Raw genomic sequence first — 57,671 nt, 5'->3', positions numbered from 1 at the left:
TAGAAAACCTAAAAGGGACGTATAAAGTCACTTATGGAAAAGAAGAGGTCAGCCGACTCTTTAATGTTGTCGGAGTGGCGCGTAATGTCGGCATCGCACTTATTATTGGGCTTTTATTTACAGCGATGTTCTTGATTTCCAATACGATCAAAATTACGATTTTTGCTAGACGTAAAGAAATTGAGATTATGAAACTAGTAGGTGCAACGAACTGGTTTATCCGCTGGCCGTTCTTCATCGAAGGATTACTACTTGGTGTATTTGGCTCGATTATACCAATCGCTGTATTGCTTGGCACGTATCAATATGCTGTCGGCTGGGTGGCGCCAAGGGTACAAGGTTCATTTATTTCAATGCTTCCATACAATCCGTTTGTCTATCAAGTATCACTGGTTCTTCTATTGATCGGTGCCATTATCGGTGTGTGGGGAAGTTTAACGTCCATCCGTAAATTCTTGAAAGTATAAATCTATTTATATTGATGGCAGCACTCGAGGATTCTATAGAAGATGTGACCGGTTGATCCAATTCATCCGGTCGACTCTTCATGCAGGCAGTTGTCATGGGAGGGGAATATCGTTTTGAAAAGAAAGCTGATGATGGCTGGAATGGCAGCGTTTATTGGAACAACGTGGCTATACATTCCAGGGAACGAAAATCGTGCATTCGCATACGAAGACCTAGATCAAAAACGTCAACAAATTGAAGAGAAAACATCGAAGACTGAATCAACCTTGAAGAAAAAGAAATCAGAACTGGCAAAGCTTGAAAAGAAAGAATCAAAGCTAAAGCAAGAAATTGAAAAAATTGACCAAAAAGTAAGTGCCGCAACTGAAAAAGTCGCTGAAAAAGAAAAAGAGGTCAAACAGACGAAACAACAGATCAAAAAACTAAAAAAAGAGATTGAAGTCATCAACGAGCGAATTGAAAAGAGAAAAGCGATTTTCAAAGATCGAATTCGTTCTATGCAAAAAAGTGGCGGTACAATCAACTATTTAGATGTGCTGCTAGGTGCTCGTAGCTTTAGTGATTTTGTCAGTCGTGTGGGAGCTGTTACAACCATCGTCGAAGCAGATAAAGACATGATTACAGAACACGAAAATGATTTGGAGCTAGTGGAGCAAAAAGAAGCAGAGCTAAATAAACAGCTAAGTGGACTTGAAACATCTTTGAAAGAGCTTGAAACGTTGAAAAAGGACCTATCTAAACAGCAAAAAGAAAAAGGAAAAGTCCTTGGTCATGTAACGGAAGAAAAAGAACATGCACATGATGAACTAGGAAAGCTTGAAAATGAACAAGAAATTCTAGCGAATCAGAAAGCGGCGGTAAAGTCTGAAGAAGCACGCCGTCAAAAAGAAGAAGCGAAGAAAGCAGAACAAGCAGCTGCTGAAAAAAGTGTACCTGCACCAAGTGGAGGATCTGATCAAGTGTCAGATACACCAGCAAGTAGCTCAGGTTTCATTAAACCAGCTGCAGGCCGTTTCTCATCAGGCTTTGGCGGGCGTTCTGGCGGACAGCACTACGGATTAGATATCGCTGCAAAAGGCACTGTATCTGTCGTTGCAGCCGCATCTGGCACAGTCACGAACTCAAGCTACTCGTCGAGTTATGGGAATGTGGTGTTCATTACACATAACATCAATGGCCAAACGTATCAAACGGTATACGCTCATCTTTCAACAAGAAGTGTGTCAACAGGTCAAAGAGTCGAGCAAGGTCAATTCCTTGGATATATGGGCAACACAGGTCAGTCTTATGGCCAGCATCTTCATTTTGAAATTCATAAAGGATTATGGAATGGCGCGAAATCAAATGCAGTCAATCCAGCACAATATATCCGCTGACAAAAAGCCGATAACATCATGTTATCGGCTTTTTTCATGTAGATGAAATTAAAATAACAGCAGTAATCCGGCAATAATAGGTGTTAAAAGCACAGCGGATTTTAATAAAAGTTTTGGCGCAAGGCGTGTAAATTTTGCCCCAATAAAAGCCCCTAATACGGTACCGATTAAGATCTGAACGAGCAGGATAAAGTCAACATAGCCTTCTGAAATATAACCAATCCCACCGCCAATAGAGATTGGAATAATCACTAGCATCGTTGTGCCAACAGCTTGTCTAATAGACAGCTTCAGCAAAATCAAAAGCCCCACTTGAATAAATGGTGCTGATCCGATACCGAACATCCCTGAAAGCATCCCTGATACAAGGCCTAATATAATGCCCCTGATCAGCAATTGGCGTGAAGAAAGCGGCTGCTGCTCAGCATCTTCTTTTAGGACAAACAATTTGATCATCATAAAAACAGCAGATAAAAAGAGCATACCAGCTGTTAAATAGTGCAGGCTATCCTCTGGAATAAAAGGAGCCACTTTTGCTCCGGCAAATGAAGCAATACAAGCTAGTGCACCGACAATCAAACCTGATTTGAGCTGAATATTTCCTTCTCGGTAGTGGCTGTATGCACCAGATAAAGTCGTAAATGCCATAGCAGCTAAAGATGTCCCAAGTGCAGTATGGATTGGTACATCAAAGATTAACGTCAGCAATGCGATGACAAAACCAGCCCCGCCAGCTCCTACAAACCCTAGTAAAATTCCTAATAAAAGCATAGTCAATATAATATACATAGCGATGACTCCTTCTCGATCGTAACAAAATAAAAATTACACCTAATGAAATGATTAGTCAAGCCTCCCTAGGAGAATGTCTTTACATGAAATCCCTTCTTCTGGCATATAATAACTCAGGTCATCAGGAAGAGTTGAAGAAGGAGGCCAAATATGAAAAAACAAATCGCATCCATCATGGCAAGTGTCATTCTCATCATCAGTGCAGGGGTTGTGACGCATAAAGAGGCGACTCAGGCGGAGTCACCGAAAGCGGCTGCTGCAGTGGCTGGACAAGCTCAATCAAGTGATCGAGCGAAGGAAAACGGAATGGAGAAAATTGAGAAAGCCTATGACCTCATTTCGAATGAATATGTAGAGGAAGTGGATCGTCAAAAGCTGCTTGAAGGTGCCATTCAAGGAATGCTTTCAACCTTAAATGATCCGTATTCAGTATACATGGACAAGCAAACCGCAAAGCAATTTTCGGATTCACTTGATTCCTCATTTGAAGGAATTGGGGCAGAAGTTGGAATGGATGAAGGAAAGATTATCATTGTCTCTGCCTTTAAAAAATCCCCTGCAGCAAAGGCGGGTCTGAAACCGAAAGATGAAATCATCAGCATTGACGGTGAGACGATGAAAGAAAAAAGCCTAAACGATGCTGTACTGAAAATAAGAGGAAAAAAAGGAACGTCTGTCGCCTTGAAAATCAGACGAAATGGAATTGAAAAAGAGCTAACATTCCATATCAAACGAGAAGAAATCCCGCTTGAAACCGTAACGGCTTCAATGAAAGAGGTCAATGGTCATAAAACAGGCTATATCGCGATCTCTAGCTTCTCTGAAGATACGGCGAAGGATTTCACGGCAAGCTTGAATAAGCTCGAGAAAAAGGGCATGGAAGGCCTTGTGCTGGACGTGAGAGGAAATCCTGGCGGCTATCTACAAAGTGTGGAAGATATTTTGAAACATTTTATCACAAAGGATCAGCCATATATTCAAATTGCAGAACGGAATGGCGATCGAAAACGATATTTTTCAAAACGAAAAGAACAAAAACCATACCCGGTCAATGTCTTAATTGATAAAGGAAGTGCATCCGCTTCTGAAATTCTGGCTGGTGCTTTGAAAGAAGCAGGCAAGTATGAAGTGGTAGGTGACGTTTCCTTTGGTAAAGGAACTGTGCAGCAGGCGGTACCAATGGGAGATGGAAGTAACATTAAATTAACGCTGTATAAGTGGCTGACACCGAAAGGGAATTGGATTCACAAAAAAGGCGTTGTGCCGACCATTGCGATTCATCAACCAGATTACTTCACCGTTGGCCCGCTCCAGCTGAAAGAACCGCTTCAGCTTGATATGAACAATGAAGAAGTCAGACAAGCACAGACATTGTTAAAAGGGTTATCATTTGACCCTGGCAGAGTAGATGGATATTTTGACGAAGAAACGAAAAAAGCTGTACTCGCATTTCAAAGCACATACAATCTCGATAAATCTGGTGTGATTGATTTAAAGACAGCGAAAATGATGAACAAGATGGTAGATGAAGTGAAATCTTATGAAAAGAATGATCTTCAGCTGCAAACTGCACTAAAAGCACTATATCTCAAAAAATAAAGAGGCGAATAAATGCCTCTTTTTTTTGGTTCATAAGTGTTACGAACATGTAATAATTTATTCTTAAAAATATATTATATCGAGAAATATATTCATTTATTTTACAAAAAACATAACATTCCTTCGAATTTACCCGATAACATATTTATATAAGAGACTTTCTGTTGATTTAAACATGTCATGAAAATGAAACTTTTGAAAGTTGTATGTTACATAAATAATTCTTACAATAAAAAGTAGCACTCATTTTAAATATTTTATTTTTTGCGGATATTCAGCTTAAGCATTGAGCTGTACCGAGGTTTGCGCTTTTCTTAAAAGAACTAGTAAATGGGGGTACACAATTGAAAAGGGCAAGTATTGTGAGAGAGAAAAAATATTACGAGTTGGTAGAGGAGCTTAAGAGTCGTACGAAAGATGTGACGTTTTCGGCTACAAAGGCATTAAGTCTACTCATGCTGTTAAGCAGGTACTTGGTCAATTACACAACGGTAGAATCAGTCGACGAGATCGATGAAGACTGTGCTGAGATATACTTCAATTATTTAATGGATAATCATAAGAGACTTGGTATAAACTTAACCGACATCAAGAGGTCCATGCAGCTTCTCGGCGGCATACTAGATGTAGATGTGAATCACTATTTAAAAGATTTTTCACTGTCGAATGTCACACTTTGGATGAATCAGGAGAAATAAACCTGATGTCAAGCATCGATTTATTTGATAGAATAAGAGAAAATGCTTGACTTGGGCGGTGAACGATAATGAGCTCGGAGTGGATGGGAGCCGGATTAAAAGCGGTCGGTCTGTTTTTAATCCATCCTCTTTTTTATTTTATGGTATTAATCAGCCTATTATATGGCTACATCCGCGTAAAGCGGGAGAGAAAAGCGTTTCAAACAAGAATAGAAGATGTTTACGATGAACTGAAATTTACATATTCAAAGGGATGGGTTCCAGGAATTTGTCTATCGATCATATCTGTAGGCTTAGGGATTTCCCTTCCGCCTGGATTCATCGTGCTGATTGCAGCGATGACCATCGTTTTCTCTCTATTCTTTAAGGCGAGTGCGCTTTCGTCTGCATACACACTCGGTTTCAGTTTTATTGCGGCATTTGGATTGATGTCTGTTCAAGTGAGCCATTCCTGGCTGCCGCAGCTTTCAATGATGAATGCATCAGCCGTTGTGATCCTGTTAGGGCTACTGTTAATGACTGAAGGCATGTTAGCCTATCGAACGGCGCATTTACGTACATCGCCTGCAATGGTGATGAGTGCGAGAGGACTTTTGATCGGCCAGCAGCGAGCAAACCGTCTGTGGCTTCTACCACTTGTTTTGCTGATGCCGGCAGGTGAATGGACTTCTTCTCTGCCATGGTGGCCTGTGCTTCAAGTGCACGATCAAAGCTTTTCATTTATTGTGATCCCGTACATCATCGGCTTTGGCCAGCGTATTCAAGGATCGCTGCCAATTGTCAGTATTCAAATTACGTCACGCCGAATTATGATGCTCGGTCTAGCTGTTGCTGCAGTAGGTGCGGCAAGTATTTGGTTTGAGCCGATTGCGTGGGGAGCTGTTGTTCTAGCGATTGCAGGAAGAGCCTTTTTATCATGGAAGCAGAGGGCGAATGACAACGCTGCACCATTCTTTTTCTCTAAGCGGAATCAAGGGCTTATGGTGCTTGGTATCATTCCGAATACCCCTGCGGCTGATTTAAAGCTTGAGATCGGAGAAATTATTACAAAGGTCAATGGAATCGAGATCAAAACCGTTTCAGAATTTTATGAAGCACTACAAACCAATCGTGCTCTGACAAAGCTTGAGATCATTGGTCTCAATGGTCAGACAAGGTTTGAGAAACGCGCCTCTTACGAAGGGGAGCATCACCAGCTTGGTATCCTGTTTGTGAAGGACGATCCTCAGCAAGAGCCAACGGCGATTTCATCTTAAAAAAGCTGCTAGAGATGGCAGCTTTTTTCTTTTGGGCGCGTTTCTCTCCCATAGGATTCGCCCCATTCACGCATGGCAAAGATAATGGGCTTTAACGTATTTCCAAGAGAAGTCAGTGAATACTCGACACGAGGAGGAACTTCCTCATAGACTTCACGGTGAACAATCCCGTCTTGTTCAAGTTCTCGTAATTGCAACGTCAGGACACGCTGCGAAATTCTTGGCAGAAGCCGGCGTATTTCGTTGTAACGCTTTGGACCGCAAGTCAAATGATAAAGGATGACGCCTTTCCATTTTCCTCCGATGACATTTGTAGTGATAGACACGGGACAGCCATGATTCACAATACTGACTGGATTGGATGGTGCACTCATCTCAACATTCCTTTCTTAAACGAAAATGGTCATAAACGAACATGTTTGTACCTAACGAACAAAAATGTGCGTACTTGAATCAATGGAAGCTTTTCTTTTACCATAGAGATAGGACATCACACATTCGGGTTGTTTGTTTTCCTATCATAACAATTTCTATGAGGGAATGGAAAGAAATTGGATTGTGGGAACACACCTGTTCATTAGAAAGGATGAATAAAATGCGAGACAAAGAGCAGTTAAAAAAAGAAATCATTGAGGCGTATGAATTCCGTCATGCGACAAAAGAGTTTGACCCAGCGAAAAAGATTCCAGAGGATGATTTTGCATTTATTTTAGAAACAGGAAGACTTTCTCCAAGCTCTGTAGGGTTTGAGCCTTGGAAGTTCCTCGTTGTTCAAAATGAAGCATTTAGAGAAAAATTAAAAGAGTATACATGGGGGGCGCAAAAGCAGCTTCCAACTGCCAGCCATTTTGTGATCATCTTGGCAAGAACAGATGCCCGCTATGATTCAGCATATGCAGAATACATCAACAAGCAAATCAAAGGAATGACAGACGAAACGTTTGAAATGGTCAAGGGGCGCTACAGAGAATTCCAAGAGAACGATCTTCATCTACTAGAAAATGACCGTACATTATTTGATTGGGCTTCAAAACAAACGTATATTGCCTTAGGTAACATGATGACAGCTGCGGCACAGATCGGCATTGATTCATGCCCAGTTGAAGGATTTAGCTACGATCACATCCATCGTATCTTAGAAGAAGAAGGGTTACTGGAGGATGGTCAATACGACATCTCTGTCATGGCAGCCTTTGGTTATCGTGTCACTGAGCCAAAACGCGGCAAAACACGTCGCCCGATGGATGAAGTAGCTGTTTGGATTCGTTAATAGCTGTTTGTCTGAAAAAGGCTGTTGACAATTGCGTGGTTAGTCAGTATATTTAAAAAATAAAATCTTTGACGAATATACAAATTTGACTATAAACGCTTTGACTTGAGAATAGTAAATGAACATCCGTTTTTTAAGAGAGCTGCGGGTCGGTGCAACGCAGTAAAACGAATCATTGAACTCGCTCAAAGAGCGGTAAGACTGAATGAATAGTAAGTCTTTACGTGTGACCTCCGTTATCGGGTTTTAAGTTGGATTCAGCCATGGCTGAATCAATAAGAGTGGTAACGCGGTTGCAAGGTCAGTCGTCTCTTCCAGGAGATGGCTGGCCTTTTTATATGCTTTTATCTCATATTTGTCTGAAGATTCAAATTTAAAGGAGCTATAGAAAATGGAAAAGGAACATGTGCAGTTAAAACGAACAATGACATCAAGGCATATTATGATGCTTGCGCTTGGCGGTGCCATCGGTGCTGGTCTGTTTAAAGGAAGCAGTTCTGCCATTGATATTGCGGGTCCTGCTGTCATTTTGGCATACATGATTGGTGGTCTTATTTTATTATTTATTATGCAAGGACTTGCCGAAATGACCGTTGCACGACCTGGAGCAAGAACATTCCGTGACTTGATTGAACCTGTGTTAGGAAAATATCCGGCCTATTTCTTAGACTGGATCTATTGGAAGATGTGGGTGCTGAACATTGCAGCAGAAGCGATTGTGTCGGCCATCTTTATTCAGTACTGGTTCCCACAAGTGCCAATCTGGATGCTTGTGTTAATCATTTCACTTGTAGTCACAATCATTAATGTTTGCTCAGTCAAAATGTTTGCTGAGACAGAGTATTGGTTAGCTTCTATTAAAATTGCTGTCATCATCTTATTTATTATCATTGGATTTACCATGCTATTTGTCTCATTCGGACAGCATGCAGCACCTGGATTGTCTAACTTAACGGATCACGGTGGATTTTTCCCAAATGGTACTGGTGGATTAATTGCAGCAATGCTGGTTGTCGTGTATTCATATGGTGGGACGGAGATGATTGGGGTCACGTTAGCAGAAACAAAAAACCCTGAAAAAGTCATCCCAAAGGCCATTCAAAGTACGTTTGTACGCATCATCGGTTTTTATGTACTACCGTTCTTTATCATTGTCAGCTTAATCCCTTGGAATCAAGTAAACAATGAGCAAGTAAGTCCATTTGTGACAGTGTTTGCAACAATCGGAGTACCGTATGCTAGTGACATCATGAATGGTATTATCTTACTAGCGATTTTGTCTTCTATGAACTCTGGCTTGTATGCTTCATCACGGGTGCTTTATACACAGGCAATGGATGGCCGTGTATGGAAAGGATTCTCCAAGCTGTCAAAACAGCAGGTGCCTGTGCGAGCCATCCTTGTATGTACATCTACCTTGTATGCAGCTGTATTGATTTCTCTTTTTGTAGGAAGTCAAACGTTTAATTACTTAATGGGCTCTTTAAGTTACACAGTTCTATTCATCTGGTTTATCATTGCCGTCGGTCATTTGAAATCTCGAAGCGTCGCACAGCCAGGCGGATATCGCGTGAAGCTGTATCCTTTCACAACGTGGTTTTCAGTTATTGCGATCATGGCCATTTTTGTCGGCGTTGTATTCAATACACCAATTGTTCAAACGCTGGTCACCATGGGCATTTATTTAATCATTACACTATCTTTCTTTATTAACAGAAAACGGTTTGAAACAGCCGTCTAATTTATTAAAAAGCGTGCAGGACCTTCTGAAGGGTCTCGCACGCTTTTTTTAATGCTGTTTATATTGCTTGAAGTGGACAGGGGATTGAACGGGATGTGGCTTTGCCTGAAGGCCATAGCTATCCCTGACGATATAAAGCGGCCGGTCCTTGGCTTCATCGTAGATTCGGCCGATATACTCCCCGATCATGCCTAACATAAAGAGGATGATCCCGCTAAAGAATAGCTGAATGACAATTAATGAACTCCAGCCGGTGATGGTGCTGTTTGTAAAAAGCTTTAAATATAAAACTAGAAACATCGAAATGAAGCCAATAGCTGAAAGGGCAATACCTGCCACGCTGGCTAGCTTTAAAGGTTTGTAAGAAAAAGATGTGATCCCATCCATCGAGAGCTTGAGCATCTTTTTGAGAGGATACTTTGTTTCTCCTGCCAACCGCTCATCCCGAACATATTCTACCGCAATCTGTTTGAAGCCAACCCAGCTCACTAATCCGCGGACAAATGGGTTTTTCTCGCGTATTTTTCTCATTTCATGACACACTTTACGATCCATCAATCTAAAGTCGCCGGTGTCAATAGGAATATCTACTTCGGTGATTTGACGTAGCACTCGGTAGAAAAGGGAAGCCGTGTACTTTTTGAAAGCTGTTTCGCCTTTTCGTTGCGTGCGGACCGCGTATACGACCTCATAGCCTTCCTTCCATTTTTCAATCATGTCTAAAATCAATTCAGGTGGATCTTGTAAATCCGCATCAATCACTACGACAGCTTCTCCCTTTGCATAATCCATTCCCGCTGTAATGGCAATTTGATGCCCAAAGTTACGAGAAAAATCAATAAGTCTCACATGCGGATCGGTCTGGCAGTACCCTTTAATCAGTTCAGCTGTTCGATCCATACTGCCGTCATTGACGAAGAGAAGCTCATATGCTTCTCCCGTCGAATCCATGACGGTCTTGAGGCGCTGATACGATTCATGGATCACAAGTTCTTCATTATACACTGGGACTACAACAGAGTATTGTATGTTCTTTTCCATCAGTCATCGTTCCTCCCTTTTAATAGATGAATTAATCAACGGATAGTTCATAAAGAGTACCGCTCTCCATTCCGCCCATTCGTCCATTTGACTGATCATTTTGTTTTGATTGTTGGCTGTCTGTTTGCTGGTTCGTTTTGGATATAGAGCTGTTCTGCCATTTAGAAGCAGATACTTCTTTGCCATTTTTTTGAATCCAAGTGAGAATGTCAGAGCTGCCGCCTCTCATACCAGAAAGATAGAAGTATTTGATTTTGCCGTCTTTAACGAGCTGTTTGAATTCATTAAGCGTGAGAATGTTATCAGATCCACTAAATCCACCTAATGCCATAACAGCTTTTCCTGTTTTAATAATGTAAGGCGAAGCAGTGGTTGCATCTGTTGTCCCGAATAGGAATTCTTCTCCCGTATTGTTTTTTTCCAGATAGCTGATCAGCTTTTCATTGACTTGTGAACTCATGCTGCCACTTGAAGTTGCAAGCTGAGGACCAGCCTCTGGCAGCATACTGTTTCCTCCGTAAAGAAGAGGTGTGCTTGCCCAGTATAGGGGTGCGATCAGCATCCCAAGGATGGCAATGAGAGACATGAATTGTTTTAGTTTTTCTTTCCCTTTTATCAAGAGCAGAGAAAGGATCGTTCCAACACCAATGATACCGACTGCGATGCTTAGTCCAAGTCCGATCGTGCTTGTAAAAGTGGATAGGATAAAGATTTCAAATGCGGTTGTGACGAATATCGCAATTGGAAGCAACCATTTTTTAAAGCCAGTTCCTGTTTGGAACAATTGAGTCATAGAAACCCATCCTGCTCCTGCTAATACAGCAATTGGCGGTGCCAGCATGATTAAATAATAGTGATGGAAGAATCCTGCGACACTGAAAAATGCAGCAACGGGTATAAGCCAAGCTAGCCAAAATAGTGTTTCTTTTTGTTTTGTATTGAGGCGTCTTCTTTCAAAGGCTGTCGAGAAGAAGATACCAATCGCACCGAAGAGCGCAAATGGAAGCAGCCAGCTGATTTGATCGGACAGTTCAGATTGGAACAGACGTAATGGCCCTTTTGTTCCTGTTCCAAACATGCCAGAACCATTTCCCATTTTTCCGCCCCCGCCATTTGGCGGTCCATCACCATTACCGCCTGAAGGCATATCAGGTGGTGTTGTGCCGTTTGCATTGCTTGGTGGTCCTTGCATTGAAGGCTGTTCCTGACTGGATGATTGGTTTGAATTGTCTGAGTTGTTTTGAGTTCCATTTGATGGCGGCTGAGGCATGGTGGATGAATCATTGTCATTTTGCTGATCACCCTGCTGTGAAGGTGGCTGTCCCTCACCTTGATTTGTGCCGCCTCCGCCAGACTGTTGACCAGTCAACCGCTGCAGACCATTGTAACCAAAGGCTAATTCTAGTGCTGAGTTCGATTGACTTGATCCCATATAAGGACGATTGTCTTTGGAAGTGAGATCAACCGCTATAGACCATGAAGCAGATACACCTAAAAGAACAATCATTGAAATCATCAGCGATAACAACTTTTTCTTCCATGTCGTTCGATAGGCAATGATGTAAAACAGAACGAGAGCCGGTACAATCATATACGCTTGTAGCATTTTTGTATTAAAACCGACACCGATCATTGCAAAAGAAGCAATCGCCCAAAGCACTTTCTGCTGTTTCACAGCCTTGAACATCATGGCTGTTGCGAGTAAAAGAATAAAGACGAGTAAGCTGTCAATGTTATTTGTACGAGATACAGCAACTGCGATTGGTGTACACGCCATAATGAGTGCTGACAGTCTTGCAGCAGCCAGGCCAAATGTAGGTTTGACTAGGCGGTAGATTAAATAAACAGATCCAATGCCAGCTAAAGCTTGGGGTAAGATCACACTCCAGCCATGCAGGCCGAAAATTTTGGCACTGATCGTTTGCAGCCAGAAGGCGAGCGGTGGTTTATCCACCGTGACATAACCTGAGGGATCGAACGAAGCAAAGAAGAAATTATGCCAGCTTTGCATCATACTTGTGACCGCCGCTGTATAATAAGCGTTCACCGTATCGTCGTTCCAAATGTTATAAATGTTTAAAATGGCAGATAAAATCAATATGAAAAATAAATAAAGATCAAATTTCTGAAAGCGTCTAATCAAAAGCTTGTCACTCCTTTTTCTTAACTTGAAAAAAGTGTAACAAGCAAATATGAATAAATTGTTAATAAAAAAAGGCCAATTCTTTATTTTTCTGTTGAATAAAAACAGCTCTAGAAAAGAGCTGTTTTGTTTAAGATGTCATCTTATTTTATGAGGAGACAGGAGGAGTTTCAGTGCTCTCTGTACTTGGTAATTGTATAATAGCGGTCGTACCTAGGCCTTGTTCAGATTGAAGAACGAACGTGCCACGATGTTTTTTTATAATTTGATAAACAATGGCTAGTCCAAGACCAGAGCCGCCATCTTTTCTTGTGCGGGCTTTATTCACTCGATAAAAACGCTCAGAAACATGAGGGAGATCTCCTTTTGGAATTCCGCTGCCTTCATCTGTGATTCTCAATTCAGCAGTTTGTTGGTGAACGAATAATTCAATCGAAATCGATTTTCCTGATGGCGTGTAATGGATGGCATTGTCCAATAAATTACGAACGACTTGCTCAAGTCGATCGCTATCACCATAAATAATACAATCTTCTTCGAGTTCTCGGTTGAACGAGATTCCCTTTTGACTAGTAATGAATGTCATTTGATCAAGAACATCATGAATAAGCTGCGCAAAGACGATTGGTTCCATCGTTAGTGGATAAGATTCCCCCTCTAACTGCGCGAGATCAAGAAGATCATGTACGAGCCTGCTTAATCGTGTGGATTCGTCTTGAATAATCTGCATGCCTTTCTTTTGATCAATAATGCCTTCTTCAATTCCTTCGGCATAGCCTTTCATATAACTTAAAGGCGTTCTCAGTTCGTGAGAGACATTAGCAAGGAACTCTCTGCGATGCTGTTCAACTTTTTCTAACGTAGAGGACAGTTTATTAAAGGAACGGCTCAGCTGATTTAGCTCATCCCCTTTTTTGGTCACAGCCATGCGTTTTGAAAAATCACCAGATTCCATTTCCATTGCAATTTCTTTCATTTGATTGATCGTCCTTACGACTTTATTAGAACTTTTATATCCAATAAAGAAAATCAAAAGCAGGATAATTAAAATAGAGATGCCAAGCGTTAATCGAATTTGAACAAACGGTTCATACACATCAGATAAAGGCATAGAGAGGAAAATGGTTCCTGATAAATCATTTTTGTTTGAGAACACAGGGATGGCAATCCCGAGAATATCTTGATGAAACTGGGGGTGTTCTCTAATTAACACAACTGTTTTCCCCTGAAGAAGCTTTTGGCGTTCTTTAAACGTAATGAGGTTATCGTTTGTATTCGTATCGAAAGGAATACCGCTTGAAAGCTCCATAGGATCATCAGTAAAAATAACACTTGCCTGACTTGAGTCATTTGCCCACTTCATTCTGTCAGTAAAATACGTGTCTTTCCCGTGTTTGTGATAGATTTCTGCCAGCTTCTTTCCTTGTAAACTTAAAGAGTCAATCTGTTTATCTATATATAAGTGCTGGTATAAGTAATAAGTCAGAGCAAGAGCTGAGGCAGCAACGATTCCTATAACGGAAAGGATTAAGAAAAGCACTTTCCTTTTAATAGATAATGGCTTCATTTGTCCTCCTCAAACTTATAGCCGACACCCCAAACGGTTTTAATATACCGTTCCGCTTCCTTTAATTTCAGTCTTAGTGTTTTAATATGTGTATCGACTGTTCTTAAAGATCCACTAGATGAGTGTGATTCCCACAATTTTTGATAGAGCTGTTCACGGGAAAAGACTTGGCCTTGATTGAGCAGAAGAAACATAAGTAAATCAAATTCTCTTCTTGTTAAATTGATGGGCTCTTGCTTGAGATAGACTTGTCTGCCATCTTGATCGATCTCCAAGTCACCAATCATGATTCGCCTGCGCTTTAAAGAAAGACCTCTAATTCGTCTTAATGTCGTTTCAATTCTAGCTGCAAGCTCACGTAGACTAAAAGGCTTCATGATGTAGTCGTCTGCTCCAATTTCCAGCCCCTTAATGCGATCCTCTTCATAACTTCTAGCTGTTAAAAATAAAATGGGGATTTGAGAGGTTTGCCTGATGCGCTGGCAGACTTCGAATCCATCCATATCTGGCATCATAACATCCAATACAACAAGGTCAATGGCCTCTTTTTCAAGCTGATGTAAGGCGCCCGTGCCATTATTTGCAGTTATCACGTGAAAGCCTTGTCTCTGCAAAAAGGATCCGATTAACTCAAGCATATCTAATTCATCATCTACTATTAAAATATTCATCTGTTCTTTCATTTCTTTTCCTCCAACATGATAGCATAAGGTCCTGCTGGGATGTTCAGTCGGTTCTTCAACATGAATGTATGTTTGTCGATGACGGATACTGAATTGTCATCTAAGTTACTGACATATATAGATGAGGAATCAGCAGTGATATAATTCGGATTTTGACCGGTCTCAACAGAGGAAAGCAGTTTGTTTTTCTCGGTATTTACTTTATATAGTGTATGGTCTCCATGACATAATACATATAAAGTAGAAGAGTTTTTTTCTGAAAAAAATGCGACTGGCATAACACCTAGTTTGATTTCTCGCTGTTTTTTACCTGTTTTAGGGTCGTAAGCAAAAATGCTCTTATTTAATGTGCCCGGTTTACCGTGTCCTCCAACCCAAATGGAGTGCCCATCAAAATGAATGCCAGATGGCCGTTCTAGGACGGAAATCGTTCGTATCTTTTTTTTCTTTTCAATATCAATGACTGAAACAGAATGACTTTTTGCATTTAAAACAAACAACGTTCCTGAAGAAGACAACGCCATAGAAGAGGGTAATGTCCCGGTCTTCACAGTTGCTTTTATTTTCTTGTGCACTGTATCGATAAAATAAACGACATTTTTCTCTGAATCGGTCACAAGTAAAGTGTTGGTCTCCGCATCATACGCAAGTGAAGTCAGACCTTTATTCACATCCATATAGTCCGCTGCTGTTCCTTTTTTTAGATTGATTTCTATAAGAGATTGTCCCTCCTTACTTGATGCAATGATCACATCTTTGTTGATGTGAACAAGATCAGTGAGAGGATGTTTTAAATCAACGGAAGAGACAATTTTATTTTTTTGTAAATCAACGATTGAAAAGGAGGCTTTTTTTAGTTGAGAAATGACAGCAATTGATTGAGAGCTGCCAGGTGGCGTAAATTGCTGGTCTTTTCCGCAGCCTGCTAGGAAAAATAGTAGAGCTGACAAGCATATTAAAAAATATTTCACTCGTTTCATCCTTCTGCTCCTTTGGTGCTCTATTTTCAAAAAGCATAACACAAAAATTGTGAAAAAAAATCGAAGTTATGAATGCTGGAAGATATGAAAAGAAGTTTTTAGGTGGGGAAGTAGAGTTGAATGAAAGTTGAAATTTCTTTTTCGTTTATTCATATGACATTTTTTCATGAGTAAAAGATCATTTTCACAGTTTGATCATTGTATCCATAATCGGTTACAGTAACAAATAATCATAGCTCCCCCGCCCTAAATAGAGCGAAGGGAGTCATTAAGCAGAGTGTTCAGATGAATGAGAAGTGGGTTTCGTTTTTAGACTATGAGAGAGGAGGAAACCAAGAATACCTGCGCCCATTAATACGATAAATAAAGATTGAAAACCACTTAATATACCAATTAAAGTAGATGAAATGATACTTCCGAAATATCGAAAGGTAGAAAAAATCCCAGATGCAGAGCCGGATAAACTCTGATCAACAGATGTTAAAGAAGCCATCTGCATGCTAGTCATGCCAATACCTGATGAGATCCCCCCAGCGACTAATGTGATGATAAGGAGTGGTAAATTTGGGTAGCTGCTTAGTGTGATCAGCATAACACCGGATAAAGTAAGGCATAGAAATGAAAATCGAATCATTTTTTTGGCACCTTTTATTGGATGGAGCTTTGCTCCGAGTAATCCACTAATAGACATACAGAGTGAAAAGATCGAAAGGAAAATCCCGCTTTGTGTATGAGAAAGCGCGAGTTTTTGCTCCATAAACAGCGGCATGATGAGAAGAATCGCGTACATCACAAAATTACTAAGCATGATAGAAAGGTTAGCGTTCGTAAAAGTACTGTTTTTAAATAGTGTCAAATCAATGATGGGATTTGTAACTTTCCGTACGTGTTTGAAAAATAAAGGAATGGAAATGACCGCTAGAACGCCATAGATCATGTATTCGTTTAATACTTGGCTTTTAGTAAACAAAATGAGTGTGGCGATCCCGATTGTTAAGTATAACGAACCGATGATATCTACATTGGCTTGTAAACGTGTATGTTTCATCTTCGGAATCATAAAAACGCCTGTCACAAGTGTGAGAATCAAAAATGGTATATTCACTAGGAAAATGGAATGCCAGTCAAAGCTCTGAATGAGAATAGAGCCGATAAAAGGTCCAAGTGCGGCACCAATTCCCGCTCCAAAACCGAAAAAACCCATAGTTTTAGAAAGTTTTTCATGTGATACTGTTGCACGAATTAAAGCAATGCTGTTCGGCGTTAATATAGCTCCGCCTGCCGCTTGAATTGATCGGAAGCTAATAAGAAAAGCAAGATTAGGTGCGAAAGCACATCCAATGGAGCCAATCAAAAAGAGTATCACACCAGCTAAATACATGCTGCGGTGGCCGTATATATCTCCCAGCTTACCCGCAATAGGTTGAGTGACTGCCATGACAATTAGATAAATCGTGACCACCCAAGTAATGTTTGATATGGATTGATCGTAATAAGTTGATATAGATGATAGAGCGACTGCGATCATGGTTGAATTGACTGGAACTAAAATAGCTCCAAGCAGCAAAGAATAAATGATCAAGTTCTCTTTTTTAAGATTCAATGTGTTTACCACCTTTGTAAAAAAGAAGAATTTCACCCAATTAAGTGGGGGAAATTCCTCTCATGAAAATGTGTGTGCATGTCTCAATAAAGTCTTCTTTTTTTGTTAAAACAAGCTGAATGTCTTGCTCTAGCTGTTGAATGAAAAAGCCAAAATACGTGCTAATAAATATATCTGCATAGATGTCTTCTTTTCCTTCTAATACACGATGCTGAGCACCCATTTTTTTGAAATAATGAATCAGCATGTCTCTCAATTCTTGAGGATAAATTTTTTCATGGTCTGTTAAATCTTTAAACATAGCGGGTTCTCTCATGCTGATATAGATAAATTCTTTTTTTGAAGTCAAATCTTCAAGGAAATAGCTACCGAGAAATTTTAAATCGGTGTATAAATCGTCTTTAAATTCTGCTTCAAGGGTTTTGGTCGGTGTTGATTTCATTTTCATAATGGCAGCAATCACGCCGCGTTTGTTTTTAAAGTTACGAAAAATTGTCGCTTCACTTACATTCGCTTTTGTCGCAATTTCTTTTGTCGTTGTTTTTTGATAGCCCTTTTCAGACAATAATTCCATTGTTGCGCGAATGATCCGTTGATTTGTTGATTTTAACAAGCATACTCACCTCAGGTTATGAATGTGTTTGCAACAAAGTAAGTATACCGATAAAATCTGTGACCGCCAATATGATTCAAACAGTGACGACTATGCCCGTGAATGCTGATTTAATAACTGGATACGCCCATTGGCTCCATCTACTGTCACGAGGTCACCGGATTTTAGTTTTTCAGTTGCGATCCGTGTACCTAGGACAGCCGGTATCATATATTCTCTAGCGATAATAGCGGAATGGGACAAAATGCCGCCAGAATCGGTGATGACTGCTTTTGCGTCTCTAAATAAGCTGGTCCATAAAGGTGTCGTTGTTTTACAAACTAAAATGTCATCTTTTTCAAATTGTGAAAATTCATCAGCAGATGTAATGACTCTGACTCTTCCAGAAGTAATGCCGCTAGATGCACCAATTCCATAGATTGAATCGTCTGTGTTGTTTTCATTTTCCCTTAGCGAACCGAGCATTCTTTCTACTTGCTGTAATTCAGCTTCAGAAGGCGTTCCTGTATAAGCTGGTGGTTGGATGGATTCATTTTCCTTCATTTCAATTTTTCTTTGCTGAATGATCGAATCGTATGTGGTCGAAGTTGTGAGCGCATTGAGTACTTCATCATCGTAAAGATACCAAAGGTCTTCTTGATGAGGGATCGCTCCTTTTTGAACAAGAAGTTCACCAATCTTTAAGAGATAGAGTCTCGCTTTTGCATCTAACATGGCATCAATGTAAAAGTGATGATCATCTCGAATATTGGCTGCATGGAGTGCAAAATGATAAAGTTCTTCAAATTTTGTTTTAAACGCTTCATCTGTCACTTGACTGATAAACTGTTCATACGTTTCTTGTCTTTTGATCACGGCTTGTGCAAATTCTTCATCAAAATCAGATTGGTACCGAATGTTGTTTCTAATGATGTCCAAGACAAATTCAGGATTTTCCACCCATGTTTCCTCTGTGAAATCATGGCTTTTAACAGACCGCCAACCATAGACTTGGAGAAAATCTTCTACTTTGGAAATGAAGTTTTTCCCTTTTTCTGTATGATTGAGTGCATATAATAGTTCAGCATTCGCTGAATGATCTGTAAATGCCTGAAGAAGTTCCGAATCTTGAAGGACGTCTTTTGCCAAGTGAAATAGCTTTTGATCTGTTTCAAGAGACTTGTTCATCACACCTATCATCATTTCATGCAACAGGACGACTTGTGTTTGATCGCCATCATATGAGACAAGCATGTCTTCAATGATTGCTGATAGAATGACTTGAGGTATGACAATGTCAAAATGGTCGTCATACGCTCTTAGATAAATCTCTTTTAATTCTTGAAAGCCATTAATGGCTTCATCAATTGTCAGCGATTGAGTGATTTGCCGATCAAGTTTTTCGTATAATGGGAACAAGTTTTGCTCTAAAATGCGATACATTCTTTCGCTTAAACGAGGAAACAGTTCGAATAGGCTCTCGTCAAAAACTGGTTCATGTGTCGCTTCTGGTATAGACGGTGAAGAATACAGATGTCCTCTATAAAGCTTGATATCTTTAATATTAAGGTCTGGTACTTGATACTTCTCTCCGTTTTTCTTCATCCCGTTTTTTAAAGCAGGTATGATCAAACTTGAAAAAAGAGGACTTGTTGGTCCAGGCATATGATCGTCCATTGAGATCCAGAAGTCTTGCAGCTCTTCAGGTTTCAATTGAAAGGCTGCACCTGAGGAGCCATTTGCTGTATTGGAAAAAGAAGCAGTAATCGGTCTTGCTTGAAGTAAATAAAAAGTACCATCTGACATGCCGAATTCGATATCTACTCCATGTCCATAAAGTTCTTCTACTTGTTTTGTCATTTTCGTGATTTGGATCAATTGGTCATCTCGAAGACAAAATTGGCCAGCCATCTCTTCACCTACGGGTTGTTCAATGACGCCCTCTTGACAGGGGACAATTTGCAGTTCTTTTGTTCCTAGTGATTTTTCAATAGAGTACGTTTCTTTGTTTACAATAAATGTATCTGGCGTCACAAGGCCGGAGACGATGGCTTCTCCTAGTCCATAGCTTGCAGTCATCATGACTTCGTTTGTTTTTCCTGATACAGGATTCTCACTAAAGATGACACCAGAGATGTCAGAATGGATCAATCCTTGTACAACAACAGCCATGAGCGGCATCTCTTCCTCGTTCTCAATCATTTCTTCCTTATATTCTGTGACTCTTGCTGCGAAGTAAGACGACCAACATTCTTTGACGGCTTGCAAGAATTCTTCATTTGTTTTGATATTTAAATAGGTCTCGTATTGACCTGCAAAGGAGGCGCCTTCGAGATCTTCCGCAACAGAAGAGGATCGCACTGCAACGGATGGATATGTTTTCAACAATGATTGAAAGGATGAAAGTAATTCTGTCTCCATTTGTGAAGGAAACGAAGCTTCTGTGATTTTTCGGGCAAGGTTTTGATCAGTTGGATGGAAATTGTGATATGAAAGAAAGCTTGCAAAGCTGTTCGTTTTAATAATAAATCCATCTGGAACTGGCAGTCCGTGATTGTTTAATTTAATTAAATTCACGCCTTTTGCCCCTGCGAGTGATGCGGATTCTTCAGCCGCATGAAATAATACTGAATACATGGGAATGCCCCCTTATCCAAATAGCCAATGGTTTCATTTGTCTCTTTTTGTTTTTTTGAATGATAGTGCGCACTATCATTTTCATCATAGAATTTATTGGATGTAACTGTCAAAGACGTAAAGACCTATCTTTAGAAAGGGGACGTTTTCACTAATTTTCCTCCTCATCTATATCAAAAGTCTTCACCCGAGAAGAAAAAAAGCTGAAATCGAAAACTGTGAATTGTTCATTATGCCAATCTTTACTATAATCAAGGGAGTAGACCATGTAGAGGGAGGGTTTTTGTGATTACAAAAGCCATATTTGCACTTGTTTTTCCTTTCTTGCTCGTTATTTTATTTTCAAAGGTTACTTATAATCATTACGTTGGCATTGCATTAACAGCAGCGCTTTTATTTGCTTCGTATATGAAAGGCTATACAGAAACCTACTTTATCGTAGGATTAGATATTATTTCTTTAGTGGCCGGGGCATTGTTTATGGCCAAGAAAGAAGTCGAAAAAAGAGAGAAGGCTGAAAAACATCATTGATGTGATCCCTCTTGATGAAAAGAAAATGTTTTTGATTGCAGGAGCTGTGCTTACGATTCTAGTGAGTGCAGCTTTCTTTTTTGTGGTTTTTCTGCTGATCGAATATCTCACTCCAAAATGTTCCATACTGAAAGGAAGGTTTCTTTAGAGGGTTATGAGCCACGGCAGAGAGGGTATGGTTGTATTGGAAATAAAAATCAAGTCAGACACGAACTTTAGTTCGTATTTTTGTGTTCTTTTATGATAATATATTCATTAGATAGATTTCGTAACGAAACGGAGGCTTTGATGTGAGTGACCGCTTTGAATTAGTTTCTAACTATCAGCCCCAAGGGGATCAGCCAAAAGCCATTGAAAAGCTTGTGGAGGGCATCCATCAGGGGAAACAGCATCAAACGCTGTTAGGTGCTACAGGTACGGGAAAGACCTTTACTGTATCCAACCTGATCAAAGAAGTGAACAAACCAACACTTGTCATTGCGCATAACAAGACACTTGCCGGACAATTATACAGCGAGTTTAAGGAATTCTTTCCGAATAATGCTGTTGAATATTTTGTGAGTTATTATGATTATTATCAGCCTGAGGCGTATGTGCCTCAAACTGATACATTTATTGAAAAGGATGCCAGCATTAATGATGAGATCGATAAGCTAAGGCACTCCGCCACATCCTCATTATTTGAGCGGAGAGATGTCATCATCATTGCCAGTGTGTCCTGTATTTATGGCTTAGGTTCTCCTGAAGAATACAGAGAGCTTGTGCTGTCTTTACGAACTGAAATGGAAATTGAACGCAATCAGCTGCTGCGTAAGCTTGTGGATATTCAGTATTCTCGTAATGATATAGATTTTCAGCGCGGAACCTTCAGAGTTCGAGGAGACGTCGTTGAAATTTTTCCTGCTTCACGAGATGAGCATTGTATCAGAGTGGAGTTTTTCGGTGATGAAATTGAACGTATTCGTGAAGTAGATGCTCTCACTGGAGAAATTCTCGGTGATCGTGACCACGTTGCTATTTTCCCAGCATCTCACTTCGTCACAAGAGAAGAAAAGATGGAAAAAGCGATTATTAATATTGAAAAAGAGCTTGAGGAACAGTTGGAAAAGCTTCGTGAAAACGGGAAATTGCTTGAAGCACAGCGTCTTGAGCAGCGGACAAGGTATGACCTTGAGATGATGAGAGAGATGGGCTTTTGTTCAGGGATTGAGAACTACTCAAGACATCTCACCTTACGTCCGCCTGGTTCAACACCTTACACATTGCTTGATTATTTTCCGGATGATTTTATGATTGTTGTCGATGAGTCACACGTGACCATCCCGCAAATTCGCGCCATGTACAATGGGGACCAGGCAAGAAAACAAGTGCTTGTTGATCACGGATTCCGTCTGCCGTCAGCACTTGATAATAGACCACTCACATTTGATGAGTTTGAAAAGCACATTAACCATATTGTGCATGTATCCGCAACACCTGGCCCATACGAGCTTGAGAAAACGCCAGAGGTCGTGGAACAAATTATTCGTCCAACCGGTTTGCTTGATCCAATCATTGAAGTCCGTCCGATTGAAGGACAAATCGATGACTTAATTGGGGAAATTCATGCAAGAGTTGAGAAAAATGAGCGTGTGCTTGTGACGACTTTAACGAAGAAAATGTCTGAGGATCTGACAGATTATCTGAAAGAAATCGGAATCAAGGTCAATTATCTGCACTCAGAAATTAAGACACTAGAACGGATTGAGATTATTCGTGATTTACGTCTCGGAAAATATGATGTGCTTGTAGGGATCAACCTTCTTCGAGAAGGCTTGGATATTCCAGAGGTGTCGCTCGTGGCGATTTTAGATGCGGATAAAGAAGGCTTTTTACGTTCAGAAAGATCCCTCATCCAGACGATTGGTCGTGCTGCAAGAAATGCAGAAGGCCGAGTTATCATGTATGCAGACAATATGACGAAATCAATGGACATTGCCATACAAGAAACAAAGCGGAGACGTGAGCAGCAAGAAGCGTATAATGAGAAATTTGGTATCACTCCGCAAACGATCCATAAGAAGATTCGAGATGTGATCAAGGCAACAAAAGTACATGAGGATTCAGAAGAATACGAAACAAAAGCAGCACCAAAGTTGTCAAAAATGAGCAAAAAAGAACGAGAAAAAGTGATCGAAAACGTCGAGATGGAAATGAAAGATGCAGCAAAAGCGCTTGATTTTGAAAAAGCAGCAGAATTAAGAGATCTATTGCTAGAGCTAAAAGCGGAAGGATGAATGCCAGATGGCTATGGAACGAATAGAGGTGAAAGGGGCAAGAGCCCACAACCTTAAAAATATTGATGTCAATATCCCGCGCGATCAGCTAGTGGTCATTACAGGTTTATCTGGTTCGGGAAAATCGTCGCTTGCCTTCGATACCATTTATGCAGAAGGTCAGCGTAGGTATGTTGAATCACTGTCGGCCTATGCACGTCAATTTCTCGGTCAAATGGACAAACCAGATGTAGATGCGATTGAAGGGCTTTCTCCAGCGATTAGTATTGACCAGAAAACGACAAGCAGGAACCCTCGATCAACCGTTGGGACAGTTACAGAAATTTATGATTACTTGCGTCTATTATATGCTCGAGTCGGAAAACCGATTTGTCCTATTCATGGGATCGAAATTACATCACAGACGATTGAGCAAATGACAGACCGTATTTTAGAGTATCCAGAACGAACGAAACTACAAGTGCTTGCTCCGATCGTATCTGGACGTAAGGGAACACACGTGAAAGTACTTGATCAAATTCGGAAGCAGGGCTACGTTCGAGTCAGAGTTGATGGCGAGATGGAGGACCTGTCAGAAGAGATTGAGCTTGAAAAGAATAAAAAGCATTCCATTGAAGTGGTGATTGATCGAATTGTCGTGAAAGAAGGTGTGGCTGCACGGTTGTCTGATTCTCTTGAAACGGCACTCCGACTTGGTGAAGGTCGTGTGATGATTGATGTGATTGGACAAGAGGAGCTGTTATTTAGTGAGCATCATGCTTGTCCGCACTGCGGATTCTCTATTGGGGAACTTGAGCCGAGAATGTTCTCGTTTAATAGCCCTTTCGGTGCCTGTCCAAGCTGTGATGGGCTTGGTTCTAAACTAGAAGTAGATCCAGAGCTTGTGATTCCGAATAAGGATTTGACTTTACGTCAGCATGCCATTGCCCCATGGGAGCCTCAAAGCTCACAATATTACCCGCAGCTTCTTGAGGCGGTATGTACACATTATGGAATTGACATGGATATTCCGGTAAAAGATATCCCGCCGCATTTATTTGATAAAATTTTATATGGTAGCGGCTCTGAGCTGATTTATTTTAAATATGAAAATGATTTTGGCCAGGTCCGTGAAAATGAAATCGAGTTTGAAGGTGTGCTTCGTAACATTGAACGACGCTACAAGGAAACGAGCTCCGATTATATTCGGGAGCAAATGGAAAAATATATGGCCAATCAGCCATGCCCGACCTGTAAAGGATATCGCCTGAAAAAAGAAACGCTTGCGGTTCTCATCAATGGCAAACATATCGGAGAAATGACCGATTTGTCTGTATCTGATGCCCTTGATTTCTATGAGAAAATTGAGTTGTCTGAGAAAGATTTGCAGATTGCCCAGCTCATTTTACGTGAAATCAAAGAGCGCTTGTCCTTCTTGAATAATGTGGGGTTAGATTATCTGACATTAAGCCGGTCTGCTGGCACATTATCAGGCGGGGAGGCGCAGCGGATTCGTTTGGCGACACAAATCGGATCAAGACTGACAGGCGTTCTTTATATTTTAGATGAACCATCGATTGGTCTGCATCAACGGGATAATGACCGGTTGATTGGAACATTGAAAAACATGCGAGATATCGGAAACACACTGATTGTCGTAGAACATGATGAAGATACGATGCTTGCCGCTGATTATCTCATTGATATTGGACCAGGTGCAGGGGTTCATGGAGGAGAAGTGATTTCAGCTGGAACGCCAGAAGAAGTCATGAATGACCCAAAATCGTTGACTGGACAATATTTATCTGGTGAGAAATTCATTCCGCTTCCGATTGAGAGACGAAAGCCTGACGGCCGCTTCATTGAAATTAAGGGGGCAAAAGAAAACAACCTTAAAAACGTGAATGCGAAGTTTCCTTTAGGTGTTTTTACCGCTGTGACAGGTGTGTCAGGATCAGGGAAAAGTACACTTGTGAATGAAATTTTATTGAAATCCCTCGCCCAAAAACTGCACAGAGCAAAAGCGAAGCCAGGACAGCACAAAGAAATCAAAGGAATGGATCACTTAGACAAAGTCATTGATATTGATCAATCTCCAATTGGCCGTACACCAAGATCCAATCCTGCTACGTATACAGGTGTATTTGATGACGTGCGGGATGTCTTTGCGCAAACCAATGAAGCGAAGGTACGAGGCTATAAAAAAGGGCGATTCAGCTTTAACGTGAAAGGTGGACGCTGCGAAGCGTGTCGTGGAGATGGCATTATTAAAATTGAAATGCACTTTTTACCTGATGTATACGTGCCTTGTGAAGTGTGTCACGGGAAACGTTATAACCGTGAGACGTTAGAGGTCACGTATAAAGGGAAAAATATTTCCGATGTTCTTGAAATGACGGTAGAGGACGCACTTCAATTTTTCGAGAATATCCCGAAAATTAAGCGGAAGCTGCAAACGATCTTTGATGTTGGATTAGGATACATTACACTTGGGCAACCTGCCACGACATTGTCTGGTGGAGAGGCGCAGCGTGTGAAATTGGCATCTGAGCTTCATCGCCGTTCAAACGGAAGATCCTTGTATATTTTAGATGAACCGACAACCGGTCTTCATGTGGATGATATTGCTAGGTTGTTAAAAGTGCTCCAGCGCTTGGTCGAAAACGGGGATACGGTATTGGTCATTGAGCACAACCTTGATATTATTAAGGCTGCCGATTACCTTGTTGATCTAGGACCAGAAGGCGGTGCTGGTGGAGGAACGATTATTGCTTCAGGAACACCTGAACACATTGCTAAAGAAGAAGCTTCTTACACCGGTCGATACTTAAAACCGATTTTAGAGCGTGATCGTGAGCGAATGAAACAGTTAGTCAAAGAAACAGAAAGTGTGACATCCTCATAAAGAAAAACCCCTCCGAAAGAGGCGTTTCAGCGTGTAGACAAACCCTCGCATTCGTTGTCAAATCTGTGCTCCGGTGCTCGACTTTCCTAGACTGCAAAGGTTTTCTATCACGCTGAAAAGAAGACAAAGGGCTAAAATAAAGTACATTTAAGCCCTTTGTCCTCAATCTGAAACCCCTCGGAAAAGAGGGGTTTTCCTTTTATTGCACATCTTCCTTTGGCATTAAGTTACTGAGGTGCGTTAAATCCTTTAAAATATGAGTGCTGCTACTATCGAGCAGTACTTTTAAATAACGGATATCACCATACTTCGGATGAGACGGATGAATGGCCTCTAGCTCCTTGATCATATCGCTGTTCATGCTTTTCTGTTTCTGTATAAGGTCTAAAAGCGTTTGTGCCGTGTGGTTAGCATTATGATGATCTGTCAAAATAATTACCCCCTATAATGATAATCACCATCTTTTCAACATATTTTAAAGGGTAATCCATGAAGAATCTACACTTAGGTGCAAAAAGAAATAATTTGTGTCTAAGGTCATATGTAAATCGAATGAGTTTGAAACTTTTTATACGCCATAAACGTATGAGTTAGAAAGGAATTTTCATCATGAAGGAGCGAATATATATGAACAGAGATCAGTCGATCATTGCATCTATTTGTTATTTTAGTGTATTTTTCATGCCGTTTATTGTACCGATCGTGGCATATTTTGTAGTGGATCAAAAGGAAACGAAACGGCATTCGCTGCGTGCATTGTGGTCACATGTTTTGCCAGTCGCAGCGTGTGTGCTGCTGGTTTTTGGATCTATCCCCTTTTTATTGACGACACAGGCAAGCGACTCACTCATCCCAGTGTTCACCGTACTCATCTTGTCCTTTTTAGTCGCCATTGGCTTTTTGATCTCTGTCATTTGGAATATTATTCAAGGTATTAAAGTGCTTCAATCCATTAAATCGTAGGAGGGCTTTGTATGAATGAAAAAGAACGCATTTTAAAATTAGTAGAAGACGGGACATTATCTGCAAAAGAAGCGATTACGCTGCTTGAAAAACTAGAAGAAAATCAGTCCATTTCACTAGAAAAATCAACGGCTGATCATACCTTTCATGAAGAAAAAGCTGGCACAGAGAATAAAGGAACTGGTACTGAAAACCTCGGTGCAAAGCTGTTTGGATGGTTAGATTCGGCGGTGAAAAAGGTCAAAGATGTAGATCTTGATTTGAACTTTGGACAGTCCGTTGACGTTGAACACATTTTTCAATTCAAAGACGCTGCACTGTCCCATTTAGATATACAATTGGCAAACGGCAGTCTCAATTTGATGCCTTGGGATGATGGGGATGTTCGGGCAGAGTGTCATGCGAAAATTTACCGTGCAGAGGATGGAGAGCAGGCAAGACAGCAATTTCTTCAACATCTGGATTGCGGGCTTGAAGGGGACAAATTTTTTATCCGAACTGAAAAGAAGACCATGAAGGTCAATGTCACCCTGTATGTACCACGTATCCAATATGATAAGATCAAAGTCAAACTGTTTAATGGACCGATTCGCGGGGAAAAGCTAAAGACAAAAGAACTGGCTGCAAAAACAACAAATGGCGTCGTCTCTTTTGCCTCTTTACAAGCAGAAAAAGTCGGAATTGAAACAGCAAATGGACAAATCAAACTGGCTGATCACGAGTGTGGTATGATTGAAGTAGAAACCATTAATGGGCTCATTGACCTGCGTGGGAAAAGTGAATCAATTGATGCACAGAGCTTCAATGGGAACATTGCTGTTCAGCTGTCAGATGAGAAATGCCGTTCGATCTATGCAAAAACGACAACAGGCAGTGTGGACGTTCAGATTCCGCGTGCTTGTGCAGTGACTGCGGAGCTGAAAAGCAATCTCGGATCGATCTCTCATGAACTGCTTGATGCAAATATGATTAAAGAGAAGAATGAAACATTGCAAAAAGAGAAAATGATCAAAGCCAATCAACAGGCGGAGCACAATATATCCATTTTTGCAGAAACAAAAACAGGCTCAATCCAAGTAAAGCACCAATCAGACAAGGAGTGATTCTACATGAAGAAGCTTTATCGTTCAGCGACAGATAAAAAAATAGCGGGTGTTGTTGGTGGACTTGCTGAATACTTAAGTGTCGATGCATCCCTGCTTCGTATTTTAACGGTGATCATCGGATTTATGACAGCATTTATGCCGATATTCTTGATCTACTTCATCTGGTATTTTGTTGTTCCGGAAGAAGGCACTAACTAAATGCTTAGATGGATCGTTAGTATTTTCGTCAATGCATTACTTTTAATCGTCATTGCTGGATATTTTGATTCAGGCATTCTGCCAGGCCTTGGTAGTGTGTATATTGAAGGTTTTGGCGCTGCGATTGTAGCAAGTATTATTTTGTCCTTGCTCAATATTTTAGTGAAGCCGTTTTTGATCATTTTAACGCTGCCAGTGACAGTACTTTCACTAGGATTGTTCCTCTTTGTCATTAATGCCATCACACTGATGATGACCTCAAGCTTTATGGGAGATAGTTTTAACATTGATGGGTTTGGAACGGCCATTTGGATGGCTGTCATTTTATCCATTTTCCATCTGCTCATACAAAAAGGAATCGTGGAACCGTTAGCGAAAAAAAGCTAACGGTTTTTTGTGTGAATTTATATCGTTTCCCCGTTCCATCTGTCATAAAAACCGTCTTCAGGAGACACAATATCCGAAGGGAGGCGGTGCACGATGGTGAATGTGAGCAGACAAATCATTCTTTTGCTTTTTTTGAGCATTCTTTTTTGTTTTAGTCAGCCTGCTTCAGCAGGATCTTTGACACAAACACAAGTGAACATACGAAATAAGCCCTTTTCACCTTTTATCTTTGATCAATTTCAAGTAGATGTCCGTCCGGTTCAAGGAAAAAACCGTGATCTTCAATTTCGGGCATCTATTAGTCAGTCAGAGCAAATTTTGTCTGCAAACTTGTACTATAAACAGAGTGATGAGCTAGGATATCGATTGATCCCAATGGAACGATTGCCGGGGATGAAACCAGAATTTACAGCGAAAATCCCGACAGATCAATTGTGGAATCCAACAGTTCATTACTATACAGAATTCTTGACGCAGAAGTCTGTCATCAAAACAACCGAACAAGCAGTTCACTTAAACGGATTTGAAGAGGATCTCTCACAGATTCCTGAGCTATTGATGACAGAAATCGTCGTGAATTCAAAAAACCGCAAAGGCAAGGATGCTTTTGAATTCATCGAGGTGTATAACACAACAGATGCACCCATTTCACTTCGACATTATCAGCTTCGCTATCGCAATCCAGCGCAAGGCGTGGAGATGGATGATGTATATTCATTCCACACAAGTCCTATCACCATTTCTCCTGGAAAACCGTATGTATTTTGGCTTAGAAAAAAAGGGCAGGAGCATTTAACAGTAGCGGATTTTAATGCGATGTACAAAAGCCATTTAAAAGAGGGCGAGCATCTATCGGTCATTGAGAGTAAAGGATTGTCCAATTCTAAATCCCGCCTTGTTTCTATCACAACAAATATAGGAGAAGAGGTATCGTCGGCATCCTATCGTTTAAAGCCTTTATTGTTTAGCGAGCACAGATCGTTACTGTTCAAGTATCCAATGGATGGTACGACACAAATGAAGCTGATCTCGAAAGTGGAGGAAGAGCCGACACCCGGAAAAGTGTTAAAAGCACAAATTCCAACTGAAAAAAAAGAAATATCACAAGATGTTCATAAACCTGTGATTGAAGATATGACAGACAATCAACCGATAAAACCAACTGAAGGCATTGAAATGAGAGCAGATGTGCAGGATGATCAGTCCGTCAAAACGGTCAAATTGCGATATCGAACCAATCGTCATGAAGATTTTAAAGAGGTGCTGCTTCAAAAGGATCATAATGATCGGCTGTTTCACCATATTATTTATTCACCTGAGCTCATCGGTAAAGAACGATTGGAATATCAGATTGAAGCGTCAGACGGCGAAAATCAAGCAATGACAATGAAAAAAACAATTGATGTGGAACAAGTAAGCAAAGCTCACGGCCTTCGATTGAATGTAGAAGAAGGAGATACGGTTTCTGGCGTATTTCACTTAAAAGCAACAGCAGATCAGAAAAAAAGCATACAATTAATGATAGATGGGAAACCGATTCGACCAGTATTCCCTGCACTTGAAGCAGATCCATATCTTGCATTTGATGTCAAAGGGACAAATTTATATTTTAAGAATGGTGTATCTATAGGTAAGCACTTACTTTCCATTTTTGATGATTCGACAAAAGTGTATCGCACCTATACAATACCAATACCAGAAAAACACTTAGAAAAGGCAGGTCCACAAACGATATCATTCCATGCTGGGACGAAGTCATCGCCGTTTGACCGATTTCCTGGAGAAAATCACGATGATTTTGAATTGAAAAATGTCCAGATGATTTTATCGAATGGAACTCAAATTCTGCCTCTAAATGCGAGCCGGCATGAGGAATGGAAGATGGGCGACGGTGGCAGCGCTAAGAAGGTAAGAGCATTTCAGTTTCAAATCCCGAAGCAAGCATATGCTTCAAGCTATATTCAGTGGGATACAAGAAGGCTGAAAGAAGGAGTACATGTTGTTCAGGCTAAAACCGCAGACGAATCTCAATCTGTACGTGTGAAAGTCGATAACACGGGTCCGAAAATCAAGAGTAATATACAGGCAAATGACCAATATAAAGGCGTCTTTACGTTAAAGGCAAAGGTGACGGATCGTTGGAGTGACATAGCGGAGATGAAGGCATATTTAGATGGAAAACAGATCTCTTTGCCTTATCAAACGTCCTCTAGTGAATTAGAACCTGGGGAGCACACATTGAAGATAAAAGCAAAAGATGCCGCTGGAAACAAATCAACTTTGAAAAAGGTTTTTAAGACGGTACATGAACACCCTGAGACGCCAGAGAGAGTGTCAGATAGGACAAAAATGGAATCATCTAAGCAAACAGTGCTAACCAATGATCCTACTAATGATCAGTTAGATTACTCCTTTTACCGTGCCTATCAATATACATCGCTGCATCCGTCCATGAAGATTTTCAAATTTGCAGCGGAAACAGAGCCACCAAAACATTTAAATGAAACAGGGGAAATGATTTTTTCTGATCGAGAAAGAAATCGCATTGCATTTGCTGATGGTAAATCAGTGGAAACGAAAGATCTACAGCATTTTCCTTATCATCGCTTTCAAATCAAGGTTCATCACGATGTACGTGAAAAGGATGTTGTCGAAGCTTTATGGAAAGGAAGCTCATTATCAGGGAGAAAGGTAACGATGTACGCTTGGAATCATCAGCAAGAAAAGTGGGATAAAATTACTCATCACTTTGCCAAGGATGAAAAGGAATTTTACCTGAAAGGGCTGCTGTCAGTCAGACAGTATATGAAAAATCAAACATTTGATTTGCTTGTACAAGATGAAATCAGTAAGGCGTTAAAGCCTTATAAGATGGTGTGGATGTCTGATACTCAATATTATGCCAGAAGTTATCCTCATATTTTCAAAAAAATGGTCGAGTGGATCAGAGATCAAAGGGACCCATTAAATATTCAATATGTGTTCCATACAGGTGATATTGTGGATGATTCAAAGGATAAGCAATGGAATCGTGCCGATACATTTATGCGTGTGTTAGATCAGCATCAGATTCCTTACGGTGTATTAGCTGGTAATCATGATGTCAGACACAAAGACGGCCATTATAGGGAATATGGGAGATACTTTGGAGCGAAACGCTTTGAAGACAAGCCATATTACGGTGAATCCTATCAAAATAATCGAGGTCATTATGATCTTATCTCTGCTGGTGGCAATGATTATATGATGGTGTATATGGGCTGGGGGATCAAGCAAAATGAGATTGACTGGTTAAATCGAGTCATTTCTGAACATCCAGATCGAATTGTCATTTTAAATTTCCATGAGTATTTGTTAGTGAGCGGCAATCGAAGCCCAATTGGAGATTTGATCTTCCATCAAGTGGTAAAGCGTCACCCGAATATTGTCGCAGTATTTAGCGGTCACTACCACGGAGCCAGTCGAAAAGTAGATGAGATTGACGATGATCATGATGGAAAAGTGGACAGAAAAGTATATCAAATCCTTGCAGATTACCAGTCAGGTCCTGAAGGCGGTCAAGGTTTTATGCGGCTGATCACTGCGGATCAAGAAAAAAATAAACTTCATTTCACCACATATTCACCCTACTTGAATCAAGAACATTTCTATGATCCAAAAACGTATGGAGATCAAGATGAATTTTCAATTGATGTGGATTTAACACCTAAAATGAAATCCGTTAAAACCAATTATTTTGAATTGAATGTCTACACAAACGTTCTTCTTGGAGAAGTCAAAGGTGTGAAAAGTGGCAAAAAAGCAAGCTTTGAATGGAAAGGGTTAAAGCCAAATCAAGAATATTATTGGTACACTGTAGCAAAAGACCGTTTCGAAGGGAAAGCGATTTCGCCTATATGGAAAATTCATACAAAAAATGATGATCAATCAACATTTCTTAGGAAATAAAAAAACTGTGCTTTCAGGAGCACAGTTTTATCTTTCCATTGTGTGAGTGAGTTTGTATCGATCCCCTCTATAAATGGACATGACATACTCGAATGGAATGTCATTTTGAAAATAAGTTGTTCTTACAATGGAGAGGACAGGGTCCCCTAATGAAATAGACAGCAGGTCAGCTTCGTCCTTTGAAGCAACATTGGCTTCAAGCTCCTGCTTGGCATGGGCAATGGTTAGACCTGTGTTCGTTTCTATATATTCATATAAAGATCCAGTTAAATGGTCCTTTGTGAGCTCGCCAGCAAATTTTTCAGGTATATAACTCGTTTCAATAGCCATTGGTTCATCGTTTGCAAGGCGGATTCGTTTTAATTCATAGACATCTTCACTGTTCGACAGCTGTAATGATTGCAGCAAGTGCTCTGGGCATGCGACTTTTTTGAAATCAATCAACTGACTTGAAGCGTTGAACCCACGTTGACGCATATCTTCTGTAAAGCTTGTTAAGCCCTGAAGCGGTTGTTCAAACTTCTTTCGGCTAACAAATGTTCCTTTTCCTTTTTGCCGGTATAAATATCCTTCGTTCACAAGGTTCGATAAGGCTTGTCTGACAGTCATTCGGCTAATACCAAAGCGTTCGGCATATTCTCTTTCAGAAGGAATGAGTGTATCAGGTGCTAACGTTCCATCCTCAATCTGCTTTTTCAAGTTCTCCATAATCTGATGGTACATGGGGATAGGTGACTGCTTATCAATAAACATGTGAAAATCCTCTCGTGTTTAGCGTAGTGAACCAGCTTCTCGATCAATAAAAATCGTCACATCTTCATGAAGTTTTAGAGCAGATGCAGGGAAGTCTGGGTGAATCTCTGTTCGTTCTAAATATTGTATCACGTCCGCTTTTGATTTTCCTGATGCGAGAAGGAGAATTTTTTTGCTTGAAAGAATGCTTGCAATTCCTATTGTAATGGCATGTGTAGGCACCTCATCAATAGAAGAAAAGTATCTTGCATTGGCTTGACGAGTGTGTTCATCTAATTGAACGACATGCGTCTTTGAGTCGAAGGGAGTACCAGGTTCATTAAACCCGATATGTCCATTTTGTCCGATACCAAGTAGCTGAAGATCAATGCCCCCTAAATCTTCAATGAGCTGATCATACCTTAAGCACTCTTCTTCCAAGTGAGAAGCAGCACCATTGGGAAGGAAATATTGATCTGACGGGAGATCAATATGGTCGAATAAATGACGCTTCATGTAAGTCATATAACTATTTTCATGATTTGGATCAATTCCCACGTACTCATCCAGATTCACTGTTCTTGCTTGTTTGAAAGACAATTGTTCTGTTTGATGCAACTGAATTAACTCTTTATAAGTGTCAATTGGTGTACCGCCAGTTGCCAGACCGAGAACCGCATCTGTTTTTGATTCAATGGTACGTGCAATGAAAGCAGCAGCTGCTTTTCCTAATTGATCTTTATCTGCAAATTCGATGATGTTCATCAGTGTGTGGCCTCCTTTTTTTCATAAGCGATTTGTCCATGGCAGATCGTCATCATGAGTTCGCCAGTTTCATCCCAAATGACCAAGTCTGCCAGTTTTCCAACTTCGATCGAACCGAGCTGATGATCGATCCCGAGCTGAGTGGCTGCATTTGTTGAGGTCATTTGAGCAATTTCTGTCCATCCGCATTGTGTGATCTGTCTCATACGTTTGACCCCATCTTTCATTTGTAAAATCGATCCTGCAAGTGTTCCATCTGCCAGCAATGCTTTTTCACCGCCGACTGTCACAGTCTGCCCACCAAATTCGTAGGTTCCCTCTCCAAGTCCTTTTGCACGCATTGAGTCTGTAATCATGATCAAACGTTCACTTCCCTTTGCCAAATACGCAAGCTTTACGGAAAGAGGATGTGAATGAATGCCATCTGTAATCAGCTCAGTCAAAAGCTTTTCATTTGTAAGCGCAGCCCCTGCAACATTGGGCTCACGATGCTGAAATGAACTCATCGCATTATAAAGATGCGTGACATGACGCGCACCGTGCTTTGCTGCTAGTTCAATCATGTCATGAGGAGCATTTGTATGTCCAATAGAAGGAATGATATTTTTTTCTTTTAGCAGGGAAAGAAATGCAAAATCAGTATCTTCCTCAGGTGCAAAAGTGACAATTCGAATCAGCTGATCAGATGCACTCAGCCATTTCTCAAAAAGAGGAAGGTTAGCCTGTGTAATCCATTGAGCTGGCTGCGCACCAGCTTTATCTTTAGAAATAAAAGGACCTTCTAGATGAATGCCTAAACATTGTGCCTGACTTCCAGCCTGCTTTTCATTATAGGGTCTCCACTGTGCGACATTTTTAAGTGCTTGCTCAATCTCTTGATGATTTTGTGTAATGGTTGTTGCTAAAAAGCTTGTCGTTCCTTCTGCGGGTAAGTGATCAGCAAGTGTATTCATGGCTTCTGGTGTCGCATCCATCATATCTGCACCATATCCACCATGAATGTGAATATCAATCATTCCGGGGAGTAAATAAAAGTTTTCCCGGGAAATATATACTTTTTCATAATTTCCTGTCGGTGGTGATGTTGAAATATAGTCGATCTTGCCATCGCGTAAACCGACAAAACCGTTTTCAATGATTTCTGTCTTTGTCACAATATGAATATTGGAGAGCAATAAAGAACTGCTCATGATTGTGCCCCCTTATTCTCGTCGTTAGATTCAGTTTACCTTTTTTAAGTATAGTTGTCTATACCAGTGAATGTGTTGAAACAGGATCAGGATAAAATACTGTTTTGGGTTCATCATTGAAAGTGATAAAATAGAGCTGTATTTCTGAAACGCCTGTGATAAAAGGAGGAAGAAGCGTGCCGAAAGTTCGTACGAAGGACATAATGGAACAATTTCATCTTGAACTGGTAAGTGGGGAAGAAGGGATTAATCGTCCCATTACAATCAGTGATCTTTCCAGACCAGGTATTGAAATGGCTGGATATTTTACATATTACCCAAAAGAAAGAGTTCAACTTTTAGGGAAGACAGAGCTTTCTTTTTTTGAACAGCTCCCAGAACGCGAACGAAAGCAGAGAATGATGTCTCTTTGTACAGATATTACCCCTGCCATCATTTTGTCACGAGATCGTGAAGTACCAAAGGAATTGATCGAAGCTTCAAATGAAAATGGAGTGCCGGTTTTACGCTCAAGCTTAAAAACGACAAGACTTTCGAGTCGATTAACGAACTTCTTAGAAAGCAAGCTTGCACCAACGACTGCGATTCATGGCGTACTCGTAGATGTATATGGTGTAGGTGTACTGTTAATTGGAAAAAGTGGCGTAGGAAAAAGTGAAACGGCTTTAGAATTGGTGAAGAGAGGACACAGGCTGGTTGCAGACGATTGCGTGGAAATCAGGCAAGAGGATCAGGATACGTTAGTTGGAAGCGCACCAGAGCTGATTGAGCACCTTCTAGAAATCCGTGGATTAGGCATTATTAATGTGATGACCTTATTTGGAGCGGGCGCTGTCAGAAGCTATAAGAGAATTACGATTGTTATGAACCTTGAGCTTTGGGAACAAGGCAAACAGTATGACCGTTTAGGACTTGAGGAAGAAAAAATGCGGATCATCGATACAGATGTACCAAAGCTGACCATCCCTGTACGTCCGGGACGAAATTTAGCGGTCATCATCGAGGTAGCTGCTATGAACTTCAGATTGAAACGAATGGGACATAATGCAGCGGAACAATTTACAAGTAAACTTGCCGATGTCATTGAAGACAATGGCCAGGATGAATAGGAGCTGTCTATATGAATGAAGCAATTCAACCAATTGATCCGATTGCTTTTCAGCTCGGACCTATTTCGGTTCATTGGTATGGTGTGATTATTGGGGTCGGAGCCCTGCTTGGACTCTGGCTCGCATTAAGGGAGTGTGAAAAAAGAGGCATCAATAAAGATATGTTTATTGATCTCATCTTATTTGCCATTCCTATCGCCATTATTTGTGCACGAATTTATTATGTATCCTTTGAATGGGATTATTATCAGCAGCACCCAAATGAAATCATCAAGATTTGGAATGGTGGAATTGCCATACATGGCGGACTAATAGGGGCGGTGCTGACAGCGATTGTCTTTACTAAAGTGAGAAAGGTGTCCTTTTGGAAAATCGCCGATGTCGCAGCGCCTAGTATTTTACTAGGGCAAGCCATCGGGCGCTGGGGGAACTTTATTAATCAGGAAGCGCATGGTGAGGCTGTTTCAAGAGCCTTTTTAGAAAATTTGCACCTGCCTGAGTTTATTATTAATCAGATGTACATTGACGGGACCTACTATCACCCTACGTTCTTATATGAATCATTATGGAATATCGCAGGCGTTTTGATATTAATCTTATTACGTAGAACATCATTGCGTCGAGGCGAAATGTTCTTGTCTTATTTAATCTGGTATTCAATCGGCCGTTTCTTCATTGAAGGAATGAGAACAGACAGCTTAATGCTGACTGAGCATCTTCGAATTGCACAGATGATTTCGATTGCCATATTTGCAGTGGCTGTTTTGCTGATTGTGTTTAGAAGAATCAAGGGATATGCATCTATACGGTATAAAGAGAACAACTCATCAAATTAAGCAAGGGGGATAAGAGATGGGTGAGACATGGAAAAACGGCTTGAAAGCAGGGTTATCGACAACTTGGACACTTGGAAAAGTCATTTTTCCGGTTACCATTCTCGTTAGTATCTTGCAGCATACACCTGTGATGGATTGGATGATACAATTCATCCGTCCTTTTATGGGCCTGTTTGGTCTTTCAGGGGAAGCGGCCATTCCGCTTGTTTTAGGAAATATGCTGAACTTGTATGCGGGTATTGCAGCCATCTTGACATTAGAGCTGCCTGTGAAGGAAGTGTTCATTTTAGCGGTCATGCTCTCCTTTTGTCACAACTTGATCATCGAATCAACAGTGGCGGCGAAGGTTGGGCTGCGGGTGTCTGTCATTTTGCTGGTGAGAATCAGTCTTGCCGTCGTGTCAGCAATTGTCATTCACCTCGTTTGGCAGGGAGGCGAGGAGCCGGCGCAATATGGTTTGCTGACAGCTGCTCAGTCGGCTGATGTGCCTTCTAGCTGGTATATGATCGTACTTCTTGCTTTACAGAAAGCTGTTCTTGGTGTGCTGCAGCTGGCTTGTATTGTCATTCCTCTCATGATCATCATTCAATTTATGAGAGACTTAGGGTGGCTCCATACGCTGTCTAAGTGGCTGTCTCCTTTTACGAGAATGCTTGGAATGAAAGAAAATACGTCTATGACGATGGTGGCTGGTTTAACCATTGGTCTTGCCTACGGGGCAGGCGTCATGATGAAGGCAGTGGAAGAGGACGGTGTCAGCAAAAAGGATTTAACGCTTGCTTTCATTTTCCTTGTGGCGTGTCATGCGGTGGTCGAAGATACACTCATTTTCATTCCTTTAGGTATTCCAGTCTGGCCGCTTCTTCTTATTCGCCTTATTTCTGCTATTTTATTGACAGCTGCCATCAGCTATATCTGGCGGAGGCGCGAACATACAGCTGTTAGAAAGGAAGCCATATGAACCAATCAACTATTAACACAGTGCTATTTGATTTAGATGGCACATTAATCAATACAAATGAATTAATTATTGCTTCATTTCAGCATACGCTTGATCATTATTACCCTGGTCAATACAGCCGTGAGGATATCCTTCATTTCATTGGTCCATCATTATTTGATACATTCTCTGCAATGGATCCGAATCTGACAGATGACATGATTCAGATGTATCGAACGTTTAATCATGAACAGCATGACCTGCTTGTGACGGAGTACGAGACGGTGTTAGACACGTTGAAAATTCTTCAGGATCGAGGGTTTAAGCTTGGTATTGTGACTACAAAAATACGTGATACGGTTTTAATGGGATTAAAGCTGACTGGTTTGGAGCCTTTTTTTGAGGTCATTGTCACACTTGATGATGTACAAAATGAGAAGCCGCATCCAGAACCAGTCCAGCTGGCATTATCCAAGCTCGGCAGTGATCCGCATGAGGCGATCATGGTTGGCGATAACTATCACGACATTTTATCTGGTCAAGCGGCAGGGACGAAAACAGCAGGTGTTGCTTGGTCTATTAAGGGAGAAGAAGCCCTGTTAAAGCATCGCCCTGATTATATGCTGCAGAAAATGAGTGATCTCTTGGCGATTGTTGGAGCTGATTAAGTTGAGAAAAACAGATCGTTATCCTGTCAAAGGGGTCAATTCGCTTAGACAAGTCTATCGGACGGTCCCCTTTCTCAAGGTTGTGAAAAACTTTATCTTTATTCAAATGGCAAGGTATACGCCTTTTATGGGAATGAAAAATTGGATTTATCGCACCTTCCTTCGAATGAAAGTCGGGGAGGATACGGCGTTTGCTTTAATGGTGATGGTCGATCTCATGTTTCCTGAGAAAATCACTGTCGGTCGAAATAGTGTGATTGGCTATAACACGACCATTTTGTCCCATGAGTATTTGATTAAAGAGTATAGGCTTGGGGAAGTCTATATTGGTGATGAAGTCTTAATTGGGGCAAATTCAACGATTCTACCTGGAGTGACAATTGGTGATGGTGCGATTGTATCGGCAGGAACTCTTGTGAACAAAGATGTTCCGGCAGGCTCCTTTGTTGGAGGTAATCCAATGCGGATGATATATACAAAAGAGGAAATGGAAGCACGTCAATCTACGTCTGCTGAGTAGCTCGGCAGACTTTTTTGTTGACATTCTAACTTGGTGTAACTATAATGATTACAACAGAGGTGAGAAAACATGAAAATCAGCAGCAGATTTACTGTCGCTGTCCATATTCTGGCCTTGCTATCACTTGAAAAAGGATCATTACAGACATCGGAGGATATCGCAGGAAGTGTCAATACAAATCCAGTGGTCATTCGCCGTATCATGAGTAAGCTCAAAAAAGCAGGCCTAATCTCAACGAGTCTTGGCAAAGGCGGTTCTCAATTAAACCGAAGTGAGGATGACATTACACTGCTCGATGTGTATAAAGCGGTTGAAGTGGTGGATGAGGGAGAGTTGTTTCAAATTCATGAAAGCCCAAACCCTGACTGTCCGATCGGTGCAAATATTCAAGCTGTACTAGAATTAATTTTGTGCCGTGCTCAAAGTGCGATGGAGCAAGTGCTTGCTGAGATCAAATTAAGTGAATTAACGCAGGTTTTAATCAAAAAAATTGGATGATCTATTCAATTTTTTTTACCTCTGTTGTAACCATTTTGGTTACATCTTAAGTGATCAAAATAACCTTATATTGTAGGAGGAATTTACATGAACATTGGAATCATTGGCGCAACAGGTAAAGCAGGACAACACATTTTAAAAGAAGCTCAATCGAGAGGGCACGAAGTAACGGCAATCGTTCGAGATGCACAAAAAGTGACTAATTCATCAGCAGCTGTTTTAGAAAAGGATGTTTTTCACTTAGAGGCAGGAGACGTCAAAGGTTTTGATGTGATCGTAAATGCATTTGGTGCGCCAGCAGGACAAGAGCACCTTCATGTAGAAGCAGGGAAAAAACTCATTCATCTCTTGAAAGAGACACCAGAAACGCGTTTAATCGTCGTGGGAGGTGCTGGAAGTTTATTTGTAGATGAGGCCAAAACAACTAGACTGATGGACACACCGGAGTTTCCAAAGGAATACCTTGCTACTGCTTCACACCAAGGAGAAAACTTAAAAGATCTTCAAAAGACCGAAGGATTAAAATGGACATTTTTAAGTCCAGCAGCCTTCTTTAATCCAGCAGGCAAACGGACAGGTGCTTATGTGAAAGGCAAAGACCATCTTATCGTCAATTCAAAGGGTGACAGCTATGTGAGTTATGCTGACTACGCCGTTGCGCTTGTCGATGAGATAGAACAAGCTGCTCATGTTGGAGAACGTTTTACTGTGGTTTCTGAAGCAGAATAAGAATATAAAAACCCCGCTATTTAGCGGGGTTTTATGCTTTAATGATAATCGCCTGGCTGCCCATCTGTTTCCAAGAATCCTCAAACTGTTCACGATCGACTTTTTGATTCTTCTCTCCGTATGGGTTATTTAAGTAGACATGATCTTTGTCATAGCCTGTGATGACCACGCTGTGCATATTAAAGCTGATATCTATTTTCCCATTTGGTGTATTCCATGTTTCAATGTTATCTGTTTTGGCAAAGGTCGAAGTGGTAATGACCCAGACAGGATAACCTTTTTCAAGTGATTGATAGATGGCCTTTTTGACTGGCTTGCCGGTTAAGTCCACCGCTTGATTACCTGCATATTTTTTCGCAAGCTGATAAATGGGTTCGTGGTACACACCAAGACCTGGCCCATTCTCCATATCGCCTACAAACCCGTCATGAGGGTCTCCTTTTAAGCCATTCTCATAATTGAGCGGGACACGCTTAATCTCGTTTGCCAATGCGTTTTTCGTTATATGCTCATAGCCGCTGTAATGAAGAAGCATGGCTAAGCTCGTGACTTCGCATCCGTTATAAAGCTTTGGTGCATCCATTTGATTAAAGAGGATGACGTCCATGGCTTTTTTATTTCCTTTTAAACTAGAATGTGTTGTTTCTGTTTTTTTCGTAGAATGCGTTTCTTCTGCTGCTAGTGCGGTGTCATTTTCTTTTTCTTTGGCTTCTTGCGGTGACGTTGTTTTCTTGACTTGGTCGAATTGTGAAATGAAAATAAAGCCGAAATAAACAAGACATGCGCACAACAAAGTTAAGATTAATGTCTGGATGAATTTCACTGTAATCTCCTGTGTTATTCAATATTTTTAAGTATTATAGCATGTTCCTAAAGCAAAGAGATCAAAAAGGATTAGGTGTCATTTTAATGTAATATATGAACAAATGATTAAGGAAAAAAAGGGGAAAATAAAAATGATTGATTTAATCACTTTATTTTGTTAGCATATTATCATATTAGCGAACTAAAGGATTCGGAATTTTTTGTTTTAATGTGTTGGAGGTGCGGAACATGTTCATGTTTGAAAAACCATATGGTATGCGAGATTCATTACCAGGATTGTATGAGACGAAGAAAAGAGTTAGGCATTCTTTAACAGAGGTCATAAATAGTTGGGGTTATCGTTTAATGGAAACGCCAACGCTTGAATTTTACGATACAGTCGGTGTTCAATCGGCGATTACAGATACGCAGCTGTTTAAGCTTCTTGATCAAAATGGTCAAACCCTTGTGCTTAGACCTGATATGACGGGACCAATTGCGAGAGTGGCGGCTTCAAAGCTTCACGAACAGGCATATCCGCTTCGAGTCGGTTATGCAGCCAACGTGTTTCGGGCACAGGAAAGAGAAGGCGGAAGACCTTCTGAATTTGAGCAAGTCGGTATTGAATTGATCGGTGATGGTTCGATTAGTGCAGATGCTGAAGTCATAGCGCTTGTCGTGTTTGCATTAAAAAATGCTGGACTTCAATCCTTCAAAATTGCGATCGGGCATGTGGCTTTGGCTGAGACCTTGTTTTTAGATGTACTAGGGAATACAGAGCGGGCGAACGTATTGCGCCGATTTTTATATGAAAAGAATTATGTGGGATACAGGCAGCATGTCAAACAATTGCCGCTCTCATCCATCGATAAAACAAGGCTGCTCCAGCTTTTAGAGCTGCGTGGCGGTCAAGAAGTGACCCAGCAGGCTGAAGAAATTGTGGTGTCACAAGAGGGCAAAGAAGTGCTGGCGGAGTTAAAGGCGCTGTGGGAGACACTTGAAGATTACGGCTGTACAGAATATATCCGTTTGGATTTAAGCATGGTTAGTCATATGAGCTACTATACTGGGATTTTGTTTGAAGTATTTGCAGATCATGTTGGGTCTGTGATCGGAAGTGGAGGAAGGTATGATCAATTGCTTGCTCACTTTGATGCACCCGCACCTGCTACAGGCTTCGGACTTCGATTAGACCGTCTTCTTGAAGCGCTCGACGCAAAAGAAATAAATGAGCCCCAAGAGGCTGTGATTTTTAGTAAAGAACAGCGGCTTGAAGCATTTGATTTTGCAGAAAAAGAGCGGACAAAGGGCAAAAGGATTGTTCTCCAAGACTTAGCAGGTATTGAAAATATCGATGCCATGACCAAGGCATTTGAGCAAGTGACTTATTTTATCGGCGCTAGAAAGGAAGAGCAAAATGGGTAAAGTGTTGACAATGGCAATGCCAAAGGGGCGGATATTTGAAGAGGCAGCAGGGCTATTAAGACAGGCTGGATATCAGCTGCCGGAGGAATTCGAAGATTCAAGAAAACTAATCATTGATGTGCCGGAAGAAAATCTCCGCTTTATTTTAGCGAAGCCAATGGATGTGACGACATATGTAGAGCACGGTGTAGCAGATGTGGGCATTGCAGGGAAGGATGTCATGCTTGAAGAAGCACGGGATGTGTACGAAGTGCTCGATTTAAACATTAGCAAATGTCATTTAGCTGTAGCGGGCTTGCCGGGAGCCAGCTGGGGCGGTGTCGCGCCGCGTGTGGCCACAAAGTACCCAAATGTCGCTTCTTCTTATTTTAGAGAACAAGGTGAGCAGGTGGAGATCATTAAGCTAAATGGTTCCATTGAATTAGCACCGCTCATCGGACTTGCCGATCGAATTGTTGACATTGTCTCCACCGGTCAAACACTTAAGGAAAATGGACTTGTCGAAACGGAACATATTTGTGACATTACGTCACGTTTTATTGTCAATCCTGTGAGCTATCGAATGAAGGATGCGGTAATCGATGAAATGGCGCAGCGTCTGGCAAGAATCATCGAAGGAGAAGGGGAGGAAACATCATGAACATCACCTACATACAAGAAGGTGAGACAGACACTCTCTCACTCAAGCGTTCTCTAGATACAGGAACGGAAGAGCAGCGACTGGCTGTTCAGCGGATTATCGAAGAAGTTAGAAAAAATGGTGACGAAGCCGTACGGTCTTTCACGAAGCAATTTGACGGTGTCTCTATTGAACAGCCACTTGTGACGGAGGATGAAAAGACAAAAGCCTACGAACGTTTGGACCCGGAGATGATCCAAATCATCAAAACGGCGATCCGGAATATTCGAACATACCACGAGCGTCAGCTAACCTCCTCTTGGTTTTATCACCAAAAGGACGGCTCAATGCTAGGTCAGAAAGTAACACCGCTCGATGCGGTCGGTGTATATGTCCCAGGCGGAACGGCCGCCTATCCATCATCTGTTTTAATGAATGTGATCCCGGCACTTGTTGCCGGCGTTGAGCGAATTGTCCTTGTGACACCGCCAGGAAAAGACGGTCGTCTATCTGACGCTGTACTAGTAGCAGCGAAGGAGCTGGGCATTTCAGAAATGTACAAAATGGGTGGTGCTCAGGCGATAGCCGCTCTTGCATATGGAACGGACAGTATCCAGCCTGTTGATAAAATCACCGGTCCAGGAAACATTTATGTAGCACTTGCCAAACGGGAAGTATTTGGTCAAGTAGACATTGATATGATTGCGGGCCCAAGTGAAATTGCTGTTTTAGCAGATGAAACGGCAACTGCACATGAGGTGGCAGCTGATTTGCTTTCACAGGCAGAGCATGATGCATTGGCATCTAGTATTTTGGTGACACCATCTAAAGGATTGGCTGAAGCAGTGCAAGCAGAGGTGCAAGCGCAGCTTGATAATTTGCCAAGGAAATCAATCGCAGCACAATCTATTCAAGACCATGGTTATATTTACGTGACAGAATCTTTGGATCATGCAGTTGATATCGTGAACCAGTTAGCCCCAGAGCATTTAGAAGTGCTGACGGCGTATCCAGAATCACTACTTGGTCAAATCAAGCATGCTGGAGCAATTTTCTTAGGGCGTTACAGCCCAGAGCCGGTAGGGGATTACTTCGCAGGACCGAACCATGTGCTACCAACAAACGGGACGGCAAGATTCTCCAGTCCGCTTGGTGTCACGGATTTCCAAAAGAAAACGAGCATCATTTCATATAGCAAAGAAGCCTTCGAAACACATAGGGAAAGCATTGCGGCTTTTGCAAGATTAGAAGGGCTTGAAGCACATGCAAGATCGATTGAAGCGAGAAAGCGGGAGGAATCAAAATGAGACAGGCGGAAACAGCGAGACAGACAAATGAAACGAACATTTCGTTAGCGCTAGAGATTGATGGTGAAGGAAAAGCGGATATTCAGACCGATGTCCCTTTTATGACGCACATGCTCGACTTATTCACGAAGCACGGACACTTTAACTTAACTGTAGATGCAAAAGGAGACACAGATGTCGATGATCACCACACAACAGAAGATATTGGCATTGTGCTTGGGCAGATGTTGAAAGAAGCGCTCGGGGATAAGAAAGGAATTAAGCGCTACGGCTCTAGTTTTGTTCCAATGGATGAAACTCTCGCCCAAGTCGTCGTGGATTTAAGTAATCGTCCTCATTTGGAAATGAGAGCGGATTTCCCGAGTCAGAAGGTCGGCACCTTTGATACGGAGCTGGTTCATGAGTTTCTTTGGAAATTTGCCCTTGAAGCACGAATCAATCTGCATGTGATCGTTCACTATGGAACCAATACCCACCATATGATTGAAGCCATTTTTAAAGCGATGGCACGCGCCTTAGATGAAGCAACAACCATTGATCCGCGTGTGAAAGGGATTCCGTCGACAAAGGGGATGCTCTAATGATTGGCGTCATTGACTATGGAATGGGAAATTTGTTTAGCGTATCAAAAGCACTGGAACGAGCAGGAGCGTCTTATATCGTGTCTTCTGAAGCAGAGGAGCTGAAAAAGGCAGATGCGTACATTTTGCCAGGCGTCGGTTCGTTTCGTGATGCGATGCAGCTGTTAAGACAGACAGGACTTGAGACGTTTATCCACCAAGTCGTGCAGGAAGGAAAGCTGTTATTTGGCATTTGCCTTGGCATGCAGTTGTTGTTTGAAGAAAGTGAAGAAGCAGGTAAAACAAAAGGGTTAGGCCTTTTAAAAGGACGTGTCGTTCTTTTGAAGGATCGTGATCAGGATGGACAAAGGCTGAAGGTACCTCATATGGGCTGGAATGAGCTCACATTTCATCAACCCTCTCTGTTGTTTGACGGTGTGCCGGAAGGATTTGCATACTTTGTTCACTCTTATTATGTGAGCGGCATGAATCCAGAAGATCTATTGGCAAGTGCGCCCTATGGCGTTCAAGTACCTGCCGTTGTTGGGAAGGGGAATGTGTTTGGAACGCAGTTTCACCCTGAAAAAAGCAGTACAACAGGAATGGCACTGCTGAAACAGTTTATTCAATTAGCAAACGAACAGAGGGTGAGCAAATGAGTGATTTTATATTATATCCAGCAATTGATATGAGAAATGGCAAATGTGTACGACTTGTGCAAGGAGACTATGACCAAGAAACCATTTATGGAGATTCACCGTTAGACATGGCGAGACGGTTTGCAAATGAAGGAGCAAAATGGATACATCTCGTTGATTTAGATGGCGCAAAAGCAGGAAAACGCGTGAATCACGAGCATGTGCTGGCGATTGCTTCCTCATTAGATGTGAATGTTCAAATTGGCGGCGGCATTCGGACAGAAGAAGATGTTGCATTTTATTTAAACAATGGCGTATCGAGAGTCATTCTTGGCAGTTCAGCGGTGTCAAACCCGGTTTTTGTGAAAAAAATGTTGGCGCAATATGGGGAGAAAATCGCCATTGGCATTGATGCACGAAACGGTTTTGTATCGACTGAAGGCTGGCTTGAAACATCGGAAGTGAAGGCGGAGGAACTCGGTAAGGAACTGGCAAAGGAAGGCGCAGAGGTCTTCATTTTCACGGATATTCAAATGGACGGCATGCTGTCTGGTCCAAATGTGGAAAGTACGGTTCGATTAGCAGAAGCAACTGGCAAACAAGTCATTGCCTCAGGTGGTGTCAGTGCAGTAGGTGATCTGCAAAAGCTGTCAGCACAAAAGCAGACAGGTGTGTCTGGTGCCATCATTGGCAAGGCGCTGTATACAAAGCAATTTACTTTAGCAGAAGCGTTTGAAGGGCTTGACAGCATATGATGACAAAACGAATCATTCCATGTCTTGATGTAAAGGAAGGGCGTGTGGTCAAAGGGATCCAATTTCTAGGGTTGAAGGATGCTGGTGATCCGGTCGAATTAGCGCAGATCTATGACGAGGAAGGTGCGGATGAACTCGTCTTTCTTGATATTTCTGCCTCTCATGAAGGCCGAAAAACGATGGTGGATGTGGTCAAACAAGTGGCATCCACTCTCGCTATCCCGTTCACGGTGGGCGGCGGGATTAACCACCTTGATGACATGAAGCGTATATTAAGAGCGGGGGCAGACAAGGTGTCTGTGAACACAGCGGCTGTTTTAAGACCGGAGCTAATAACAGAAGGAGCCGACTTTTTTGGTTCACAGTGCATAGTTGTTGCGATTGACGCGAAATACGATGAAGAGAAACAAGCATACATGGTCTATACGCACGGAGGACGCCGTCAAACGGATTTAGAAGTGAGTGACTGGGCGAAAGAAGCCGTGCGAAGAGGAGCAGGCGAGATCTTGCTGACTAGCATGGATGCCGATGGTGAGAAAACGGGCTTTGAGCATCGTTTGACGAAGCTTGTATCAGAAGCAGTCACAGTGCCAGTTATTGCTTCAGGAGGTGCTGGCAATGCGCAGCATATGCTGGAGGCTTTTACAAAAGGTGAAGCTGATGCCGCACTCGCAGCCTCTATTTTCCATTATAAAGAAACCTCCATTCAAGAGGTGAAGACATATTTGAGAGAACACGGGGTGAAGGTAAGATGAAACAGGCAAACGAATTAACCTTTAATGATGCAGGTCTCATTCCTGCCATTGTACAGGATGCTCAAAGCAAGGAAGTTCTTACTTTGGCGTATATGAATCAAGAATCCTATGAAAAAACATTAGAGACAGGGGAAACATGGTTTTTTAGCCGGTCGAGAAATGAGCTTTGGCACAAAGGAGCCACATCTGGACACACCCAGCGTGTTACATCTATTCGCTATGACTGTGATCAAGATGCCCTGCTTGTTCTAGTGACACCAAGCGGCCCAGCCTGCCATACAGGCAGCTATAGCTGTTTTTCGGAAGAGGGCGTGAAACAGCAAAGGGGAGAACAAAACCGCTTTGCTATTTTAAATGAACTGGAACAGGTCATTGCGAAGCGGCAGATGGAAATGCCAGAAGGAGCGTATACAACCTATTTATTTGAAAAAGGAGTCGACAAAATCCTGAAAAAGGTAGGGGAAGAAGCTTCTGAAGTCATCATTGCAGCGAAGAACCGTGATCAAGAAGAATTGAAATGGGAAACAGCAGATCTCCTGTATCACCTTCTTGTGTTATTACGTGAACAGCAGCTGCCTCTTGATGATGTATTAAAGGTATTGAAAAAGCGCCATCAAGGGGAATGAAAAGCTGGGGGTACCCCCGGCTTTTTGCTTTTAAATGAAAAACAAATCCTTCCTTTCCTTTTGTTCTATGTGACGACTCATGAAGTATGTTATACTACACACGGTACACTGTTCGAAATGGAGGGTATCGGTGAGTAAATACACTTCTCAAAATAATCACACACAAGTCGTCCAGCTATTCCAAGATGGGCATTACTTTTTTCATAAAGGTCTAAAAGCATATAGAGAAAGAAATCTGTCTAGGGCAAGTAAGCTGATCCAGCGGGCCATCGTACTTGAGCCTGAAAATGTAGAAATGCTGTCGCAGCTTGCCATTATTTATACTGAAATGGGTCATTACCAACAATCTAATGAACTGCTTGATTTTATCCTTGAACACTTGGATGAGAACATGTCAGAGTGTCACTACTTTAAAGCCAATAATTATGCGAATCTCGGTTTGTTTCAAGAGGCATATAGATGCGCCACTGCTTATGCTGCGCTGGAAGAAGACGGGGAATTTGCAGATGAAAATGACGATCTCCTCGATCTGCTTGATATGAGTGACGATGTTGATGAAGATTTTCCTTATGATCAGGATGATCTGATTGTAAAGCAGGATCAAGCCAACCATTTGCTAGAAAGCGGCAGGCTGGATGAAGCAATCGAGATGCTGGAACAGATGATTGTTGAGTATCCAGAGTTTTGGTCAGCGTATAATAATCTCGCTTTGGCCTATTTTTATTCTGGCCAAATCGATCAGGCAAAAGAAATGTTGAACCGGGTCCTTCATGAAAATCCCGGTAATCTGCATGCCCTTTGTAATCAGCTTGTTTTCTATCATTATGAAAAAGAAGAAGAAAAGGTCAATCTGTTAGCGAAGCAATTAACGCACGTGTATCCAATATTAAGTGAACAGCGTTATAAGCTTGGCGCAACATTTGCCCTTGTTGGAGAATTTGAATGGGCATTTAAATGGCTTTATTCTTTGTATAAAACAGGTTTCCAAGGTGATAGTACGTTTTTATACTGGCTGGCAAGTGCAGCCTATTATACGGGCCACAAAACGCTGGCGCAAACCGTCTGGGATAAGATGGTGGAAGAAGATATTGATGCAGATGAAATCAAGCCGTGGCAAGATAAACCAGAGGAGTCTGAGCCAATGGTTTCAATTGAGGAACGACTCACTGCCTACTATGTCAGCAAACAAAAAGGTGAACGTGACGTCTTGCAATCTGTTCTTGATTCCCGCGCTGCGAAAACGGCCTTTGAACAGCAGTTTATTGAGTTACTTTTATTTGAAGATCAAATGGAAGAAAGATCGTTTTCAGAAGATGCGGTCTTCGCAAAACAGGCGGCATCTGCTTTGGAAGAAGCGGTGCAGCCTGATAGCCACATGCCATATTTTTGGTTATTCCATATTATTCAGCAAGCACGCGCTTCAGGCGTAGAGAAGAAAAATGCCATTGCATGGGCAGCAGCTTCTTATTATCTATGGATGAATGAACAAGAAGAATCAGCTGTCAGCAAAAAAGAGATCGCAGCTTCTTTTCAGATCAGCGTTCAAACGCTGTCAAAATATGAGAATATTATTTGTGCGTTCATGGTTTGAATAGGTAAATAGATTCAGATAACAGCAGCATGGCCGAAAAGGTCATGCTTTTTTCTTGGATAAAAAGGTGGGATTTGCTAGGATTTGGCGAAGTATGACAATCTCGACATCTATTTGAAACATAAATGTAATAAAAATATTAGCTCATTTTGTCGATGTGTCATGTATAATGAAACTCGTGGATTAAAACAAAGACATATATTTAAATATTTTACTATACATAATGCAACACCTAGTGATAGAAACAATCTGGTCAACATCTGACTGAATCATCAGGAAGAAAGACACAGGAAGCACAGATTGGTCGCAGAGAATTTGCTGCTTTCTCATGTCGCTTGGGAAATTGTCAAAGGAGGAACTATACGTGAAAAAGTTTATTACTTTCGGTTTAGCTTCGGTGATTGGAGCGAGCGGTTTATTTATTCCATTTACTCATGAAGCAAATGCACAGAACTTTGAACAAAAGAAACAAGAACTAGACAGCAAGCAGTCAGAGGTAAACAAGAATCTTCAAAAGAAAAAAGAAGAGCTTTCAAAGCTTGAGGCAAAACAAGAGGCACTTGCGCTAAAGCTAAAAGAAATTGACGAAAAAGCTTTAAAAACAAGTGATCAAATCGAAGAAAAACAAAAAGAAAACGAAAAAACAAAAAAAGAAATCAAAGCACTGAAAAAAGAAATTGCTGATACAGAAAAACGTATCGAAGAAAGAAACGAATTCTTGAAAAAGCGTGTACGTGCGCTTCAAGAAAGCGGTGGTTCTACGAAATACATAGATGTATTACTAGGAGCAAAAAGCTTTAGCGATTTCATCAGCCGTGCAGGTGCTGTATCTACATTAATCAACGCAGACAGCGAAATCATTAAAGAACAAGAAAAAGACAAAGCAGAATTACAAAAGTCTGAAAACGAATTAAATACAAAGCTTGAAGATGTTCAAAAGACGCTTGCAAAGCTTGAAACACTTCAAACAGACTTAAATAAACAGCTTGATGAGAAAGACAAGCTATTCAAGCAAGTGAAAAAGCAAAAAGGAAGTGCTTCTTCTCAAATCAGCGAGTTAAACACTGAGGCAAACAGCATTGCATCTGAAAAAGACGCAACAATCGCTGCTCAAAAACAAGCTGAAAAAGAAGCAAGAGAAGCTGCTCAAAAGGCAAAAGAAGAAAAAGCACAAAGACAACAGCAGCGTCAAGCTAGTGTTCAAGCAGAAGACAACAGCTCTAATAACGACAGCGGTTCTTCTTCAAATAACAGTGGATCTTCAAATAACAATAGCAGCAGTTCACCAAGCAAAAAGCCATCTTCTGGCGGTGGATCACCTGTCAGCAATAATGTAGGCGGAATCGAAGGTGCAATCAGCACAGGTTCTACGATTGTAGGACAATCTCCATATAAATGGGGCGGCGGCAGATCACAAGCCGATATTGACGCACGTCGTTTTGACTGTTCTTCATTCGTTCGCTGGGCATTTGCATCAGCAGGCATCAACCTTGGACCAGTTGGCGGTACAACAACAGATACGCTTGTAGGTAAAGGAAGAGCTGTAAGTGCATCTGACATGAAACGCGGAGACCTTGTGTTCTTTGATACGTATAAAGTAAATGGACACGTTGGTATTTACTTAGGAAACGGTACATTCTTGAACGATAACAGCTCTCGCGGTGTTTCAGTTGACTCTATGAGCAACGTTTACTGGAAAAAAGCATTCAATGGCGTTGTAAGAAGAGTCGTTGAATAAATCATTACTTACTATATAACCGTAAACAGGCTTCCTTAAACAGCAGTTTAAGGAAGCTTTTTCTTTTTTTGAAGATATGAGCAAATGATTCGCTTATTATCCGCAGATTTAATAGGATATGGGTAAGGAATAAAAGCTAAGAGTGGAAATGATGCTCTCTGTCATGAATGGAAGCATCACCCAAGGGCATTCTAATAAGAAATGCTAGCAGCAATTGAAGAGGGAGTGACAGTTGTGTCAGAAGAAAAAATCTACGATACGATCATCATTGGAGCGGGTCCTGCCGGAATGACAGCCGCTGTTTATACATCACGGGGAAATCTTTCAACACTGATGATTGAAAGAGGAATTCCAGGCGGCCAAATGGCGAATACGGAAGATGTCGAGAACTATCCGGGCTTTGAAAGCATCTTAGGGCCGGAACTTTCAAATAAAATGTTTGAGCATGCAAAGAAATTCGGTGCCGAGTATGCGTATGGCGATATTAAAGAAATTGTAGATGGAGAAGAGTACAAAATCGTCAAAGCTGGTTCCAAAGAATACAAAGGACGCTCTGTCATTATTGCGGCAGGTGCTGAATACAAAAAAATCGGTGCACCAGGCGAAAAAGAACTTGGCGGCCGCGGCGTATCATACTGCGCTGTATGTGACGGTGCCTTCTTTAAAAACAAAGAGCTTGTCGTGATTGGTGGAGGAGACTCAGCAGTAGAAGAGGGTGTTTACCTCACTCGCTTTGCATCTAAAGTCACTATTGTCCATAGACGCGACAAACTTCGTGCCCAAAGCATCTTACAAGCACGTGCATTTGATAATGAAAAAATCGATTTTATGTGGAACAAAACCGTTAAAGAAATCAATGAAGAAAATGGGAAAGTCGGCAGTGTGACATTAATTGATACCGTGACAGGTGAGGAAGAAGACTTCAAAACAGATGGCGTCTTTATCTACATCGGTATGTTGCCGCTGTCTAAACCATTTGAAAATCTAGGGATTACAAATGCAGAGGGCTACATTGAGACGAACGAAAGAATGGAAACAAAAGTTGAAGGAATCTTCGCAGCTGGTGACATTCGTGAGAAAACACTTCGTCAAATCGTCACAGCAACAGGTGATGGAAGTATTGCAGCACAGAGTGCACAGCATTATGTAGAAGAGCTTGCTGAAAAGCTAAAAGCAATGAAATAAACAGCTGTCGTAAATCCTTAATATTGCGTCACGGGCTTTTAACTGGAATGTAACACGGGTGAAACAATTATCCGTTATGATAAAACTAGTAATTGACCCCCTTTTATAAGGAATACATGTTTGGCACGGATGTGAATCCGTGTCCTTTTTTTTGCTTAAAATCAGAAATTCACGAGATGTTCACAAATGACGCATGGAGAACCGTTACATGTTGTAAAATAAAGAATAGAGAAAGTGCCCGTCACCATATTCATACGAAAACCTGTCTGTTTTCAGTGAAGAACGGGCATGTTCATTGTGGGAGTCATGATGAACCTGTATAATAAGAAAAAGACATAAAAGAGTAGGTGACAGCTGATGCAACGAGTAACCAATTGTGTGCTGCATCACGAAGATCAAGTTCTCTTGCTGCAAAAGCCAAGACGAGGCTGGTGGGTAGCACCTGGCGGCAAAATGGAGAGCGGAGAATCGGTCAAGGATTCAGTCGTTCGAGAATTTAGAGAAGAAACAGGCATTTATATTTTAAATCCGCAGCTAAAAGGCGTGTTTACCTTTATCATAAAAGAAGGCGATCAAATCGTTCAAGAGTGGATGATGTTCACCTTTATGGCAGATTCCTTTACAGGAAAAAACGTATCAGAGTCGGAGGAAGGCATTTTAAAATGGCATGATGTAAAAGATGTACCCAGCTTGCCGATGGCTCCAGGAGATTCCCATATTCTTGACTTCATGTTGAAAGGGAAAGGACTTCTCCACGGCACTTTTACGTATACACCAGACTTTGAGCTGATTGCTTATCGATTAGATCCTCAAGGAGACTAATAAATGAACCGTTTTCATAAAGAAGGAGAGGGAGCAGGCATGAATACGCACAAACAAGATGATATTCAGCTTGTGATTATTACAGGGATGTCAGGTGCGGGGAAAACCGTTGCCATCCAAAGCTTTGAAGACTTAGGTTACTTTTGTGTGGATAACTTACCGCCATCACTTTTACCGAAGTTTCTAGAGCTTATGAAGGAATCCAATTCAAAGATGAGCAAGGTGGCCCTTGTGATGGATTTGCGCGGACGCGAATTCTTTGATAGCTTAATTGCAGCCTTAGATGAAATGAGTGATCTTGGTTGGATCACACCAAGAATATTATTCTTAGATGCAAACGATAAGGTACTTGTCTCAAGATACAAAGAAACGAGACGTTCGCATCCTCTTGCGACAACAGGTTTGCCGCTCGAAGGAATCGCGATGGAACGCGATCTGTTAGAAGAGTTAAAAGGCCGAGCTCAAATGATTTTTGATACATCGGATTTGAAACCGAAACAGCTTCGAGAAAAGATTGTCACACACTTTGCTACGAATCAGGGGCAAGTGTTTACAGTGAATGTGATGTCATTTGGCTTTAAGTACGGCTTGCCAATTGATGCTGATCTTGTATTTGATGTGAGATTTCTGCCGAATCCTTACTATATTGAGAGCATGCGTCCACAGACTGGAAATGATGAAGAAGTACGCTCCTATGTCATGAAGTGGAGTGAAACGCAAAAGTTCACAGAGAAATTAATCGACCTTCTCAGCTTTATGCTTCCGTCCTATAAACGAGAAGGGAAAAGTCAGCTGGTGATCGCTATTGGCTGTACAGGTGGACAGCACCGATCAGTGACGCTAGCGAACTACTTATCGGAGTATTTTAAAAATGACTACTATACTCATGTCACTCACCGGGACATTGAAAAGAGAAGCAGAAAATAGATGACGACACTTCCAAAGGTGGTCATTCTTGGCGGAGGCACTGGCTTATCTGTTTTGCTCAGAGGGCTAAAAACAAAGCCAGTGGATATTACCGCTATTGTAACGGTTGCTGATGATGGAGGCAGCTCAGGCAGACTGCGACATGATTTGAATATTCCGCCTCCAGGCGATATTCGGAATGTCCTTGCGGCACTTTCTGATGTCGAACCGCTTGTAGAAGATTTATTTCAGCACCGTTTTAATAAAGGGAATGACTTAACAGGCCACTCTCTCGGCAATCTCATTCTTGCGGCTATGACGAATATAACCGGTGATTTTTTTCATGCCGTCACAGAAATGAGCAAGGTCTTAAATGTGAGAGGAAAAGTATTGCCAGCAGCGAATTCAAGTGTTGTTCTTCATGCTGAATTAGAAAATGGGCAAGTGGTAACAGGAGAATCAAAAATCCCAACCTATGGTGAGCGAATTAAACGAGTGTTCCTCACACCCGATACGATTGAACCGCTCCCAGAATCGATTCAAGTCATTCGTGAAGCCGACTTGATCGTCCTCGGACCTGGCAGCTTGTATACAAGTATCTTGCCAAACTTGCTTGTACCGCATATTGGCGAAGAAGTGATTCGTTCTAAGGCGAAAAAAGTCTATATTTGTAATGTCATGACACAGCCGGGGGAAACGCTTTCCTACAGTGCAGCTGATCATGTGCAGGCACTAAACGATCATATGGACCGACCATTTATCGATACGATATTTGTGAACAATAAAGAAATTCCAGAAGAAATCAAAGCAAAATATGCAGAAGAGCAGGCGCAGCCTGTACAATTCGACACAGATGTACTCAAAGCCATGGGACTAGAAGTCATCCCTGGGGAAATCATTACATATGACCAGCATGTGATTCGTCATGACACGCTGAAAGTAGCTGCGCTGCTTGTCGATTTGCTGCATCAGAAAAAATAGGAATGGGGGTGGCAAGGATGTCATTTGCATCCGAAACAAAAAAAGAGCTGACTAATCTGGAAGTGAAGGACTGCTGCACAAAAGCAGAGCTTTCTGCCCTCATCCGTATGAACGGTTCATTATCTTTTTCTAATCGAAAATTGATTTTAGATATCCAGACAGAGAACGCAGCCATTGCAAGACGTATTTATACTCTTTTGAAAAAGAAATACGATGTGACTGTCGAGCTGCTCGTTCGTAAAAAAATGAGATTAAAAAAGAATAATGTGTATATTGTCAGACTGGTAGAACGAGCGAAAACCATTTTAGAGGACCTGAAGATATTAGGTGAACAATTTGTATTTGAACGTAACATTTCAGAAGAACTTGTGAAGAAAAGATGCTGCAAGCGTTCCTATATGAGAGGTGCTTTTTTAGCAGGAGGTTCTGTGAATAATCCAGAAACCTCTTCGTATCACCTTGAGATTTTTTCACTATACAAAGAACATAATGATGCCCTTTGTGAGCTCATGAATCAATTCCATCTTAATAGTAAAACACTTGAACGCAAAAAAGGCTTTATCACATACATGAAGGAAGCGGAGAAAATTACGGAATTCTTAAGTGTTGTGGGTGCTCATAACTCATTGCTTCGTTTTGAAGACGTGCGCATCGTCCGAGATATGAGGAATTCTGTGAACCGGCTCGTCAATTGTGAAACAGCAAACTTGAATAAAACGATCGGTGCCTCACTGCGCCAGGTTGAAAATATTCAATTCATTGACGAAAAGATTGGACTAGACGCCCTGCCAGATAAGCTGCGTGAAATTGCGCAACTGCGTATTGACTACCAAGAAGTCACACTAAAGGAACTTGGCGAAATGGTGGAAAGCGGCAAGATCAGCAAATCAGGCATTAATCACCGTTTAAGAAAGCTAGATCAAATTGCAGAACAATTAAGAAACGGACAAGCTGTTACACTCAAATAGGGAAATAAAAAAGGGAGGCAGATCATATGGTGGAAAAAACGGTCACAATTCAGCTGAAAACGGGTTTGCAGGCACGTCCGGCTGCTTTGTTCGTTCAAGAAGCCAATCGTTTTGGTGCTGATATTTTTCTAGAGAAAGATGGGAAAAAAGTCAATGCGAAGAGTATTATGGGACTGATGAGCCTTGCGATCAGCTCTGGGGTCACCGTCAAACTAATAGCTGATGGAGCAGATGAACAAGAAGCCATCGATGCGTTAACGGATTTTATCAATCAAGAAAACTGAGTCTCTTCAAGGGCTCAGTTTTTTTAGGAGGGAAAGTTGTGATTCAATCAGCCTTTTTACAGAAAATTGGATACGAAGCTTCGTCCATTACCTTTGAACAATTGCCTGATTTACTAAGGAAGATGGCTTATACCTTTCCTTTTGAAAATAGATCTGTGGTGGGTAAACACGCTTATGCTTTGGATCAAGAAGGTTTGAAGCTTCATCTTCTGGAAGGCAGCAGAGGTGGGCTTTGCTATGACCTCAATCCGCTCTTATATTATGTCTTAAAAGAGGCAGGTCTCGCTGTACAGCTCGTTCAAGGGACCGTATATAACAAAGAAGCGGAGAAGTGGGCACTGGATGGGACGCATGTAGCCATCGTCCTTCAACATCACCATGAGCGCTACCTCATTGATGCAGGATTTGGTGTGAATTTACCCCTTCAGCCCGTCCCTTTTACAGGTGAATGGGTGGAAGCACCGTCCCTTCGTTTTCGAGTGAACGCAGAGGAAACAGAAAAAGGAACCCATCTACTCCAATTGGATAGGGGAGCGGGTGCTGAAACAGGTTATGCTTTTACATTGAAAGAAGTCGGTGAAGATACACTTGTGCAATTGAGGCATGAGATTTATGAAAATGAAGCCTCTCCTTTTAACAAAAGGCCGCTTGCATCCAAACTGACACCAACAGGTCGTGTGATCGTGACAGAGGATCATGTCACGATACATGAACAGGAAGAAGTATCGAAGAAACCACTCTCACAACCGTTTGAGGAGTACGTACAAAAACTGCTTCCGTAAACAATATGAAAAAAGACAGCCCTTTTTGAAGTGACCCCCTAAATTTAGACGCGGTTTTTTATGAGATAGCTTTCGAGGCATGAGTTCGATATTGTATCGGACTCATGCCTTTTAGTTTTGTTTTTATACGTGTGTGATTGTAGTAGTCAATATATTGTTCAAGTTCTTGCTTGAAGTGTTCGATGTTCTCAAATTTTTT

Annotated in this window: 55 protein-coding genes and 1 other annotated feature (1 of these 56 only partly in view); of the genes, 39 read left to right on the top strand and 16 right to left on the bottom strand. The window is 41.4% G+C overall.

Going from position 1 to position 57,671, the window contains the following annotated elements:
* Both ftsX and V7L95_RS04565 read left to right on the top strand, forming a co-directional pair.
* Positions 1–467, top strand: the 3' portion of a protein-coding gene (ftsX, locus tag V7L95_RS04570) for a permease-like cell division protein FtsX (RefSeq protein WP_017357873.1). 424 nt of this gene lie to the left of the window's left edge; 467 of the gene's 891 nt are visible here — the last part of the coding sequence; its start codon lies beyond the left edge, outside the window; its stop codon occupies positions 465–467.
* Positions 468–581: 114 nt separating this feature from the next.
* On the top strand, positions 582–1,844 hold the full coding sequence (locus V7L95_RS04565) for a M23 family metallopeptidase (RefSeq protein WP_017357874.1): 1,263 nt from the start codon (positions 582–584) through the stop codon (positions 1,842–1,844).
* 48 nt (positions 1,845–1,892) lie between these two features.
* On the opposite strand, the gene V7L95_RS04560 is transcribed toward V7L95_RS04565, so the two are convergent.
* Complete coding sequence (locus tag V7L95_RS04560) at positions 1,893–2,633, bottom strand: sulfite exporter TauE/SafE family protein (RefSeq protein ID WP_008348223.1); 741 nt, start codon at positions 2,631–2,633, stop codon at positions 1,893–1,895.
* Between the two features lie 153 nt (positions 2,634–2,786).
* Here V7L95_RS04560 and V7L95_RS04555 point away from each other — a divergent pair, with 153 nt between their 5' ends.
* The 3 genes from V7L95_RS04555 (at position 2,787) to V7L95_RS04545 (ending at position 6,189) form a co-directional block, all read left to right on the top strand.
* Positions 2,787–4,235: a S41 family peptidase gene (locus V7L95_RS04555; RefSeq protein ID WP_008348221.1), complete on the top strand. Its 1,449-nt coding sequence runs from the start codon at positions 2,787–2,789 to the stop codon at positions 4,233–4,235.
* A 344-nt stretch (positions 4,236–4,579) separates the two neighbouring features.
* Positions 4,580–4,933, top strand: a complete 354-nt coding sequence (locus V7L95_RS04550; protein ID WP_007500014.1) for a swarming motility protein SwrAA — start codon at positions 4,580–4,582, stop codon at positions 4,931–4,933.
* 83 nt (positions 4,934–5,016) lie between these two features.
* A complete protein-coding gene (locus V7L95_RS04545; protein WP_008348219.1) occupies positions 5,017–6,189 on the top strand; it encodes a PDZ domain-containing protein in 1,173 nt (390 codons plus the stop codon).
* 8 nt (positions 6,190–6,197) lie between these two features.
* Here V7L95_RS04545 and V7L95_RS04540 read toward each other — a convergent pair whose 3' ends face one another.
* Positions 6,198–6,563 carry a winged helix-turn-helix transcriptional regulator gene (locus V7L95_RS04540; protein ID WP_017357877.1) on the bottom strand — a complete coding sequence of 122 codons (366 nt, stop codon included), beginning with the start codon at positions 6,561–6,563 and terminating at the stop codon, positions 6,198–6,200.
* A gap of 221 nt (positions 6,564–6,784) precedes the next feature.
* Between V7L95_RS04540 and V7L95_RS04535 the strand changes: the two genes are divergently transcribed.
* A complete protein-coding gene (locus V7L95_RS04535) occupies positions 6,785–7,459 on the top strand; it encodes an NAD(P)H-dependent oxidoreductase (RefSeq protein WP_008348217.1) in 675 nt (224 codons plus the stop codon).
* 91 nt (positions 7,460–7,550) lie between these two features.
* Positions 7,551–7,775 (top strand) — a binding site (T-box leader).
* 75 nt (positions 7,776–7,850) lie between these two features.
* On the top strand, positions 7,851–9,200 hold the full coding sequence (locus V7L95_RS04530; protein WP_008348215.1) for an amino acid permease: 1,350 nt from the start codon (positions 7,851–7,853) through the stop codon (positions 9,198–9,200).
* 48 nt (positions 9,201–9,248) lie between these two features.
* Here the strand turns inward: V7L95_RS04530 and V7L95_RS04525 are convergent, their stop codons facing one another.
* From V7L95_RS04525 to V7L95_RS04490, 8 genes are all read right to left on the bottom strand, one after another.
* Complete coding sequence (locus V7L95_RS04525; protein WP_203143724.1) at positions 9,249–10,241, bottom strand: glycosyltransferase family 2 protein; 993 nt, start codon at positions 10,239–10,241, stop codon at positions 9,249–9,251.
* A gap of 31 nt (positions 10,242–10,272) precedes the next feature.
* Entirely contained in the window at positions 10,273–12,384 is a 2,112-nt protein-coding gene (locus V7L95_RS04520) for a glycosyltransferase family 39 protein (RefSeq protein WP_340968256.1), read from the bottom strand.
* A gap of 148 nt (positions 12,385–12,532) precedes the next feature.
* On the bottom strand, positions 12,533–13,951 hold the full coding sequence (locus tag V7L95_RS04515; protein ID WP_048002899.1) for an ATP-binding protein: 1,419 nt from the start codon (positions 13,949–13,951) through the stop codon (positions 12,533–12,535).
* Entirely contained in the window at positions 13,948–14,634 is a 687-nt protein-coding gene (locus tag V7L95_RS04510) for a response regulator transcription factor (protein WP_017357881.1), read from the bottom strand. Before V7L95_RS04510 ends, V7L95_RS04515 begins: the two co-directional genes overlap by 4 nt.
* Positions 14,631–15,614: a YncE family protein gene (locus V7L95_RS04505; protein WP_017357882.1), complete on the bottom strand. Its 984-nt coding sequence runs from the start codon at positions 15,612–15,614 to the stop codon at positions 14,631–14,633. Before V7L95_RS04505 ends, V7L95_RS04510 begins: the two co-directional genes overlap by 4 nt.
* Before the next feature lie 268 nt (positions 15,615–15,882).
* Complete coding sequence (locus tag V7L95_RS04500; protein WP_340968252.1) at positions 15,883–17,217, bottom strand: MFS transporter; 1,335 nt, start codon at positions 17,215–17,217, stop codon at positions 15,883–15,885.
* Positions 17,218–17,257: 40 nt separating this feature from the next.
* Positions 17,258–17,830, bottom strand: coding sequence for a TetR/AcrR family transcriptional regulator (locus tag V7L95_RS04495; protein WP_025208046.1), 573 nt, complete (start codon positions 17,828–17,830; stop codon positions 17,258–17,260).
* Positions 17,831–17,920: 90 nt separating this feature from the next.
* Entirely contained in the window at positions 17,921–20,446 is a 2,526-nt protein-coding gene (locus tag V7L95_RS04490) for a PEP/pyruvate-binding domain-containing protein (RefSeq protein ID WP_340968249.1), read from the bottom strand.
* A 285-nt stretch (positions 20,447–20,731) separates the two neighbouring features.
* On the opposite strand from V7L95_RS04490, the gene V7L95_RS04485 reads away from it, so the two are divergent.
* From V7L95_RS04485 to uvrA, 3 genes are all read left to right on the top strand, one after another.
* Positions 20,732–20,977, top strand: coding sequence for a CsbA family protein (locus V7L95_RS04485; RefSeq protein WP_008348197.1), 246 nt, complete (start codon positions 20,732–20,734; stop codon positions 20,975–20,977).
* A gap of 290 nt (positions 20,978–21,267) precedes the next feature.
* On the top strand, positions 21,268–23,253 hold the full coding sequence (uvrB, locus tag V7L95_RS04480) for an excinuclease ABC subunit UvrB (RefSeq protein ID WP_035389639.1): 1,986 nt from the start codon (positions 21,268–21,270) through the stop codon (positions 23,251–23,253).
* Between the two features lie 7 nt (positions 23,254–23,260).
* The gene (gene uvrA, locus V7L95_RS04475; protein ID WP_048001943.1) at positions 23,261–26,137 is read left to right on the top strand and encodes an excinuclease ABC subunit UvrA; all 2,877 of its coding nucleotides are present in this window, start codon (positions 23,261–23,263) and stop codon (positions 26,135–26,137) included.
* A gap of 199 nt (positions 26,138–26,336) precedes the next feature.
* Here uvrA and V7L95_RS04470 read toward each other — a convergent pair whose 3' ends face one another.
* Positions 26,337–26,567: a hypothetical protein gene (locus tag V7L95_RS04470; protein ID WP_008348188.1), complete on the bottom strand. Its 231-nt coding sequence runs from the start codon at positions 26,565–26,567 to the stop codon at positions 26,337–26,339.
* A 197-nt stretch (positions 26,568–26,764) separates the two neighbouring features.
* Here V7L95_RS04470 and V7L95_RS04465 point away from each other — a divergent pair, with 197 nt between their 5' ends.
* From V7L95_RS04465 to V7L95_RS04445, 5 genes are all read left to right on the top strand, one after another.
* Positions 26,765–27,100, top strand: a complete 336-nt coding sequence (locus V7L95_RS04465) for a membrane protein (protein WP_017357888.1) — start codon at positions 26,765–26,767, stop codon at positions 27,098–27,100.
* Between the two features lie 11 nt (positions 27,101–27,111).
* On the top strand, positions 27,112–28,203 hold the full coding sequence (locus tag V7L95_RS04460; protein WP_007500040.1) for a DUF4097 domain-containing protein: 1,092 nt from the start codon (positions 27,112–27,114) through the stop codon (positions 28,201–28,203).
* Positions 28,204–28,209: 6 nt separating this feature from the next.
* Positions 28,210–28,404: a PspC domain-containing protein gene (locus tag V7L95_RS04455; RefSeq protein ID WP_008348183.1), complete on the top strand. Its 195-nt coding sequence runs from the start codon at positions 28,210–28,212 to the stop codon at positions 28,402–28,404.
* Entirely contained in the window at positions 28,405–28,791 is a 387-nt protein-coding gene (locus V7L95_RS04450) for a phage holin family protein (protein WP_007500042.1), read from the top strand. It abuts the gene before it with no gap.
* A 93-nt stretch (positions 28,792–28,884) separates the two neighbouring features.
* Complete coding sequence (locus tag V7L95_RS04445; protein ID WP_340968244.1) at positions 28,885–32,739, top strand: metallophosphoesterase; 3,855 nt, start codon at positions 28,885–28,887, stop codon at positions 32,737–32,739.
* A gap of 27 nt (positions 32,740–32,766) precedes the next feature.
* Here the strand turns inward: V7L95_RS04445 and V7L95_RS04440 are convergent, their stop codons facing one another.
* From V7L95_RS04440 to nagA, 3 genes are read right to left on the bottom strand one after another with little or no spacing between them, the layout of a single operon-like run.
* On the bottom strand, positions 32,767–33,492 hold the full coding sequence (locus V7L95_RS04440; protein WP_340968241.1) for a GntR family transcriptional regulator: 726 nt from the start codon (positions 33,490–33,492) through the stop codon (positions 32,767–32,769).
* An 18-nt stretch (positions 33,493–33,510) separates the two neighbouring features.
* Positions 33,511–34,236 carry a glucosamine-6-phosphate deaminase gene (gene nagB / locus V7L95_RS04435; RefSeq protein ID WP_340968238.1) on the bottom strand — a complete coding sequence of 242 codons (726 nt, stop codon included), beginning with the start codon at positions 34,234–34,236 and terminating at the stop codon, positions 33,511–33,513.
* Positions 34,236–35,426 (bottom strand): N-acetylglucosamine-6-phosphate deacetylase, encoded by a 1,191-nt coding sequence (nagA, locus tag V7L95_RS04430; RefSeq protein WP_340968235.1) that lies wholly within the window; start codon positions 35,424–35,426, stop codon positions 34,236–34,238. Before nagA ends, nagB begins: the two co-directional genes overlap by 1 nt.
* Before the next feature lie 176 nt (positions 35,427–35,602).
* Here nagA and hprK point away from each other — a divergent pair, with 176 nt between their 5' ends.
* From hprK to V7L95_RS04395, 7 genes are all read left to right on the top strand, one after another.
* Positions 35,603–36,535: an HPr(Ser) kinase/phosphatase gene (hprK, locus tag V7L95_RS04425; protein WP_003212943.1), complete on the top strand. Its 933-nt coding sequence runs from the start codon at positions 35,603–35,605 to the stop codon at positions 36,533–36,535.
* Between the two features lie 11 nt (positions 36,536–36,546).
* A complete protein-coding gene (gene lgt, locus V7L95_RS04420) occupies positions 36,547–37,371 on the top strand; it encodes a prolipoprotein diacylglyceryl transferase (RefSeq protein WP_046344550.1) in 825 nt (274 codons plus the stop codon).
* 16 nt (positions 37,372–37,387) lie between these two features.
* Positions 37,388–38,332 carry a nucleoside recognition domain-containing protein gene (locus V7L95_RS04415; protein ID WP_025208037.1) on the top strand — a complete coding sequence of 315 codons (945 nt, stop codon included), beginning with the start codon at positions 37,388–37,390 and terminating at the stop codon, positions 38,330–38,332.
* The gene (ppaX, locus tag V7L95_RS04410; protein ID WP_017357895.1) at positions 38,329–38,979 is read left to right on the top strand and encodes a pyrophosphatase PpaX; all 651 of its coding nucleotides are present in this window, start codon (positions 38,329–38,331) and stop codon (positions 38,977–38,979) included. The genes V7L95_RS04415 and ppaX overlap by 4 nt, the downstream gene beginning before the upstream one ends.
* 1 nt (position 38,980) lies before the next feature.
* Complete coding sequence (locus V7L95_RS04405) at positions 38,981–39,499, top strand: acyltransferase (RefSeq protein ID WP_017368116.1); 519 nt, start codon at positions 38,981–38,983, stop codon at positions 39,497–39,499.
* Between the two features lie 69 nt (positions 39,500–39,568).
* Positions 39,569–39,997: an Rrf2 family transcriptional regulator gene (locus V7L95_RS04400; RefSeq protein ID WP_003213266.1), complete on the top strand. Its 429-nt coding sequence runs from the start codon at positions 39,569–39,571 to the stop codon at positions 39,995–39,997.
* Positions 39,998–40,084: 87 nt separating this feature from the next.
* Positions 40,085–40,726, top strand: coding sequence for an NAD(P)-dependent oxidoreductase (locus V7L95_RS04395; protein WP_007500066.1), 642 nt, complete (start codon positions 40,085–40,087; stop codon positions 40,724–40,726).
* Between the two features lie 31 nt (positions 40,727–40,757).
* Here V7L95_RS04395 and V7L95_RS04390 read toward each other — a convergent pair whose 3' ends face one another.
* On the bottom strand, positions 40,758–41,549 hold the full coding sequence (locus tag V7L95_RS04390; RefSeq protein WP_017357898.1) for a C39 family peptidase: 792 nt from the start codon (positions 41,547–41,549) through the stop codon (positions 40,758–40,760).
* 230 nt (positions 41,550–41,779) lie between these two features.
* Here V7L95_RS04390 and V7L95_RS04385 point away from each other — a divergent pair, with 230 nt between their 5' ends.
* The 17 genes from V7L95_RS04385 (at position 41,780) to V7L95_RS04305 (ending at position 57,472) form a co-directional block, all read left to right on the top strand.
* Complete coding sequence (locus V7L95_RS04385; protein WP_017357899.1) at positions 41,780–42,955, top strand: ATP phosphoribosyltransferase regulatory subunit; 1,176 nt, start codon at positions 41,780–41,782, stop codon at positions 42,953–42,955.
* A complete protein-coding gene (gene hisG / locus V7L95_RS04380) occupies positions 42,948–43,595 on the top strand; it encodes an ATP phosphoribosyltransferase (protein WP_007500071.1) in 648 nt (215 codons plus the stop codon). Before V7L95_RS04385 ends, hisG begins: the two co-directional genes overlap by 8 nt.
* Positions 43,592–44,881 (top strand): histidinol dehydrogenase, encoded by a 1,290-nt coding sequence (gene hisD / locus V7L95_RS04375; RefSeq protein WP_340968229.1) that lies wholly within the window; start codon positions 43,592–43,594, stop codon positions 44,879–44,881. The genes hisG and hisD overlap by 4 nt, the downstream gene beginning before the upstream one ends.
* Positions 44,878–45,462 (top strand): imidazoleglycerol-phosphate dehydratase HisB, encoded by a 585-nt coding sequence (gene hisB / locus V7L95_RS04370; protein WP_017357901.1) that lies wholly within the window; start codon positions 44,878–44,880, stop codon positions 45,460–45,462. Before hisD ends, hisB begins: the two co-directional genes overlap by 4 nt.
* A complete protein-coding gene (gene hisH / locus V7L95_RS04365; protein WP_048003039.1) occupies positions 45,462–46,100 on the top strand; it encodes an imidazole glycerol phosphate synthase subunit HisH in 639 nt (212 codons plus the stop codon). The genes hisB and hisH overlap by 1 nt, the downstream gene beginning before the upstream one ends.
* Positions 46,097–46,834: a 1-(5-phosphoribosyl)-5-[(5-phosphoribosylamino)methylideneamino]imidazole-4-carboxamide isomerase gene (gene hisA, locus V7L95_RS04360; RefSeq protein WP_048003040.1), complete on the top strand. Its 738-nt coding sequence runs from the start codon at positions 46,097–46,099 to the stop codon at positions 46,832–46,834. The genes hisH and hisA overlap by 4 nt, the downstream gene beginning before the upstream one ends.
* On the top strand, positions 46,831–47,589 hold the full coding sequence (gene hisF, locus V7L95_RS04355) for an imidazole glycerol phosphate synthase subunit HisF (RefSeq protein ID WP_008348145.1): 759 nt from the start codon (positions 46,831–46,833) through the stop codon (positions 47,587–47,589). Before hisA ends, hisF begins: the two co-directional genes overlap by 4 nt.
* Positions 47,586–48,215: a bifunctional phosphoribosyl-AMP cyclohydrolase/phosphoribosyl-ATP diphosphatase HisIE gene (gene hisIE, locus V7L95_RS04350; RefSeq protein ID WP_048001953.1), complete on the top strand. Its 630-nt coding sequence runs from the start codon at positions 47,586–47,588 to the stop codon at positions 48,213–48,215. Before hisF ends, hisIE begins: the two co-directional genes overlap by 4 nt.
* Before the next feature lie 130 nt (positions 48,216–48,345).
* On the top strand, positions 48,346–49,806 hold the full coding sequence (locus V7L95_RS04345; protein ID WP_024719882.1) for a tetratricopeptide repeat protein: 1,461 nt from the start codon (positions 48,346–48,348) through the stop codon (positions 49,804–49,806).
* Between the two features lie 364 nt (positions 49,807–50,170).
* Complete coding sequence (locus V7L95_RS04340) at positions 50,171–51,544, top strand: NlpC/P60 family protein (RefSeq protein ID WP_340968219.1); 1,374 nt, start codon at positions 50,171–50,173, stop codon at positions 51,542–51,544.
* Between the two features lie 234 nt (positions 51,545–51,778).
* Positions 51,779–52,729, top strand: a complete 951-nt coding sequence (trxB, locus tag V7L95_RS04335) for a thioredoxin-disulfide reductase (RefSeq protein ID WP_024719880.1) — start codon at positions 51,779–51,781, stop codon at positions 52,727–52,729.
* A 357-nt stretch (positions 52,730–53,086) separates the two neighbouring features.
* Positions 53,087–53,551 carry an 8-oxo-dGTP diphosphatase gene (locus V7L95_RS04330; RefSeq protein WP_008348133.1) on the top strand — a complete coding sequence of 155 codons (465 nt, stop codon included), beginning with the start codon at positions 53,087–53,089 and terminating at the stop codon, positions 53,549–53,551.
* A 39-nt stretch (positions 53,552–53,590) separates the two neighbouring features.
* Positions 53,591–54,478, top strand: a complete 888-nt coding sequence (gene rapZ / locus V7L95_RS04325; protein WP_025208027.1) for an RNase adapter RapZ — start codon at positions 53,591–53,593, stop codon at positions 54,476–54,478.
* Positions 54,479–55,438 carry a YvcK family protein gene (locus V7L95_RS04320; RefSeq protein ID WP_008348128.1) on the top strand — a complete coding sequence of 320 codons (960 nt, stop codon included), beginning with the start codon at positions 54,479–54,481 and terminating at the stop codon, positions 55,436–55,438.
* A gap of 17 nt (positions 55,439–55,455) precedes the next feature.
* Positions 55,456–56,406, top strand: a complete 951-nt coding sequence (whiA, locus tag V7L95_RS04315; protein WP_008348125.1) for a DNA-binding protein WhiA — start codon at positions 55,456–55,458, stop codon at positions 56,404–56,406.
* Positions 56,407–56,432: 26 nt separating this feature from the next.
* Positions 56,433–56,690: an HPr family phosphocarrier protein gene (locus tag V7L95_RS04310; protein ID WP_008348124.1), complete on the top strand. Its 258-nt coding sequence runs from the start codon at positions 56,433–56,435 to the stop codon at positions 56,688–56,690.
* A 38-nt stretch (positions 56,691–56,728) separates the two neighbouring features.
* Positions 56,729–57,472, top strand: coding sequence for an arylamine N-acetyltransferase (locus tag V7L95_RS04305; protein ID WP_035701499.1), 744 nt, complete (start codon positions 56,729–56,731; stop codon positions 57,470–57,472).
* A 58-nt stretch (positions 57,473–57,530) separates the two neighbouring features.
* On the opposite strand, the gene V7L95_RS04300 is transcribed toward V7L95_RS04305, so the two are convergent.
* Positions 57,531–57,671 (bottom strand): IS3 family transposase (locus V7L95_RS04300; protein WP_340968982.1); only part of this gene is annotated, 141 nt, incomplete at its 5' end.

It is taken from the genome of Bacillus sp. PPSBB_11, assembly GCF_038023285.1.
In the GTDB taxonomy this organism is placed as follows: domain Bacteria; phylum Bacillota; class Bacilli; order Bacillales; family Bacillaceae; genus Bacillus; species Bacillus altitudinis.
This window is presented reverse-complemented; position numbering and strand designations above follow the sequence as displayed.

Coding starts and splice junctions, on each gene's coding strand:
- V7L95_RS04560 (WP_008348223.1), bottom strand. CDS start 2,633: ATGTATATTATATTGACTATGCTTTTATTAGGAATTTTACTAGGGTTT.
- V7L95_RS04555 (WP_008348221.1), top strand. CDS start 2,787: ATGAAAAAACAAATCGCATCCATCATGGCAAGTGTCATTCTCATCATC.
- V7L95_RS04545 (WP_008348219.1), top strand. CDS start 5,017: ATGGGAGCCGGATTAAAAGCGGTCGGTCTGTTTTTAATCCATCCTCTT.
- V7L95_RS04540 (WP_017357877.1), bottom strand. CDS start 6,563: ATGAGTGCACCATCCAATCCAGTCAGTATTGTGAATCATGGCTGTCCC.
- V7L95_RS04535 (WP_008348217.1), top strand. CDS start 6,785: ATGCGAGACAAAGAGCAGTTAAAAAAAGAAATCATTGAGGCGTATGAA.
- V7L95_RS04530 (WP_008348215.1), top strand. CDS start 7,851: ATGGAAAAGGAACATGTGCAGTTAAAACGAACAATGACATCAAGGCAT.
- V7L95_RS04525 (WP_203143724.1), bottom strand. CDS start 10,241: ATGGAAAAGAACATACAATACTCTGTTGTAGTCCCAGTGTATAATGAA.
- V7L95_RS04515 (WP_048002899.1), bottom strand. CDS start 13,951: ATGAAGCCATTATCTATTAAAAGGAAAGTGCTTTTCTTAATCCTTTCC.
- V7L95_RS04510 (WP_017357881.1), bottom strand. CDS start 14,634: ATGAAAGAACAGATGAATATTTTAATAGTAGATGATGAATTAGATATG.
- V7L95_RS04505 (WP_017357882.1), bottom strand. CDS start 15,614: ATGAAACGAGTGAAATATTTTTTAATATGCTTGTCAGCTCTACTATTT.
- V7L95_RS04490 (WP_340968249.1), bottom strand. CDS start 20,446: ATGTATTCAGTATTATTTCATGCGGCTGAAGAATCCGCATCACTCGCA.
- uvrA (WP_048001943.1), top strand. CDS start 23,261: ATGGCTATGGAACGAATAGAGGTGAAAGGGGCAAGAGCCCACAACCTT.
- V7L95_RS04465 (WP_017357888.1), top strand. CDS start 26,765: ATGAACAGAGATCAGTCGATCATTGCATCTATTTGTTATTTTAGTGTA.
- V7L95_RS04460 (WP_007500040.1), top strand. CDS start 27,112: ATGAATGAAAAAGAACGCATTTTAAAATTAGTAGAAGACGGGACATTA.
- V7L95_RS04455 (WP_008348183.1), top strand. CDS start 28,210: ATGAAGAAGCTTTATCGTTCAGCGACAGATAAAAAAATAGCGGGTGTT.
- V7L95_RS04450 (WP_007500042.1), top strand. CDS start 28,405: ATGCTTAGATGGATCGTTAGTATTTTCGTCAATGCATTACTTTTAATC.
- V7L95_RS04445 (WP_340968244.1), top strand. CDS start 28,885: ATGGTGAATGTGAGCAGACAAATCATTCTTTTGCTTTTTTTGAGCATT.
- V7L95_RS04440 (WP_340968241.1), bottom strand. CDS start 33,492: ATGTTTATTGATAAGCAGTCACCTATCCCCATGTACCATCAGATTATG.
- nagB (WP_340968238.1), bottom strand. CDS start 34,236: ATGAACATCATCGAATTTGCAGATAAAGATCAATTAGGAAAAGCAGCT.
- nagA (WP_340968235.1), bottom strand. CDS start 35,426: ATGAGCAGTTCTTTATTGCTCTCCAATATTCATATTGTGACAAAGACA.
- lgt (WP_046344550.1), top strand. CDS start 36,547: ATGAATGAAGCAATTCAACCAATTGATCCGATTGCTTTTCAGCTCGGA.
- V7L95_RS04415 (WP_025208037.1), top strand. CDS start 37,388: ATGGGTGAGACATGGAAAAACGGCTTGAAAGCAGGGTTATCGACAACT.
- ppaX (WP_017357895.1), top strand. CDS start 38,329: ATGAACCAATCAACTATTAACACAGTGCTATTTGATTTAGATGGCACA.
- V7L95_RS04400 (WP_003213266.1), top strand. CDS start 39,569: ATGAAAATCAGCAGCAGATTTACTGTCGCTGTCCATATTCTGGCCTTG.
- V7L95_RS04395 (WP_007500066.1), top strand. CDS start 40,085: ATGAACATTGGAATCATTGGCGCAACAGGTAAAGCAGGACAACACATT.
- V7L95_RS04385 (WP_017357899.1), top strand. CDS start 41,780: ATGTTCATGTTTGAAAAACCATATGGTATGCGAGATTCATTACCAGGA.
- hisG (WP_007500071.1), top strand. CDS start 42,948: ATGGGTAAAGTGTTGACAATGGCAATGCCAAAGGGGCGGATATTTGAA.
- hisD (WP_340968229.1), top strand. CDS start 43,592: ATGAACATCACCTACATACAAGAAGGTGAGACAGACACTCTCTCACTC.
- hisB (WP_017357901.1), top strand. CDS start 44,878: ATGAGACAGGCGGAAACAGCGAGACAGACAAATGAAACGAACATTTCG.
- hisH (WP_048003039.1), top strand. CDS start 45,462: ATGATTGGCGTCATTGACTATGGAATGGGAAATTTGTTTAGCGTATCA.
- hisA (WP_048003040.1), top strand. CDS start 46,097: ATGAGTGATTTTATATTATATCCAGCAATTGATATGAGAAATGGCAAA.
- hisF (WP_008348145.1), top strand. CDS start 46,831: ATGATGACAAAACGAATCATTCCATGTCTTGATGTAAAGGAAGGGCGT.
- hisIE (WP_048001953.1), top strand. CDS start 47,586: ATGAAACAGGCAAACGAATTAACCTTTAATGATGCAGGTCTCATTCCT.
- V7L95_RS04330 (WP_008348133.1), top strand. CDS start 53,087: ATGCAACGAGTAACCAATTGTGTGCTGCATCACGAAGATCAAGTTCTC.
- rapZ (WP_025208027.1), top strand. CDS start 53,591: ATGAATACGCACAAACAAGATGATATTCAGCTTGTGATTATTACAGGG.
- V7L95_RS04320 (WP_008348128.1), top strand. CDS start 54,479: ATGACGACACTTCCAAAGGTGGTCATTCTTGGCGGAGGCACTGGCTTA.
- whiA (WP_008348125.1), top strand. CDS start 55,456: ATGTCATTTGCATCCGAAACAAAAAAAGAGCTGACTAATCTGGAAGTG.
- V7L95_RS04310 (WP_008348124.1), top strand. CDS start 56,433: ATGGTGGAAAAAACGGTCACAATTCAGCTGAAAACGGGTTTGCAGGCA.